Origin of the sequence: Brotonthovivens ammoniilytica (assembly GCF_025566885.1) — a bacterium.
Lineage (GTDB): Bacteria > Bacillota > Clostridia > Lachnospirales > Lachnospiraceae > Brotonthovivens > Brotonthovivens ammoniilytica.
The window spans coordinates 461,372-519,042 of sequence record NZ_JAOQJQ010000002.1 but is presented as its reverse complement, the minus strand read 5'-3'; the positions used below and the strand labels follow the sequence as shown (position 1 = coordinate 519,042).

The following is a 57,671-nucleotide window of genomic DNA, read 5'->3' as shown; positions in this document are numbered from 1 at the left end:
TATCAAACAGACTTCCGAAAAACACACGCCCAACACCGTTCATAATGGAAATCAGTCCAACCGCAGTAGCAATGGTTCCTGCATTTACATGCGCCCCTACTTCCATGGCAATTCCGCTTGCCTGGGAAACCAATGCCAGTCCCGCAGCACTTAAGAAAATTGCCCACAGATAATACATCCAGAATGACGGACGTTTCAGCATAACGCCAGGTCCCACATCCAGGCCTTCTACCTGATTTTTCGTTGTTTTCCTTACCCGGGATGCCGGTGGTTCAAAATCTTTTCCGGGTTTTTGAAAGAAAAACCCGCACACAATCATTACTGCAAATAGTATTACTGCGAAAACTTTAAAGGAGATTCTCCATCCCCCTGTCTCTGCCGGAGTAAAGGCCTGATATACTTTTCCGATCACGAAACTTCCAATGCCGAACCCCATTAATAAAATACCGGATATAAGGCCGCTTTTATCCGGAAACCAGGCCATCATAGTACTCATTACCGCATTATATGCAAGTCCTGATGCAAATCCTCCCAGGATACCGAATCCAAGATAAAGAACTGCTAAAGACTGTGTTTGAGAAGCAATAAGAAATCCCGCCAGAAACAGTACGCCGGATATCCATACATTGACTTTTGAGCTGGTTTTCCCTGCCAGCATTCCTCCTGCCAGACAGCCAATGCAAAACAGGATCATGGCAATTGTAAATGTCAGAGACAACTGAGCTTTCGTCCACTGGACAAATTCCTCAGAGATGGGCGATGCAAGTACACTCCAGGCATATACCAGACCGGCAAACAAAAGAACAATAACCCCTGTAGCAGCATATACCCATCGGTTTAAACTTTTTCCTTTCATATTTTTTCTCCTGTTCGGGGGGATGCAAAGAACTCTCTTGGCATCCCCCTGTATGTTCTTACTTTATACCTCCGGTGTAGGCAGCCAGTGCAATAGAATAATATTTATCAGAAGCTGCTGCTGCTCTGGACACCAGAATAATCGGTACTTTTGCCCCTACCATAAGTCCTGCTGTAGTGCAGCCGCCAAGCTCTGTCAGCGCTTTTACCATAAGATTGCCGGATACCAGATCCGGTACAATCAGCAAATCCGCATCTCCTGCCACAGGACTTTCAAATCCTTTTATTGCAGCAGACTCTTTTACCACTGCCAGATCCAGCGAAATAGGTCCTTCCACCGTGCATCCGGAAATTTCTCCTTTTTGATTCAATTCTTTTAATGCTGCGGCATCTACAGTTTCTTTCATTTTAGGATTGTATTTTTCCACAGCACAAAGAACTGCAACTTTAGGATCTTCAACGCCTGTTTTATGCAGAACCTCTACGGCATTTTCCAAAATAGCCCGTTTCCCTTCAAAATCCGGATATGTATTCATAGCCACATCTGATACGGCGAACATTTTATGATAATTTGGACATTCATAAAAACCAACCAGTGAAATCAGCCCGCCTTTCCGCAGATTATTTTCTTTATTCAGAATGGCTTTCATCAGCTGTCCGGTTTCCAGTTTCCCTTTCATAATAGCGCCGGCTTTTTTGTCGTTTACAAGTTTTACTGCAATTTCCAAACACTGGTCTATATCGGCAGCGGTAATCATCTCATAATTTTCCTTTTTCTCTCCCAATTCTGCCAGAATTTCTGCTATTTTAGCTTCCTCACCGATTAAAACTGCTTCCACCAGCCCATCCTTTACCGCAGTGGTAATGGCTTCCAGTGTATGCCGATCCTCAGCGGCAGCTACCGCTACTTTTGTTTTTTGCGGCATTTGTTTTACCAGTTCTGCCAGTTGGGCAAAATTTTCAAACATCATATTATCCGTACCTCTCCTGTTGTTCTTAATCGCATTTTTATAATAAGTAATTGCCTCCGTCAGCCATACAGAATCTCCTTCTTCTCAGGAAGGACTGAGGGCCGGTAACACCTTCTCCTGTAGGTGTAGCGATTGTAGGAGAATTTGTGCCGGAGCCGCCGATGCCAAAGGCTGCCATAGTTCCGCCATTTTGTACAAATACTGTTGTATTAATTACTTTACCAAAGGCAGTTACGTGATCAATATTTTTTGACCAGATAGATGCAGAGTGTCTGCAGTTATGCTCTGCCGCTACTGCCCGTTCCATTGCTTCTTCAAAATCTTTACATCTTACTACCGGAATAACAGGCTGCATCTGTTCTACCTGAACATAAAGATCCTCGTTTTTAGCCTCAAAAAATGCCATTCTTGGATCACTGTCAATCTTAATCCCCGCCGCCTCAAGAATCACACTGGCATGTTTTCCTACGAATTTTTTATTTGTTGCATATCCGCTTTCTGTTTTCACGATTCCTACCGCCGTAACAGCATCCGCCTGTTTTCTTGTAAGTCTGTAGTTTCCAAGAGCTTCCAGTTCATTCATAAATTCATCAAAAATTTCATCTAATACGAACAGTTCTTTTTCGGCAATGCATAAAAGATTATTGTCAAAGGTTGCGGATGCGCAGACTCCTGCGGCAGCTTTTTTTATGTCACAAGTCGCATCAATAATGGAAGGCGGATTTCCAGGACCGGCAGCTACTACTTTTTTGCCGGTGGCCATCAGTGTTTTAACCATTCCAGGTCCTCCGGTACCAACTAAAAGACTGATTTCAGGCGCATACATAATATCATCCAGCGTTTCCATGGAAGGCTCTGCCGGCATGGTGCAGATATTTTCCGGGCCTCCCGCATTGATAATCGCCTGGTTCACAGCCTGACATGCTGTAACTGCACATTTTACAGAAGCAGGATGTGCATTAAATACAACTGTATTTCCTCCTGCCATCATTACAATTGTATTTGCAATAATGGTAGCCATAGGATTGGTAACGGGAGTTACCGCTCCGATCACTCCAAATGGAGCATAATATTCCACGGTAAGGCCTTTATCAGAAGCGATCACATTCGTAGGAATTGCTTCCGTTCCGGAAGAAAGCATAATGGCTCCTGTGTCTTTCTGGATTTTATCTTCTACTCTGCCGTACCCGGTTTCCTCAAATTCCAGCTCTGCAAATTCCTGAATTCTGGGTCCCAATTCCTTTCTGATTTGAGCAATAAAACGTTCTCTGTCTTCCAGTGTATAGTTTTTTACAAAATCTCTTTGAGCCGCTGCTGCAGCCGCTACAGCTTCTTTTGCTGTAGCAAATACTCCTAATTTACTCATTGTATTTACCTCCATATTCATTTTCAGCTTTTCGCTTAAGCACTGTAAGTGTACTCATCTCACAGCCTTATGGTAAGAGTTTGTTTATCTCTTTCCAACGTTTTTTTTGCACGAACCCGTATTTTGATTTGTGCATTCACAACATTGCAGGTTTAACCCCTGATGCTATGATGGAAACATCAACAGACAGGAGGCTTTACATAATGACAAATACAGTAACCGGCATTGTTTACAATATCCAGCGATACACAATTCACGACGGCCCTGGCATACGCACGGAGGTATTTTTAAAGGGATGTCCCATGCACTGTAAATGGTGCAGCAATCCTGAGAGCATTAACCCCGCAAAGGAAATCGGCATCTATCCTTCCTCATGTATCGGTGTAGATGTTTGCGGAACCTGCATAGAAGACTGCCCTGTCACACCCGTTCCTTTGATTGTAAAAGAGAACAAAATCGTGGGGCTTGACAGAAAAGCTTGCACCGGCTGTCAGAAATGTGCTGATTCCTGTTTCCTTCACGGAATAAAAAAATGGGGAAATGAAATGACTGTGGAAGAAGTAATGCAAGAAGTGCTTCAGGATATGCCTTTTTACAGAAAATCCGGCGGAGGCCTCACCTTAAATGGCGGAGAAATCACCACGCAGCCAAAATTTTGCATAGCTTTATTAAAAGCGGGCAAGGACGCCAATATTAATACCGTGGCAGAGACTTCTATGTTCTGCAGATATGAAACCATTGAAGGTTTCTTTCCATATACGGATATTTTCATTGCTGATATTAAAAATATGGATAACGAAATTCATAAAAAATACTGCGGCGGAGACATAGGAGTAATCCTCTCCAATATAAAAAAGACTGTAGATGCAGGAGAACAGCTTATTATCCGTATTCCTGTCATTCCCGGCATTAACGATTCCTGCGGGAATATCCGCAAAACCGCAGAATTTATCCGGAATCAGCTTCATAACCGGGTTTTACAGGTACAGCTTCTGCCCTATTTGAAAATGGGAATCGAAAAATATGATTCTCTTGGGAAACTTTATCCCATGGGTGCTGACTATGAACCGGCAGATTTAAAAACGAGAACGCCCCACATCCGCGAACTGGCCGCTATTATGAGGGAATACGGAAATCCGGCGGTTATGGGTTCTTCTACTTTATATGATTATAAAATCAAGTAAATGCATCTGCCATGTATACCTTCAGACAGAAACATAAAAGCCCCCGGGCCCGCGCTGCCGCAAAGTCCGAAGGCTTTTTTCAATAGTAATTTTCAGTTATGATATGATTTATAATTCACTCATCTCTATTCTCTCATTTGAACCTGCCACAACAGGAATATGATATTCTTCCAGGAGCATATTCCTGATACGCAGTAAATTTGCTTCCCAAACACTTCTTTCAGGCATTTTATAGTCTTCTCCCATGGGATATGCAAGCCCTAAAGAAGCATATTTTTCCGTTCCCATTTTACGGTAAGGCAGAAGCTGTATCTGCACTACGCTGCTGCCCAGGTGATCCCGGATAAAAGCGGCTGTTTTTCTTAAGTTTTCATCACTGTCGTTAATCTGTGGAATTACAGGTATACGGATCACCATTTTCACTCCCGCTTTTGCAGTCTGCTCAATATTTTTCAGTATCAGTTCATTTCCTGCTCCCGACCACTGTTTATGTACTTCGCTGTCCATATTTTTTATATCCGTAAAAATCAGGTCTGTATATTTATAAAATTTTTGTATGATATCCGGAGAACAGTGCATACTTGTTTCCACACAGGTATGAATGTTCTTATTTTTGCATGCTTTTAATATCTCCAGAGCAAACTCCCATTGAACGGCCACTTCACCGCCGTTTAAAGTTATTCCGCCTCCGGATTTTTTATAATAAGTTTCATCTTTCATAACAGCTTCCATAACCTCTTCCACTGTCATGACCTCTCCCCAGGACTTGATAGCATGAGTAAAGCAGGCAGCTGCACATCTCATACAGGAAAGACACTGGGAGTTGCTTCCTGTAATAATGCCCTCCGGAGAAAATTCCAGAGGTTTTCCTTCTTTGGGGCAGGCTTTCAGACATGCTCCGCACTTGTCTTTCGAGATGCATTTGGCCGGATAAATACCAAGCTGCCGGTTTGGCTGAATACTTTCCGGATTGCTGCACCATTTACAGTGCATGGGACACCCCTTTAAAAATACCTCCGTGCGTATGCCCGGTCCGTCGTGTATGGTAAATCTTTGAATATTAAAAACAATTCCTTTTTTATCTGACATAGTCACCACCAGCTTATTGTTCACCAGCAGGTGTCCAGGGGCATTTTTTACGCCCCCGGGCATTTACTGCTGTTTTAGAAAGATAATTCAGTTCTTCCGATTAAATCGCTCTGAAGCTCCGGACTTAATTCTGTAAAGAATGCCGAATATCCGGCTACACGAACCATAAGATTTTTATATTTTTGAGGTTCTTTCTGGGCTTTCTGCAATATTTCTCTGCTTGTTACATTAAACTGGCTCTGCATACCACCTTTTTCAAAGTATCCCTGCATGAGATTCATGAAATTGTCCAGCCCAATATCTCCGCTTAGTGTATCCGGTGTAAATTTCCAGTTCAGGATAACTCCGTTTGCGATACGGGCCTGGTCTAATTTTGCCAGAGAATCCGCAACTGCCAGCGGTCCGTTTACATCATGGGAAACACCGCCCGGATGAGCAGGCCCCAGACAGTCGGACACCGCTTCACCGCTGACACGCCCGTCAGGAGTAGCAGTACATCCCATACCGCATGGCACGTTAATGGATACGGAATAAACGCCCGGTCTGAATTCGCCGCCCCTTGCATTGGGTCTGTGCTCAACAAATTCACAATATTTATTCATAACATACTGTGCCATTTCATCTGCGTAATCATCATCATTGCCGTAATGATGTACCTGATCACTGTTGATATATGCCCGGAGAGCTTCATGTCCTTCCCAGTTATCCTGGAGAACTTTCATCAGCTCTTCCCCTGTGATTTTCTTTTCATCAAACACAAGCTGTCTGATGGTGCTTAAAGCATCTGCTACCGTTGCAAGACCTACGCACTGAGGACCTGTATAGTTATAGCGGGCTCCTCCGGCGCTGATATCTTTTCCTTTTTCAATACAGTCATTTACAAGCAGAGACAGATACGGAAGCGGTTTGTTCTGCTGATGTACCATATCCATGGTATTAATAGTAGATACCATGCAGTCAATCCAGTACTTCAGCTGAACTTCAAAGGCTTCCTTTACTTCTTCAAAAGATTTAAAATCCGCCAGAGTTCCCCTGTCGGGTCCCGCCTGCTCTCCGGTTGCCGGATCACGGCCTCCGTTTAATGCGAAGGTAAGCACTTTCGCCGTGTTAAAGTAATCTGCATCATGCCAGCCGTATGTATAGCCCGGTACTTCAGGCTCCACACATCCGATACCAACCCAGTCACGGGCGTCTGAAAGCGGCACCCCATATTTTGTCATAGATTCCACTACTTTTTCATCGTTGTAGATCTTTGGTTCTCCTGTGCCGATTCTGATAACATTAAATGCTTTTATCCAGAATTCTTTGGGATTCTTTTCAGAGAGTTTTACCCCCATCCATGGATTTGTTATTCTTGTATGAGCGTGGGCATCCAGCACCATATAAGAAACATCATTTACAGCATCTTCACCGTCAGCGTCTACACCGCCTACGTTCAAAGCAGTACCTCCCCAGCCGATGCCGGAAGCAATAATCGTTTCTCCAAAACCTCTGATTTTCCTTAACTGATCCATTTTAATAAAAGAGCTTTCTATCAGTTCCTGCATAAATTCACGCGTCAGTATGCCCTCGTTAATACTCTTTTCATAATATGGACCCATAATTATGTCAAATCTGCCGTATGTTACAGAATGTCCGTTGGACTCAATGAGAATCAGATTTGTAGCCAGGTACCACAGCTGAACTGCCTCCCAGAAATCTCTTGCCGGATTTTCAGCTACCCAGCCGCAGTTGGAAGCCATGCGCAAAAGCTCGGATTTTCTGTTTTCGTCTTTGCAGGAAGCTGCCATTTCAGTTGCAAGCTGAGCATATCTTTTAAAGTAGGTAATTGCTCCTTCCAGGGAAATGAGCTGTGCCTGCCAGAACAGTCTCTGTTTGGATGCTTCCGGCGTGCTGCCGGTTTCCAGCTGAGCCAGTTTTTCTGCTACTTTTTTCTTAATGCCCCCAAAACCGGTCTTTAACAGCATAGGATAATCAATACAGATATGACCAATGCCATTATAAGAATACAGATCGTTGGCATACATTCCGTTTCCAAGCAGAGTGCTTCCCTTTGCCTCTTCTTCGGACAGGGCTTTTTTTATTAGATCCACATTGGATACGCCGTCCCATTTAGGAGCGATTTCACGCACAACTTTACGCACTTCATCGGAAATCACATATTTATCATTTGATCTTTCAGAAAAGTCCGGAATGGATGTATCATCCATTTCCTGAACCAGCCACTGAACAGAAAAGTCCGGATACAGAGGAGCATGCCACGCCGGAGCTGCAATTTCACCTGCAATCAGTTCTTCTTCATCTATATGGATGGTTACCTGAGAAAGAATATCACGGAATGCTTTCGCCACTTTAATAATCTGAGGATCTCCCTTATATTTCTCATAAGCCTTCGTAAGAATAACGGCTCTCTCTGTGTCCACCATACTTACGGCATCTTTTGTCTTTTCCAGCATGGAATTAATCCGGGGAAACGGAGAAATATTTTCATCCAGTCCGGAGACCCCTACTCCCCAGACTTTATCATAAGGTTCAATTGCCTCAGGTCTGTTGCCTTTCGTTAAACTTTCTGCTATCATAGCTTTTCCTCCTTACTGCTAATTGTTTAAATATTGCTATGCCTGTATTTGTAAATATCTGTATCTTCCCAGACATTAATGCTGACTGTTATGCTGCTTTTTTATTTCGCATATTAATAATCATAAATACGATTGCCAGAATCACTACAACGATTACCGCAAAAATCATAGACCACTGATTAGGAATCAGTTTTCCTCCTGCTGATACCGCCAAAGCAGCTCCTGCCGGAGTCACAATATACGGGCAGACAGCCATACCGGCGTTTTGCAGACAGGTTGCAATAGAAGTAGCCATTTCCGATGACGCCTGATCTACCGAGCTTCCTGCTCCCGTAAGAATACACGGCATACAAATAGAGAACGCAAGACCGCATACAAATGCGCCTACATAAGATAATGCCAGGTTCGGAGCAAATGTCATAATCAGATAAGAGGCTGCCAGTAAAAAGCATCCCACTGTCAGTGTCATACGTTTGCATGCGCTGAGAATTTTTCCGAAGATAAATCCCATAATCAAACCACCCAGTGCAAAAAGAGCCAGTGAGTAGCCTGCTGCTGCGGAACCTCCAAGCTTTAGCTCTGTTATAATGGAAGATGCTGAATTAGAATATGTCTGTCCGGCAATCATATATACGAAAAATGCAATACACCATACCCACATCATACCTGTTGGTTTGAATTTTACCTTTTCTCCGGTTTCCGTAACTTTTTCAGGCTTTTTATATGGGATACATACAATCGTGGCAATCAAAGAAATAATTGCCATCAGATGAACAAGGAATGCCACGTTCCAGCTTATGGTTCCCAGATTTCCTGCTACCAGAGAAAAAATAATTGCTCCAAGCATCTGAAATGCCGTCATATTACCCATAATTTTTCCACGCTCATTTGGATTTTCAAAATTCTCCACTACAAGCGCCGCGCATAAAGACTGTACCATTCCAAGGCCGATACCAAAGACAATACGCATAACCAGAATCATATTCAGGCTGTCCATAAAGAACGGCACAACGCCTCCTGCCAGCCAGAGCAGTACACCGATAAGCATCAGTGTTTTCTTTGGAATACTTCCCATAAGTTTTCCGGTTATAATTGTCATAGGGATTACGATTAAACACGGAATGGAAATCAAATAAGTAATAACCGTAGTTTGATTTGCTTCCGGAAATGCCCCGATAATGTTTGCGATGTTACTTGATACCGCAATAACCCCCATCATAAGAATTGCACAGAGATAAATACCCACCTTGACTCTGCCTTTACTAGTTTTTTCCATAAGTTTCTTCTCCTCCTTTCAATTTTTCACCGCTAAGTGCTTTTTACACTCAGGTGTTTGAAAACTTTTTGGTATCCATCTAGTAACCATGTTTCGCCCTCATTATAGCTGTCCCCTTCTCCTTTGTATTCGTATCTTTTTACCAAACAGATTTCTTTTTCGGGCTTTTTGCACAAGTCCAATTTGAATGCTTTATGCTAAAATAGCACATAATGAAATAAGTAGAAGCATTCTGCAGAGGAAGGGAAATTTCTATGAAACTCAGTATATCGCTTATTGCCAATGAATTATCGGGAATCATAAAGGATATCCACATATCCTGCAATTCAAAAGTGTCGGCCATTAAAATTCTTTACGACAACAATACGTCTCTTGACACAGAATACGTATACCTTTGCCAGCCCTTAAAGCTTCAGGAAATTCTGAATCAGAAAAACGTTCTGAAATGCCAGAATTTTATTATTTATGGCAATGAGCCTGAAAATCTGAAAGAGTCACTGACAGATTGTAACTATCTGTGCATATCAGAAACATCCAGTTTTATTTATTTCATTAACATGGTAGAGGCCATTTTTTCTTCTTACAATGAATGGGAAAACAGACTGATAGAAATGAGTGTTTCACAGGCCTCTCTTCAGAACATGCTGGATCTGGCCTTTTCCAAAATCAGAATCCCTCTATGTATTCTGGATGTGAATCATCAGGTTCTTGCAGTAAATCATCAAGTGAAAACTTCAGACACTCTGTACACCTATATGCAGCAGGGATATGGCTACCCCTGTGCGGAAATTATTAAGGAAAGCAATCCTACATTGCCGGAACTGGATAAAGAAACCGTTCGGGAGGTCATTAACACGTTCAGCCATAACAGACTGAGAGTTACCACCATTAAAGTCCGGGGACACTCTATCTTTTATCTGGGGCTGCACAAATCAGATGCACAGCCCTTTCAGCCGCATACTTTAGAACTCTATGAGCAGTTTGTTCAGATAGTAACCATTAAAGCTGCGCAGTTTCCCAAAAATATGTTTGTAAAAAGCAGTTTGTTCGAGCAGTTTATGGGGGATTTGATTCATAAAAAAAGTTTAGATCAAAAAATCGTACAGCAGCTTATTTCTTATTATCATTACAAACAATTTGACAGCTATTATTTGCTTACGCTTCACTTCCTCCAGCCTGCTGCAAAGAAAAATCCGGAATTTATAAATCTTGTAGAATCATCCGTTTCCAATTCCAGATGCTTTTATCTAGAGCCTTATATAGGGGTACTGATTCAGGATGAAATCCTGCCTTCTGATCTGCAGCGTCTAAAAAAAATACTTCATACTTACCAGGCCCGCTGCGCTCAAAGCTCCTGTTTTCATAATCTTTGCGATATCCCTAAAGTATGGGCTCAGATGCTTTTTATACTGGATAACTGGAAAGAAGAATATGGAGCGGTTCAGAACTATGATCACTATATTACAAGGCAGTGTATTCAGACTGTGCAGCAAAAACTGCCCCCGGAAACACTGTATCCTCCATGTTTCTCCCGGCTGGCCGAATATGACACAGAAAACAATACGGAATATGTGGCTACACTGATTGCTTACCTTCAAAATAACTGCAGTATATCAGCCAGCGCTAATGCCCTTTATATTCACCGCAATTCTCTTCAGTACCGTATTAAAAAAATTGAAGAATTACTGGGTTTCAGAATTGCAGCCTCTGAAGAACGCATAAATATGCTTTTCTCATCTTTTTTTATTTATCAATAAGACAAACGAGGAGGCATTCGGATTATGTTTATACGAATGGAATATATACAAAAAGAACTTCAAAATAATATTTCAGTCTGCCATATCCAAAATTCCGCAAATCTTCTGGCTTTTAAAATAATGGAATCCTCCATTACCGAATTAGAGGATTCTGTTATGTATCTTTGCAGACTAGAAGATATTCCAAATGATCTGCATCAGAAGATTGGGGAACATGGAAAAAATTTTATGCTGTTTGATGCCCCTGCTCTCCTGCCTTCCTGGCTGGGGCATTCTAATTATTTAATATGCAGTGAGCCATACAGTAATTTGTTCTCTTATGTTAATAAACTGGGAAATATATTTTTGATATATAATAACTGGGAACAGAAATTAATGAAAATTATAAGCGGTCATTCCTCTTTTCAGGATATGATCAATACCGGGTATGAACTGATTCAGGTACCTATGGCTATGATGAATGCCAATCATCAGATACTGGCAATCACTGATATATCTCCAAAAAATGATACGCTTTATTTTTGTCTGCAGAACGGATACGGTTATTACTTTCTCAATATTATTAACCGCAGCAATCCAACTCTGGACGAAGTAGAACAGACAGGCGTAGCAGAAGTTATAAATAATATCAGCGGCAAACGGCTTCGTGTTTACCGTATCCGTATCAATCCGTACATTTCTTATTATATAGGCTTTCACAAACAGGATAAAAACTCCTTTCATCCCGGAGACATTCTGCTTTTTGATTATTTTGTCCGTCAGATGGAAAAGCTGGCAGCTTTGCTTCTGCCCCGTCCTGACTTTAAGAAAAAAGACTATTCCACGCTTCTAGAAGAGATGATACTGGCAAAGGATATGGATATTGCCGCTTTGACACAAACCTTGAAAGACAACGATATTTCAAATCAGGGAACCTGGCAGCTTTTATGTCTGCGTTTTACTAATTATCTTAAATTTCGTACAACCAGACATTATGAGATTATGTCTCAAATACAGCAGCAGCTTCCTGACTGCCACTGCACTTTGATACAGTCTCATATAGCTATTTTGCTTACTACCAAAATTGACATACAAAAATATATTCTAAAACTGCAGTATATACTTATTACCAATGATGCAATCTGTGCCTGCAGTTTACGATACTTTCACTTAAGTGATACAAAACGCGTTTGGGAACAGCTGATGTTCATCCTGGATCAGCAGTCAGATTCCATCCGGACTACAGTTTTGTATTATGAGGATTACTGTAAACAGCATTGTATTTCGGAAATCTGTAATGAATTTCCGAAGGAAACTCTGATCCATTCTGCATTTTCTGTTATTCAGTCTTTTGATGAAAAAAACAATACCGATTATCTGAATACGTTAATCTGTTATCTTCAGAATAACTGCAGCATGAACAACACTGCGGAAATATTAAATATTCACCGCAATTCCCTGCTTTACCGAATCCGGCGGATTGAAGAACTGTTGGATTTTGAAATCTCCACGTCACCGGAAAGACCACATATGCTATTTTCCTCTTTCCTTATTTCTCAGTCATAATATTGCATAAAGAAAAGGCATCGTTTGTACTATTTAGCCGGAAACAAACGATGCTTTTCTTTTTTTCTCCGGCACCGGAGTTTCTGCACAAAAACAAATATTGTTTTGTGCTAAAACTTCGGTGTCTTCTGTTTTTTTCAATGATACTTTTAGTGTACAGACATGCAAATTACTACAGGAGGTTTTTTATGACAACTACATTTTCACAAATATGCCCGGTTTTCTTTAAGGAACACGCTTCTTGCCAAACCGGGGAAAAAGCAAAGGAATTTCACGGAACAAAGGCATTCTGCGTTTGTGATAAAGGTATTTCTGACTGCGGCATCGCAGATAAAATAATAGCTTCTCTAGAAGAGGCCGGTATTGAAACGAAACTCTATGACGGCGTACTGCCGGATGCTCCTGATACCATGATAGACTCCGCCGCCAATATTGCCCGAAACTTTGATGCGGATATTGTCATAGGCATTGGTGGAGGAAGCAGTTTAGATGCGGCAAAGTCCATCTCAGTTTTACTGGACAATCCCGGACCCATCCACCAGTATTATCTGTCAAAAAATGTGTCCTTTACATCCGATACCCCGCTGATCTGTATTCCCACTGCATCGGGCACCGGCAGTGAGGTAACAAATGTAAGTGTCGTCCACGACCATGTAACACACGCCAAAGAGACGGTTATAAAAAAACCATCTCTTGCCATTGTGGATCCGGTGCTTACACTGGGGCTTTCTCCCTTTACTACCGCCATTACCGCTATGGATGCCCTCTCTCATGCCGTGGAAGCTTATACAACCAAAATCCCCAATCCCCATTCAGACGCCCTGGCTCTGTATGCAATTCGTTTGATTACTTCTAATATTGTCACTGCATTTAAAGACGGCAGTAATCTTGAGGCCAGAATCAGTCTTTCTAAAGCAAGCACCCTTGCGGGGATCGCTTTTAATGACGCCATTACCCATCTGGGACATGCCGCAGCTCACGAATTTGGCATCCGTTTTCAAATGCCCCATGGGCTTGCCTGTGCTCTGACGCTGCCTGTGGTGCTTACCTTTGCAGGAGATGCCCTTCCCCAAAGAAGTATAGATATTGCAAAGAGCATGGAACTTGCCCTTCCCAAAGACTGCCGCGGAAAAGAAGCCGCAAAACTGGCTTCTGAACATATGAAATTTATTATGAAGGCCCTGGAAATCCCTTCTTTGAAAAAACAGGGAATTACAAGACAAGAGGCCGTGGACTGTGCCAGGGATGCTTATGAAAAAGCATTTTTCATTGCTTACACTCCCCGCAGGATTACCGTACCCCAGCTGGCAGAATTAATCGGTCAAATGTATGACACATATCAATAACAGGAGGAATACAATATGAAAATTTTTGCCATTAACCCCGGCTCCACTTCTACAAAAATTGCACTGATTCAGGACAATACCGTACTTTTTACAAAAAATGTATCTCACGATGCTTCCAAGCTTGCAGAATTTGACGGTATTTCAGCCCAGCTCCCCTATCGGAAAGAAACCATTTTGCAGATTCTTAAGGAAAATCAGATTTCATTGGAAGATGCAGATGCTTTTGTGGGAAGAGGCGGCGGTCTCATTGCCATGGAAGGCGGTATTTACCATATTGATAAACTGATGCTTGATCATGCCGCAAGAGGCGCAAACGGTATTCAGCATCCTGCTCAGCTTGGTCCCCAGTTAGCCCATGAATTTGCCCAACGCTACAGCAAACCGGCCTTTGTGGTAAATCCCCCTGATGTAGACGAGCTTCAGGATCTGGCCCGCATGACAGGCATCAAGGGCGTATATCGTACCATTCATTTACATGCACTGAATTTAAAAGAAACTGCCATACGCCATGCAGCTTCCCTGGGAAAAACTTATCAGGAATGCAATTTTGTAGTATGTCATATCGGAGGCGGCGTATCTGTATCCGCCCATAAATACGGAAAAATGATTGACGGTTATGATATTGTAGGTGGAGAAGGCCCTATGGCTCCTACCCGCTGCGGAAGCATTTCTGTATCCAATCTGCTCCGTTACGCAAAAGATAAAGACCTAAAAGAGATACAGTCCCTTTGTACGAAAAACGGCGGATTTGTCAGCCACTTAAACATCTCAGACGCCATCGAACTTACCGGACGGGCCAAAAAAGGTGATAAAGAAGCTGAAATGATATGGAATACTATGATATATCAGATAGAAAAAGCCATCGGCTCCATGGCTGTTGTTCTTCACGGAAAAGTGGATGGTATTCTTCTTGGAGGCGGCATGGTACACAGCGACGATCTGGTAAAACAAATCACAGAGGCCTGCCAGTGGATGGCTCCCGTCTGCCCTTATCCCGGTGAATTTGAAATGGAAGCCATGGCTTCCGGTGCAATCCGGGCCTTAACAGGAGAAGAAACCGTAAAAACTTATACCGGCAAACCTGTCTGGAGCGGGTTCGATTTTTAACCCTTCTCAATTTCCATAAAAATTAGAGCTGAGTGAACATCTAACATTTCACTCAGCTTTAACTAACACAAAAAACGCCCTTTAATACGAGCGCCAATGTTTTTGTTGTATTTACTTCTATATCAGTTTCTGCACCGGTTCTGTCATATGCCCTCCTGAAAATTTCCCAAAGATTTCTTCCAGCCACTCTCTGCTGTCACTCATCCAATGGCGTGCCCTTTTGCATAAATACTCTCCCTCTTCAAATACTGACGGATCTCCTGTGGAAAAGCCATGAGGACCATATGCATAAACATGACATTCAAAAGAAACCTGATATTTTTCCAGTTCAGCAATAAATTGCAATGTATTCTCAACCGGAACGGTGGCATCATTTCTGGTGGTAAATACAAAACACGGACATATATTTTCATCTACTGCATCAAGAACACCGGGGGCCGTTTTCTCCCAGTGTTTCGCATTTTCATCATTAATCACCGGATAGCCCAGAATCAACGCATTTGGACGATATTGAGCCTCTGACATCACCGCCCCGCAGGCCGCTAGATGTCCTCCGGCAGAAAAACCAATCACTGCAATTTTGTTTTCATAAAGATGCCACTCCCGGGCATGACTGCGAATCAGCTCCATTGCCGCCTTATAATCCTGCAGGGGATTGGGCCACCGGGCATGTTCTCCTATTGAATAACGCAGTACAAACACGTGATATCCCATCTGCAGATACACCGGCACAACGGAATCTATCTCATTTTCCGCACAAAGCTGATATCCTCCTCCGGGAATCAGCAAAACCCCTGGGCGGGTTGATGCGCTGGCAAATGGTGTCTGTATGTATGCCGTTATAGTTACATTTCGATCTTTGTTTAATATTATTTCTTCTGTTCTCATAAAAACCTCCCACCCACTATTAAATCATAGCTCTCTGCAATCATTCGTTTAATATCTGCTTTTTTCTATATATATTATAGCCATCTCTCCTGCATTTGAAAACTATTGATTCCTTTCATACGTTTTTCCCTCTGCATTTTTATTTCCTTTCAGAAATAACAAATAACATCCTGTTTTTCACAAAAAACAATGTATTTCATTCTCCCCGGTTATGTAATAATAGGTTCATAAAAAATGAAGAAAAATCTTTTAAGGAGGACCTTATGAAAACATTATTAGAAATTATAAGTACATCCACTGCCAACGATTATACTTCCACTGCCATTGCTTCCACTGTAACTTCTGCAGTTTACAGAGCTAACGGCACGGAAGAAACAATAACCGCAAAAGAAGGCTGCGCGCTGGTGTTAGTTGTAGACGGCGTGCAAAAAAATCTGCTTGCAGGAGCCTCTTACGAAGTAGAGAAAAACTTCTCCATTACTCCTGTGAAGATTTACCGTATCGGCGGTCCAAGTGCTGCTCCATGGTCAGGCGCCAAAGAAGAAGAAAAAGCGACCTATTATTTCCGCCAGGCACTGCTTGTTAATAACGGAGCCATTATTTCAGACGGTTCTGTTACAGACGCCATCACAGGGGGCACCTACACCGAAACATCAGCAGAAGGGATTACTATCAACGCAGGCGGCGCACATTTTAACGGTATTCTGCTGGACAATGGCACAAAATACGAGATTAAAAATTCCCGTTTTTATGCTTATGGAGACGGCGGAGATGATCTTGCCGGATGGGGCACTTCTATCATGGCAGACAATAAGTCCCTGCTTGATCTTAAAAGCACCTATATTGAAACCGCCGGCGCTATCCGCTGTGCATTGTATGTGGATAATACTTCCATTGCCAATGTTACAGATACTGTCATCTATACAAAGGAAACTCCGGATACTTATGAAGAATACAAAAATCTGGTTCCGGCTATGATGAAACGTGTTCCTTTTGCCCTTGGAATGGAGGGAACCGTACGTTCCCTAAACGTCATGGCGGACGGCCAGGGCCGATTTAAAGACTGCATTATCGTTTCAACCGGCTGGGGCGCAATTTCCACAGACTCAGGTACTGCTTATGATGTCTGCAAAACCTATGCTCTTGACGTTGAAGATACCCTCTCAGGTATCGGCACACTAGAAGTGGCACAGGAAGGAAAATCATATACTGCTGCCCGAAAAATCAACGGCGTTACTTACGGCTTTACCGTTGGAGGTTCCGGTTATGTTACCTATGCAGACTCCGGCGTACATAACCGTTATAAAAATGTAGAATTTTATTCACCGGACTATATTCAGGTTATGGGATCCGGACGAACCGGTTCTTCTTACATAGACTCCTATCTTCAGTCCGGACATACGGCCTTTATGACCCAGCAGACAGGAGGCGGAACCTTTGATTTTACAAATACAACCATTGATACAGTAGATGCACTGCTTCAGATTAAATCCGGCGCTGCCAACACCGGTTTCAGCAATATCATACTGGATCAGTCAACTGTAAATTTCTCCGGAACATCCACCCGCTGCAAAGATGGTATTCTGGTAGAGCTTGTAGAATCTGATGATGCCGGCAACCCCGGTATTACAACCTATACGATTAATGATCATGCAGAAGAAGCAGAAGCTACAAGCAGTACAGTTTCTGACTGCAATGCGGACTTAAGAAACGGCAGCTATAACGGTGATATTTATAATTGTATTTACAACTATAAACAGGTTTTAAATGTGTCGCTGGAACATGCATCTTTAAAAGGGCGCATCTCCTCCTCCACAGCAGTTCATGTTGATTTAAACGGCGATATTGTTCCAAACGGAACCGTATTAAATGCATTTATGGGCTCTGAGGAATATAACCATGCAGACTACAGCGCAAAAAACGGAGGACAGACCGGAGACTGTCTGATCATTGGCCGGTTCTGTCATACGGCTGCTCCAATTTTAAACAATCCAATTAATGTAACATTAAAAGACTCCAGCTGGAAGATCACCGGTGACGGCTATATTCATACCTTAACCACAGATTCCTTAGCAGACCTTTGGGCAGATACTCCTGTCACCGTATATGTAAAGGCACTGAACATTGGAGAAATCTCATATGCAGACGGAACCTACAAAGAAGGAAACGTCACTGTTGTTGTAGACTCTGCTGAGGTTATCGCTGCAGACAACGGAATTGCCGACGCCGGTCAGACTTATGGAAATGTTACTTATACATTCTACGCTGCAAACGAAGGCGGGGAACCGGATTCAAAAGCAATAACACTAAAACGCCAGAACTACATCGACGGAAACCTGTATTTCACCATGATTCCTTCTGAAGGTTACGAAATCCTTTCCGTCTTGGCAGAAGGAGGTTCTATTATCGAAAATACCGCAGGGGGTGAGCTTTCCGCGTATAAATCCGCATTGTGTCCTGCCGAAGGCGCCTCATCCATGAAGGTCTGCGTAACTGTAAAACACTAATACCATCAATACCTCTTACCCTTTAAGGAGAAATCGGTTCATGCCGATTTCTCCTTTATTTTATGACAGGAAAATAGATTTTCCACAAAAAGCCGCATCCAGGGAGAGTCTGTGCTACTCCCTATTGAAAACCCAAAACCGGAGCGGTATAATTAATTTCATCCACTAAAAATCAAGTAGCTGCAAAGCAGACATTCGATTTTTTACACTTTAGAAGGGTTAACAATTATGTCAACTAAATTTACTTCCCCGGCAGAACAGGCAATTATCCAGGCTCTTTCCGCTCTTACGGATGAGGAAGTTGAACTGCTGCTTACCCAGAGCCCCACAACTCCCGGCGAAATCATTGGTTCACAGCAGCCCGACTTTTCCAGGCAGTTTGCCATTGGAATCTGTATCGGAATCCGCCCTGATCTCGCAGAACCATTGATACAGAACTCCTATCAAAAACATATTTTACTAAACCTTCTGGTTTACAATCATGTACTTTCTGAATTTCATAAACAAAATATTGGTTTTGAGGTAGAACGCACTGCCCAGATGCTTCACCTTATGGGAATCTTTCCCCTAGAACACATGGAAGATTTTACAGAAGTTTATCTGAAACCAATTCTTGGCAGTATAGAAAGCAAATACCACACGCACTTATGCATGGGTATCGGCCTGCCCGCCGCCTCTCAGGCACAGCTGAAAAATTCATATAAAACTGCCCACTATGCTTTTAATCTGTATTTTTTTGAACAGACACAAATACTTAATCTGCAGAAAATCAATCAGACATTTGATGTTTCACTGGATGACTATGACTTTTATGTAGATGATGCTTTTCGTTCTCTGTTAATGAAGTCTCCTGATGTTCTGAAAAAAATAGAGCGGGTTATCGAAATAATCTGTCATATCCATTATGGCAACTGGTACGCAGTACGTATGCGTACTATGGATTACACCGGCGATCTGGCCAGCCGTCTTCGCCGTTATCATCTTCTTGACTGGGATTTTTTCGAGATGCAGGATGAACTTCAGAAAAACGTTATGAACGCTATGACTATGTCCGAGATACAGCAATGTATCCACAATCATTATAATAAGCTGCTCCCACAAATTTATAAAAGCAGCCGGCCCAGCAGTAAAGTTATCATTGAACGGGTGAAAAGTTATATACAGGAAAACTTTATGGAAGAACTCTCTATTCAGACGCTGTCTGAAATTGCCTGTGTCAGCACCAACTATTTCAGCCATATGTTCAAGAATGAAACCGGTATGAATTACAAAACCTATCTGACTGCCATACGGCTGGAAAAAGCGCTGGAGCTCCTTATGGAATCAGACTATAAGCTTTATGAAATCTGTGAAAAGGTTGGCTATAAAAATGTCCGTACATTCGTGGATGCTTTTAAACAGCGTTACTCTTTAAGTCCTATAAACTATAAGAAATCAATGACAAATAAAAAATAATACAGCAAAACCGGAAACAACCTGCTATCAGGTATTCCCGGTTTTGTTTTATGCTGATATTAAATAAATCCCTTATATTTTCCTTTATTTCTGCTGAATAAATTCAATCAGTACCCCATTGCAGTCTCTGATAAACATGACTGCATCTTCTCCCATGCGCACTTCATGGGCAATGTCCACACCGTTTTCTATAAAACCGGCCTTTAAAGCGTCCATATCGTCTGTCGCAAATGCTACATGTTTAGTCCCCACTGTCTGCAGATCTGTATTTGGTGTCAGGCGGTCCTTAGGAATCTCCTTAGGCTCATCATATTCAAACAGTTCCAGCTGATATCCATCTTTCTCCATAAATACTATCTTAGCGCTCAGAGGAGGACAGTACCCATCATCCTTTACTACCTCAAATCCTAAGTTCTTTCTGTACCATTCAACAGATTCTTCCATATGGTAAACGCTGATTCCGGTATGAAGCACATTCTTTACATTATCTGTCATTTCTTTCTCTCCCTACTTATCTCCATATAAACGATCCGATGCATTAGCATCTTTCATTTTCAGCATAGAAGCTGTAGCTATAATACCTATTATAATCACTACAAGCAGAATCGAAAAGGCAGCATTTGCTTTTCCCGCACTGATTAAGGTAATCATCATCATTGCTGCAAATGAATATGGAATCAGCTGAATCGTCATAATAATACGATTTGCAGACTGATACTCTTTTCTGCCATACGCATAAGAGGTGATACACGGATGAAGAGTCGGAACACCTCCGGTCATACAGGCTACTCCAAATCCCCATAAAATCATCAGCGGTACGCTTCCACCCTGAGGCTGCAGCATTAATGCAAGTACCGGAATCAATTCTGTAATACCAAGAATCAAAGATGCTTTTACAGACCCCAGTTTATCATCAATCAAACCAAATACATAGGATACAGGGATTCCAAGAATCGCCCCCATTGCCAGCCATTTTACAGCTCCAAGCCATACATCCTGTCCCCCAAGGCTCATATAATAAACAGCCATAGACCCCATGCAGGCTGCAATAGTAAACTGAAATGCCCCGAAAGAGATTATTAATTTCCATGCTTTACCCTGTCGTAAAATCTGACCAATGGAAAGTTTTACTTCTTCTACCGCTTCTGAGGTAGGTGCATGATCAGCTCCATCCGGATATAAACCTGCTTCCTCCGGCGTATCTTTAATGCCAACTGCTGTGATAATACATAAAATAACGATTATAATTGCAATTCCCACATAAAATATTCTGTAATCGCCTCCAAGCCGTTTGGAAATAAAAGAAGTCATTACAGACGTGCCAATTACAGAGAACAGTGGACTTCCCATCGTTACGATTCCCATAATCTGTCCCCGGTAGCGGATAAACCAGTTGGCTACCAGCTGAAATCCTGCCATCTGTAAAATCATACATCCGCATCTTACTACAAACATGGAAATGCTGTACAAAATATAGTTTCCGGATGCGGCCCCTCCATTACAATCAAGTCCATTAGCCCCGGCAATACCAAGCACACCAACAGCAGTAATTACCAGCACTGCAATCAGGGGTTTTTTTACTCCAAACTTAATAAACAACGATCCATATACAAACGTCAGTATAATACAGACAAAATTTCCTACAGTCATTGGCAGCTGCGTCTGCACAGAACTCCAGCCGCCGCCTTTCTCTGTTACAAATGTCTGGACAATATTAATCTGGTCACTCTGCAGACCGGAAAAAATGAACATGAAGATTACTCCAAGGATACAGAGTAAAATTGCTTTACTTAAAAACATTTTATTTTTAGCCATCTTTTTTCTCCCTTACTTCTAATACTCGACTATGTTTACTCTTCTACCCATGAGATCAGCCCGCCTGTCATATCCGGATTAACTTCCGGATATACATATTTTTCATAAGCTTCTGGGATCTCTTTATAGCCAAATTCATGACTGATCAGCGGAGTAATATCCAATTTTCCGTAAGCAATTAAATTTAAGAATACCTGAATGTCTTCATCACTGGTCCATACATCGCTGTTTGCATATCTTGCAAGATCACGATGCATAACAGGCGGCCATACGCCGTCAATAAATAAATCCGCCCGTCTTAACTTAAATGGTTTTGAATTGACATATGTACCGATCAGGCTGGCACCTTTTTGCATAATTGGGTCATCAATGGGAGGCATAGCCTCTCCGTGAACCTGTGAAATCATAACCAGCCGTCCCCGTTCTCCAATTAGTTCTGCCGCCTGCATTAACGGCCCTCTCGCTCCTGTGGCCTCAAAAATAACCGGCAGTCCTCCCCGATGTAATTTTTCAACTTCACGTTCCAGCCCCTTAGGATCTGTTTTCGTATTGATTGCAATATCCACTCCCATCTGTTTTGCTGCATCCAGACGGCCGTCATCCAGATCTGTAACAATTACCGGCAGCGCGCCTGCAAGTTTAGCAGCCTGCGCTGTAATGGCCCCTACAAATCCCTGGCCCAAAACAGCACAGGGCTCTCCCATCTGCAGATTCGAACGGCGCAGAGCATACATTCCCGTATGACCAAGATTCCAAAATGCCGCCTGTTTCAAATCTACATTCTCCGGACAGATCGTACAGTTTAATTCATCCATAACAAGATACTGCGCATGTTCTCCGGTGGTTACTATATGGTCTCCCACCTTTAATTCCCGCACACCTTCACCAACTTCAATAACTTCCGCCGCCATAGCATAGCCAATACTCGTGGGCAGAGGAACGATATGAGCGCCCAAAAGACCGTTTTCTGTTCCCGGACTCATTGCAGAATACTTAGCTTTTAACAATACCTGGCCAGGACCCGGAGCTTCAATTTCTTTTTCTTTTAATACCACTTTTCCTAACTGTGCCTCTGCATATATTGTTTTCATAATTGTTCTCCTTTTTCCATCCATGATTGTCAAATTTCTGCGCGCTATCCAATCTGACGTTTTCGAATAATTAGTTATTATTCAAATTTGTTGAGAACATTATTGCACAAAAAAAGTGATTGTAATACGCTATTTTTTGTTAAAAATCGGAAGTTTTTTGTTATATATAAAACTTAGAACACCTTATTATCTGTCGAAGAATATTTCCTTCTATTTTCAGGTACAAACACAAGATAAATATTAGAAAATATAACAAGAACAATTCCAATCAGTGAAAATATACTTAAGCTCTCCTGCAAAAACAAAACTCCCAGAACAATGCTGGTTACCGGTTCTAAAGCAGTTAGTATAGAAGCTTTTGAGCTCCCAATCTCCCGGATTCCAATCTGAAGAAACACAGTCGCAAGAATGCCTCCATCTATGGCAAACAGCAGAATAAACATCCACCCGCCTGTGGGAATTATGAAGTTTAACTCTCCGCTGAATCCGGCTATGGGCAGCAGCATAACAGACGCCGCCAGAAAGAAATAGAATGTATATGTATAAAAGCCTGTATGTTCCATAATCTTACTTTTATCAAGATACAACACATAAAAACCATATGTTATTCCGGAAGCCAGCGACAGAAAAAAGCCGCTCCATGAAAACGCACCTGACGGATTTGCAAACAGCACAATTCCTGCAATACAGATAATAAGGCTCACCAGCGAATGTTTCTGAATTTTTACCTTAAATGCCGCCCTCCCCAAAAGCAAGACAAAAATTGGATATGTAAAATTCAGGGTGGTGGCTGTTCCGGTATCAATAAGATTATATGCCGTAAACAGCATCGCGGTTGTCAGCACCGCTCCTGTCAGCGCCAGCAGAATAATCCGGAGCATATACCTGACGGGGATTTTAAAACGCTCCCTGTTTAACACTCCAAGGATGCCAAATACAGGCGTCATACACAGTACCCGCAATAACGCAAGCATTACTTCTCCTACACCATAACTGTACACAAATTTTGCCAGAAAGGGCTGGGCCCCGAATCCGGCCGCCGCCACAATTGTAAATACGTAACCTCTGATCTGTTTCATTTTCCTTAAACCTCTGCTTTAATTGGGTCTTCCGATTAATGTTCCATTTAACTTTAGCAAAATCAGCAAAGCTGCAATAAATAGACCAATATCCATCAAATACATGACATTATAATTGGTGAACAGTCCGGTACACAAAACCCCAAGGGCTGAACCAAAGCTTGACATAGCACCAATAACTGCAAAAGCCGCTGAATAATCCCATCTTCCATATTTAGTAGCTACAATAGAAGGAATCAGGTTCCCCATTGCCCCATTAGAAGCAAAAAAGAAAATTGCGCTCAGCCAGATAAACCAGACGGAAATTCCATGAAACAGACAGCATATGGTAATTAAAATGCATAACGCTGCATACACCACGCATGTATTTTTAGTTCCGATTTTCTGATCTAAAATACCATATAAAATACTTCCTGCCAGCCCTGCGAGACCTGCAACAATCAATACTGCAGATGCAAAGGAATAATCATAACCCAGACTTAAGATTCTTGGGACAACAGAGGCAACAAAAGTCATTCCGGCGCCATACATACACCCCATACTGATACCAATGGCCCATGTAGTGGGAGAGGTCAACAGCTTTTTTGGTGTAAATGGACTTTTATAAACTGCTATTTCATCAACTACCGACTTTGCAGTTGAAGCAAATGCAGGATCTCCATCCGGATATTCTCCAGCAGCCTCAGGAGTATCTTTCAGGAAAAAAACTCCTATGACTGCTACAATAGCAATAAATACCGCTACAATATTTAAGGTTGCTCCTACTCCAATCTTCTGAAAGGCCAGCGGAATAAATGGCTGCCACAGCACATCATTAAGAACAATTCCGCAGGTCACATACCCAAGTACAATTCCCTTTTTTGTGGGCCACCAATTTGCTGCCAGAGCACTAAATCCCACCTGAAAGTATCCTCCCCCCAAAAAACCATTGGCTAATATACAGGCCACAAACAAATAATAATTACTGGCAGAACCATAAACAACTGCCACAGCTGCCGTTAAAATCAATGTTAGAACTACAACAAATTTAGGACCTTTCCTTTTGCTGACCATCCCAAACACAAATGTCCCCCCAACGCAAAACATAATTGCCACTCCAGACATTACACGCAATGCCCCCACATCCCATTGATATTTGTCTGCAATGGCCGGCAATATCGTATTGGTACAGCCGCTGATCAGTGAGCCCCCAATCAACAATACAATCCCCAAATAAATCATCATTTGAATCTGTTTTTTCCCATGCCAGTTTCCCTTCCTGTTCTCCATAGTAAAACCCTCCTCCTTCTTTGATACAACAGCTATTTTTATCAGGTATTAAAACGCTTTGTTTTCCCATCTCCTGATTTAAAAACCGTTGCTATATGTCGTTGAATTTATTATAATAAGCTAAATTCACGAAGTAAAACCACGAAAAAGAAACGGTGTTTCACATTTGGAATCACCATTTAAAAGAGAGGTTCCCAATATGGATATTGATAAATTACAAACCTTTATGGAAGTTGCACGAACAGAATCTTTTCGGACAGCCGCTGACAATTTATTTCTCTCCCCCGGAGCCGTATCCAAACATATTTCTTATCTTGAATCGGAATTTTCTATCACCCTCTTCCACCGTTTTTCGAAAGGTGTGGCATTAACAGCCCAGGGAAAAATATTTGCAAAATATGCAAAGCCGCTGGTAGATGATTATGAGCTTCTGCGTCAGGCAGTTTTCTGTCAGGAAGAAAAAGATACTGTCTGTGTCCGCACAATCCCAAATAAAGATATGCTTGGTTTCTTTGATCTGATTTCTGCCTTTGAAAAAGCATATCCCAATATTTCGCTGAACTTACAGGACATCCAGGGAACCGAAGCAACCAGCGTACTGGCAAACGGAAAAAGTGAGATTGTATTCTGTATGGATCAATATTTGGACCCTCATTTAACCGAATATAAAAACCTGCATGAGAGCACCTTAATGCTGCTTGTATGCGCTGAACATCCCCTGGCCCAAAGAGAAAATGTTTCCGTTCTGGAACTGGCACAGGAATCCTTCATCTCCCTTCCTGAAATAACCGGTATCGCTTCCACGGTCACCAGATTTTGTAAAAATGCAGGATTTGATTACAAAGTATCCTGTTATTCTGAACGAGAATCCAATATACTCACCATGGTCAGCATGAACAAAGGTATTGCTATTGTGGATCCTTCTTATTTCCGCAGCGACTTTGTAAATTATTATGGCAGAGCAAATGTAACCGGTATTCCCCTAAAGGAACACTTTACCTGGAATCTTGTGATGGCCAAATCCAGAAATATGATTTTAAAACCGGCAGCACAGAAATTCTGGGACTTTACTTTATCTCAGGTAAAACGTAAGCAGTGGCCGGCTTTTGAATAGCTTCAACTATCATTTATATCCGGCCAGTACAATAGTCCCGTCTGTAAATTTTCCATGCAGACGGGACTTATTATATTGTTTCCAAACCGGAATCAGAGATTCCGAAACGAAGTTTTACTTTCCTTACACCAGATGCTATCGTTATCTCAGCAGATATTACATATCGGCATATTTATATTTGAGCTTACAGGAGGAGACATAAAATGTTAAACTGGAAACCATATGCAGATTTAATCATTCACAACGCAATTATATACACAGCTGATCTTTCACTGGCAGAAATATGTTCTGGAAATTACAATTTTCCTGTTATTGAGCATGGATTTGCAGCCGCAAAAGATGGCAGAACCATCGCTGTCGGCTCAGGAGACTGGCGTATTTACGCCGGTTCTGATACAAAAATCATAGATGCGAAAGGCCTTCCTCTCCTGCCCGGTCTCATCGACTGCCATATCCACGATATGGAATTTGGGCTGGAGCAGATGGGCATGGATTTCTCCCGCTGCTTATCCCTGGAAGAAATGCAGAAAACCATTACTCAATATGTTAAGACAGCATCCCCCGGCAGCTGGCTGAAAGGTTCCGGCTGGAATGAATGTCTGTGGGACAGCAACCGGCCTCCCTGCTGTAAAGATTTAGATAAATTCGCTCCTAAAAATCCGCTGTACTGCCAGCACATCAGCCATCATATCTGTGTCACGAATTCTCTTGGCCTTCGGCTGGCCAAAATTACAAAAGATACTCCTGATCCGGAAGGAGGCAGCATCGGACATTTCGATAACGGAGAACCCAATGGTCTTTTTTATGACCGGGCGGCCATCGCCCTGCTGGAACACGTAATGCCGGAGACATGCGAAGAAGAGCATATCAAAGCCCTGGAAACATCGGGGGCCATACTAAACCGGTTCGGTATCACACAGGTGATGAATTCTATGATGACCTGTGACGAGATGCGTGCCTATCTACAGGCCAGAAAGCAAAACAGACTTTCTTACCGGGCAAATCTGATGTTTTCTCTTGACCGTTCCCTGGGAGATGTTCATGTCCAGGCGGAACGTATAAAACAAATGACAGCAGTAACAGGATTTGGCGATGATATGGTTAAAATGGCAGGAATTAAAATTATTCTGGACGGGGTCATGTCTGCCGGAACCGCTGCTCTGAGAGAAGAATATGAGCACATTTCAGGCCGGGGTTCTACCTCCTATTCATCCCACGATCTGAAGCTTTTAGCACAGCTGGCAGGCAAATATCACTGGCAGGTTGGCATCCACTGCTGCGGCGACCGCTCTGCCGACATGGCAATGGATATGTTTGAACAAACCTGCCATCCCCAGAATCGGCACTTTATCATACATCTTACACTGGCTCATCCTGATCAGATCAGCCGGCTGAAAGCTTCCGATATCAGTCTTGCTCTTCAGCCCGCCATAAATACGGAGCTGGGAGAACAAGCTGTAATAGGTCAAAAATATTCAAACCTCTACATGCCTCTGCAGACACTTTTTCGCGAAGGAATCATTGTGGGGGGCTCCTCTGATGCACCGGTTGTGACCTGCAGTCCATTTGCCGGCATGGCCAGCGCTGTAGAAAGACGCCTTTCCGATGGCAGTATTCACCGTCCTAACGAACGCATCTCCATCCGCCAGGCCCTGCTTATGTGGACCAGAGGCTCTGCTTATCTGTGCCATACAGAAAACACCTGCGGCAAAATTGCAGCAGGCGCTTTGGCAGATTACATTATCATTGATACCCCGCTTTTAAATACCTCTGCTGATGAAATCAGGCATACCCGCGTACTTCACACTATACTAGGAGGAAAAACAGTTTATCAAATTTAATAAAAATACCCCGGTAGATGTGTACATTATTTGTACATGCTATCGGGGTAATGCTATATTTTCAGACCAGCCATTTTAACGGTCAATAATACCTTTTTACCAGCTTCTCATAATGTGATTATAAACAGAATTTCCTGCCTGTTCTTCTAAGAAAACTCACATAGGCATTCTTACTTAATACAATTATATATTATGAAATCCGGACTCCCAAAATAAAGTATCATAAAACTTTGCTTTTTCTTTTATTCGTTGTTTAAAGAAAAAAATAATTCTAAGGCCATTTGATTCTCATGTGAGAACCAAACACCTATTTAAAAACTATATTCATTTGTTCAGCAAGCTGGGATTCATAATTTTTTCTGTAAATAAATCATATCTACTAATTGGCCACCACACTCATAAATGGGGTGGTCATAATTATCTATAAAGAAATTTTTAATATTGTGTGAACGAACAAAACCACATTTTTCATAAAAAGGAACCGTCAACGGACTATCCCCTGTACCAACTTGCAGTATAGAATACTTCTCTTTATATTTCATAGTAACAAAGTCAATCAGTATTTTACCGTAACCCCTGCCCTGATATTCTGGTTCAGTTGCAATATTTTTGATTTCAAGAACACCTTCACCCTCATCAGTCACTATGCACTCACATTTAATCCCGTTATCGTCTAATACATACATTGAGCCCCTATCAATATATTGGTCTATCATATTCTCTTGTTCATCAGCTAACAACAACAGGGAAAGAAATTGTTTTTTATTCTCTTTGATTTCTTTAATTTCCATATCGGTACACTCTCCGCGACTTCCCATTTGTCTTTACGTTCATTGTATCATACTTATTTAAAAATCGTCATTTTTTGATAATCCACCGTCAACGGTTGATTCCTGTAATAAGTTCTTAATTTATGTTTTGAATCAAGACGGTGATGAAAAGATACTGCACAACACAAAGGCTTACAAAATATTCTTAAACCGGAACAATTTGAAATTACATATTAGAACAATTCTGTTAAATTGGAGCCATAACTGTATTCCATTGAATGTAATTTTCTTCCATCTCTAGTTCTTTGAGTTTACGATACTTTGTCTTAATCTTCTGTTAATTACCTATTTATTTTTTTAGATAAGACCTTGTCCAAAAAGATTTATAACATCTTCGCTTTCTCTACCAGAGATAGTTTTCCCGATAGCGATTTCAATGGAGTTTAAAAGCATTTTGGCTCTATATATGATATGACTATTAAAATCATCCTCCCTGCAGCTATCAACATCAATCCAATGTGAGTTCAAATATTCATCAAGAATCTTCCTGCCAACTTGGCCTTTATTTTCAATTTTTTCCAAATATTTACTTGGAGGAACACCACCAATTTCTCTATTGGTTGAATAGGTGATAGGAGTCTTATTCACAATAGAGTTCCATTTTTCTCTTGGATAATTCTGTTTTTCACAATAATCTCTTGGGAAAATATGATGAATATCAATATTTTCCGATTTATATACTGTAAAGTCCATTTCCCGTCCACTTATAAAATCTTTGCAATGATTTTTTAGTATCAAAGCCATTATCCCTTTATATGCTGCTGACTGTCTTGATTGAAGTGTAATGAGTCTCGTTGGATTAAAATATGCGTCCTGAACCGTTTTAGGCGCAGCTGTATCATTTTCAGCCCACTTTATAACATCAACAACATCATTGACATATCTTGTCTCATTTGCGCTGCCATATAGTTCACCAAAAACACCACACCAATACCATTGTTTAATTTTATTCTTTATATTCGTAACTTTAATTTTATTTCCCTCGCTCAATAATGTACAGATTACCGCCAAAGGAATCAATTGTGTCGAATACGGTAAATCTCGACTTGAAAATATACGTTCTTCTTGAAGCATTTTCTCGGCTTCAACAAATCCAGCAGATAATATATCCGCATACTTTTTATAATCACTAAGAGGTAAATTTAATACATCTTTCTTTTTACAACTTACTGTTCCACCTTTTTTATAAGTTGAAAGTAAAGTGCAAGCAACAAGAAAATCTGTGGCAGTAATAATAGACAACAAATCCCCTATAAAGAATTTTTTCTGTCTTTCCTCCCAATCCTTTCTCAGTTCAAAATCATCCATTGCAAAAATAGCTGTTATAAGTTCAAACACAGTTAAAGAAACACCACCTGTATTTACATTTTCAAACACCTGACACACAGCTTCTTTTGGCGTTTCTTTACCAAGAAGAATTATAGGCATTTTATACTGCATTGTCTGCATTATAACTTTTGTATTAAAGTCTGTAAATTCTTTAATCGCTTCCGCACTATAATTACAATATGCGTAATATTGATTCTGCCAGTTCTGAACTTCTGTAAAATTCAAGATAATATTAAGTGGAAACATTTTATTTTCAAATTCTTTTGTTCGATCAGACAAATCCAGTTCTATATCTCGTCCAAAATTAGATGTGACAATCCTATTTTCCGGAACTGAAAAAATTGCATCTGCCCTGTCACACGCAGGATCAAGCGCCTTTTTAATATCTATATAATAATATCTGTATATCTCCTTCCCTTTATCTGTTCGAGTGTGTACTGGAGCAGAATTGAAAAGGGCAGAATAAATAGACGTTAATCTCTGTTGCCCATCAAGAATAAGTTCAGAAGGAACATTCTCACTTGAAGGCGCGCCTTCTATCACTCTGTATTTAAAACGAACATTCTGATTACCATACTCCAAAAACATAGCAGCCCCTACAGGGAAATTGCTGGTAATACTTGCTATAAGAGCGCTTATTCTATTATCTTCCCAAACCCATCCTCTCTGAAAATCAGGAAGTTGTGTTTTTCCATCGTTTATACCAGACATAAGTTCTGTAATCGGTTTATCGTTTGTTTGCACTTCTTGTTTCCTCCTTAATCTGCATATTTTTCAATGCTTTCCATGATATACAGTTGATTATTAACGCCTTCTATTTTAAAACTGATTAACTGCTTTGAAAATATTGTTTCCGAGAGTGTCGAAATCAATTTTGTCATATTTTAATTATACCATGGATGGCGGACTCTTCGGAGTCCGTTTTCTGTTTTTAGCACCAAAAACAGGACCCAGCAGAACAGCTGATTAATCAACTATTCTGCAACAGCCCCGCATAATCTTGTTATTTAGCAGATAATATTCATTATCACTTTTGCTCCGTGGGTGGTTATATCATTTGCAATAAATAACTGTCCGCTATGCTGTTTCATAATAGAGTCCACTATATACAGCCCCATCCCAAAGTGCATTTTAGAATTTCTACTACTGTCATCCATAAAGAATTGTTCTTGAGCGTGATGCAGAGCTTCATTGCTAAATCCTTTACCCTCATCAACCACACAAATGTGCAAACGCTTTTCGGCATATTGAATTTTTATATAAACCGTTCCGTTTATCGGAGAGTATTCTACTGCATTGCCTACAACATTCATTATTGCACGTTCAATCAGCATAGTATCAATTTCAAGTGTTGAACAGTCTGAAGATGTATTCCAAGTCAACTGTATATCTTTTGCAGTACACAAAACTTCAATCTGCTCCTTGATATTATCTACATATAAGGAAAAATCCACGTTCTCCTTATGGAGCTGATACCCCGCAGACGCTCGTGATATTTCAATAAGCGTTTTAATGTAGATCTGCATTTGTTCTGAACTCTCTGTGATATATCCTGTATATGCTTTTTGTTCATCATCAAGTTCCGTTTCGCTCATTAAGTCGATATTTCCTTGAATGACAGTCAATGGTGTTTTCAAATCGTGAGCTAACGCTGCAATCTGTTCTTTTTGCATTTGTTCCAGTTTCCATTGCTGTTCCAAAGATTCTTTCAGGCTGTCTTTCATGTTTGAAAACGACTGTAAAACATCTTCAAATTCTTTTACTTTTGAATGACCCACATCAAAATCAAGATTTTGAGCCGATATTTCCGCAGTAGCTTCAAAAAGCGGGTCTAATTGACGGCGCAGCTTTTTAGAAAACCTGCCTGTTAGAATAACGCAAACTGCAATACAGTTGATACCTATCACGATATATAGTAGTTTTTCAGGCGACGGAAGATGCTCATTCAGCCAGTTGTTTGTGAATTGCGAGCCAACATAATACTGAAGAATAACATACTCATTTTCACGAGTAACAAGCAGGTATTGCTTTTCCGGGCTATTGTTCGCTTTTCCAGAAATAGCATATTCCATTGCTCGATTCAAATCCGCTTCACCAAGTGTCGTTGCAAGAATATTGTAATTCTTGTCAAGCCGCAAAAAATTAATGCCTGCGGGCAGTTCAACCTCTGATAAATCTGGTGTTGCAGCAACAATTGGAGCAATATATTCTGCACTTCGTGTAGAATAATCCGCATAAGTAGTATATCCCAAAGTAACGGTAAGCAGCATTATAGCAAATGGAACGGCAACAGCCCCTGCCAACCCCAAAAGCAGCATAAGGAGAAAACGCCAAAAAGATTTTCTTAATGAACTTGCCTTTTTTATTCCCATTTATATCCAATCCCCCAAGCTGTTGAAATCGGTTGTATATCGAATTTACTTAATTTCGCCCGTATATTTTTTATATGAGTAGAAATAGTGGAATTATCGCTGTCACCCTCTAAACTAAATACAGCTTCATATATCTGTTCTTTTGAAAACACCTGCCCTTTATTTCGGGCAAGAAACTCGCATATTAAATATTCGCTTTTAGTAAGAGAAACGAGCATATTATCTACTTGAAGTTCCATTGCCGAAAGGTCTATCTTTACTCTATCAAAATTGATTGATGTGTGTCGCTCACGTTGTTCACGGCGTAAATGGGCATTCACTCTTGCTCGAAGCTCCGCAATGCGGAATGGTTTTGTCAAATAATCATCAGCCCCCAGACCAAGACCAAAGGTAATATCATTCTCCATCGTTTTTGCTGTTAAAAACAAAATCGGGCAATCTATAAGAGAGCGTATTTTTGCACAAAAAGTAAAACCATCAATCTCTGGCATCATTATATCTAAAATGACCAAGTCATACTGTCCTAATTTATCCAAAGGAACCTGCACTGCCGAACTATAAGCAGATACTATATGACCATCTTTTTGCAATCCGTTTTTTATAAGTTCCAAAATTGGAATTTCATCATCAATCACAAGTATTAAAGCCATATTCCTGCCTCCCTTCAAAAAAATCCTATTTATTATAACATTTTTTATAAATTCCGGTTCAACTATTCGGCAACAGCCAAGTGGTATTGATGATTCACTTCAACTGCAGCCGTTTCGGAAATATCCTTACCTGATACTTCGTAAACATCAGTATAAACCCACTTTTCTCTTGCCTGCTTGTTTGTCCCAGACCAATCAATCCCATTCATTTCCTCTTTACTTAAAGGCTTTTTGGTATCAGCATCAAAAATAATATTTTCAGCAATAATATCAACGTAACTTCCAAGCTCATCTTCTGATACAATATTCGATGTAACTTGGTATGTCACATTATTGCAAATAAGCTGTGTTGCATTGTCAGGGTTAACCTCAAAGCTGGCATTCTTCTCTTGATTTGTATTTTTGTAATTAAATACGGTAAATTCATCTGTTACAGTATCTGAAAGAACAGCTTTATGATAGCCGCCATTGACATCAACAATCAAATATGTTGTATCGTCAGGTGCTGCATAAACATTAAGAAACGGAATAATATAGGCTGCATTTGGGGTTTTTTCTGTTAAGTCTGCCAAAGATTTAAATGTAGTCTTTTCTATATTTTCCTGTACAAGAATCCTTCCATTTTCACCTACTGCGGTAAGTTCACGAATGTAACCGATCCACTCACCCAAACTGCTGTTAGAAACGGTATCCTCAAGTATTGTATAGCTCTGTGATTTATAGGTGAACTGTGTTACATTTTCCATATTTAAAAAACATTGCTCCTTATCCTTTGAATAATTATCAATCTTTTGCTGAAAAAAAGTACAGCCTGATAGTAAAACACTAAAGGTCAACGCTAAAAGAACACCTGATATTATCCGTATTTTTTTACTCATAATTTTTTCTCCCTTCCCAGTTATTAAACCACATCAAAGTTAATATCAATACAGCATTTACACCTCCTTGTGGCTGCTTTTTTACAACCTTCATAAAGAGTTGTTCCAGATTCTCATTCGCTTGAAGTTCCCCCTCATCCCCTAAAAGGTTAGATGTTTTCAAAATCATATTCATAGTAATGTGTCCTTTCTTTCGATTTCAAAGAAAGGATACCGTATGAATTTGAAGATTTCATAAAGAAACAAAAGATTTATTTCCGGATAATTTAACGCCACAACTAAGCGCTCCTTTATTTTTGTTTCCATACTTGACTTTAACAGCTCATAGTAGAGATTGGTTGAACGGAAAGTGAGTTTCTTCGGCTTAAGAAACTCCGACTTGAGCCACACATAAATGAATTTTTCTGCGGTCGTTCCGTTATATTTAATAAAGCCCAGTGCTGCAAAGGACGCAGCACCAAAATGCACATCCCTCTTAACTTCGGTTTGCCTTTTCGCCGCCCTCCATAATACAGACAATAGCTGCACTCGCCATCTTTAAATGGTATAGCCCCTGAATTTGTCGTACATCCGTTTCATTGCGTTCTCCTGATAAGCAAAAAAATCGCCACCCTTTCAGATGACGATTCATTCGCTATAAAATTGATATTTAATTGTCGTTTGGCTCTCCAAACAGAATCCGCATAAAGTTTCTTCGTCCATAAAGGACTCGGCCAATCTGCACAGTGTTATTTTCAAAACGGTAGAAAGCCGTATAGTTACCGCATACAAGAAAGCGGTAATCGCTTCAGAGGAAAACTGTACCTTAACCATTGGCAACACCGAGCATTTTTTCTACTTCGGCAAGATCTGTCCAGCCTTTTTCCTGTGCAGAACTCTCACCCTTAGCAAGCTCGCCCATCAATTTCAACGCCGCTTCTGTTCTCTCATATTCCTCTATATCAAGAATGACGTATCTGCCTCTGCCGTTTTTTGTGAGGAACACCGGCTCTCCAACGGCAATATCCCGTAATACTTCCGTGTAGTTTCTCAAATCAGATACTGGTTTAATATTTGGCATAATACTCGCTCCCTTCAAGTTCGCTGTAATTATTATGCTATTATTTGTCGTAAAATACAACAGCAAAATTAAAATAAGCAAATGGTAAAGCAATAATCCCATTCTGAAAGCAATGTAGTTTGCGAATATCCCCACAAACGAAAAAAGACCTTGAAAGATGTTACTCTCTCAAGGTCTGTCTTTATCTATACTCCAAAATCCAACTGCTTCGCAGTTGCCGTGCTTATGCACTCTATGATTTTGTCGTTGTCGCATCCGGTGAAAACAAATACTTCGCTGCGCTCGTGCTTGTTTTCCTGCGGATGCTCCAAATTATGCGATTTTTTGGACTCTGCACATATTCGGGCATCAAATGATGTAAGATGTAAATTTTGAGCCTTTTTTCAAAATGAAGTACATCCCGTTTTACAAGGCAAAACGGTACATCCGTACATCAGGTCGACTGTCGTCAACCTGTGTTTTTCGCCTTATGTCGGTGTTCGCAAGCGCACACCGCCGCAAGGCTCATTTTCTCACCTTAATACAGCTTTGCTCCTGCCGGAATTCTGTCATCCACCATCAAAAGATTGAGTCCTTCACGACCGTCTTCTTCGTGTACTGCTGAAATCAGCATACCGCAGGAATCAATGCCCATCATCGGTCTCGGCGGCAGGTTTGTGATAGCGATACAGGTCTTGCCGATCAGTTCTTCCGGCTCGTAATACTCGTGAATACCGCTTAAAATCACTCTGTCTGTGCCTGTTCCGTCATCAAGCACGAATTTTAAAAGCTTTTTGCTCTTTTTCACTGCCTCGCACTCTTTCACCTTTACGGCACGGAAATCAGACTTTGCAAAGGTATCAAAATCAACCATTTCCTCAAAGAGAGGCTCAATCTTTACCTTAGAGAAATCAATCTTCTCAGGCTCTGATTCTACACTTTTTTCTGCCGCTTCAGGAGCTGATTTTTTTACATCATTTTTCGCATTTACACCATTTAAGGACTTCATTGTGGGGACGATTTAGGACATCGTTTCAATTCTTGCTATAACCCAACATAGTTCAAAATAAGTCGCAAATCAGATTTTTTCAAAATCCTACTTTACTTTATTTTCGATTAGTTTCGTGGGGGCTTTGTGTAAAAATTGATGTAAATGATGTAAATGCTCTAATCCACCAACTATGAAGTCCGTATCAATTTAATCTGTCAAACTGACACTTTATTATACTCATTTTTGAAGTAGGAGTCAAGACCTTCAAATTCGGACTTCCTCAGTTCCTTCGTTACATCGGTATAGATGTTAAGCGTAGTTGAAATATCTTTATGACCGAGCGTGTCCTGAATGACCTTAACATTTACCCCTGCTTCGCACATTCTTGTTGTGAAAGTGTGCCTTAAAGAATGACAGCTAAAATGCGGGAGCAATACTTCTGCGTTTTCATCTTTCAATAACTGCTCGTCGTTGCAGTCACGGATAATGCGGCGGATTGCTTTGTTCAGGGTTGCCTGATGTTGCGGCTGACCAAAACGGTTGATGAAGATAAAATCGGTATATCCATCGACAGTCGCTTCGCAGTGAAGGTCGAGCAGTTCCTGCCTTTCCTTTTCCATTAAGAATGCTTCTTTGACGAAACCGAGCATAGGCACTTTTCTTCTTCCTGCCGGGGTTTTGGTCGTATTAACATTGAAGTAACAGCCACGCTTACTGCCCTCAGTACGGTGGTCATAGTAAACCAGCGTGTGGTTCAAATCAATGATACCTTCTTCCAAATCAATATCGCACCATCTTAACCCTGTAACCTCTCCAACACGAAGTCCCGTACCAATCATAACCGCAAACACCGGATACCAATACTTTGATGTAGGAGAGTTTTTCAGATAGTCAAGAAACAACTCCTGCTCCGGCTTTGTTAAGGCTCTACGCTTCTCGGTCTGAAAACAATGGGACTGTTTCAACTCTTTAAGCACATTGTTTGACGGGTTATTCCTGATGTAGTCATCATCGACCGCCATATCCAAAATCTGATGGAGAACCGTATGAATATTATCAATGGTCGCTGGCTTTAGATGGCGTTCGTCTGCAAGGTAATTATAGAACCTCTTTATATCTGTTTTTCTCAGAGAAGATACAGTCTTTGAGCCTATCTGATGACGGACAAAGGTCTCATACATATACTTGTAGTTTTCAAAGGTGTTGTTTTTCAGTCCTCGCTTCAAATCCTTCCAAAGCTCATATATGTCATTGACCGTTGTGTAACGAGCTTCTGCCTTAATGCCATCGCTCTTGTCTTTTGCGATTTGTTCCTCTTTGTATCGCAGTTCATCAAGTGTCTTGGCATACACATAACGCCTTTTGTGGTTGGCGTCCGTCCAACTGAAATGGTATGTACCATCGGCTCTCTGTGATTCGCCTGTACGAAGCACTACTCTTGATTTGTCTTTTCTTTTTGTTCTTGGCATAATTTTTCCTCCCTTAAATGCGAAATTGCTTATCAAGATAATCAATAAATTTGTCTCGGATTACACAGACCTGAACACCGTTAGTGACAGCAAAGGGACAATCACCCTTCATTATGATTTGCCTGATTTTTGTCCTACCTATACCGGTGTACTCGGCTGCTTCCTCAACAGTTAAAACATTCTTCTCCCAAAAGGGAGCTTTTTCTTTACGCTTTTCGAGTAAGGCTCTGTAAGCTAAAACACCGTTGTCCATAAGCCCTCCTTCCTATATTGAGTACATTTTCTCAATGTACTCATCAAAAACTCGTCTCTTAATCATTCGTCTGTTTCCTACCCACAGCACGAACGAACATTTTTCTTGGCTTGTCATCTCATAAAGTTTGTCTCTGCCTATGCCTGTGTAAGCGGTCGCTTCATCAATCGTAAGGTAAGGCTTAACCCAAACCGGCACGGTTTCCACCCGATTGCCTGAATTATTCAATTCAGTCTGCTTATTTCCCATAACACCACCTCCGTCAGAGGGAATACTGCGATGACAGGTATTCCTCAAATTGTTTTCTTTTAATCAATCGCTTTGCTCCGTTCCAAAGAACGAAAGGACAATCTTCGCTATTCGATAGTTCTTTTATCTTTGATGTGCCAATGCCCGAATATTCCGAAGCTTCTTCAACCGTAAGATTCATTTTCTTCCAAATTGGGACACTCGGCATATTGGATTTAAGCTGTTTGTCAGACATACGCTGTAACCTCCTTCCTTTGGTGATTACAGCATACTCAAAAGTCTGCGGTAAGCCAATTATGCGAATCGGCTCATCGCAGACTTGACTTTTTTCTTAAATCGAGTATTGCCTTTCGATAAATTCGTCAAAGACTTTCCTTTTAATCATTCTTCTGCTACCAATCCAAAGAACAAAAGGACAATCCTGACTTTCCGTCATTTCATAGAGTTTTCCCATTCCAATACCGGAATAAGCTGCCGCCTCCTCAATAGACAGGTTTGGTTTACACCAAAGAGGAATATCGTAACGCTTCTTCTTTTCACTGCTATTTGACATTCCTGCACCCCTTTCCTTTGACCGAGGTGCGTTTGTCATAAACGATATAATCCCAACCGCTGTTATTGCACTTATCGCAGTTGTCTTTGCTTTTCGCAAAAAGGTCAAGACGCCTGACAACATAATTCGGGTCGTGGATATAGTCGCTCAGGCACTTGGGACATAAGCAGCGAACATCTCCGTTTCTGTCTGTGTTGTAAATCCATAAACCGAAAGTCTTTTTAAGAGCTGCGTTAATTTGCTTCCAAAGCCTTTCGTCGTTTACCGAACCAATGTAGTCTGTCAGTTCGTCCTTATTGACGGTTTGTATCTGTTCAAGAAGAACCATTGACGGCTTCTTCAGACCGAAGTCCTCACCCAAAATGATGTGTGAAGGAAGATACTTCTTTTTCATCACAGCCGTAACAGCAGCAACAATAATTGTCGGAGCATTTGCATTAAAGTTGTCCGCCTGAATTACCATTACAGGTCTCTCTCCCGACTGGACAGACCCCTCTCTTTTTCCAAAATCGTAGTAGAATAAATCTCCACGCTGAATTTCTTTTCTCTGCATTTATGTATAACCTCTCTGTTCATTTAGTTTTGAAAGTGCATTTCTTATCCGGAATTGAAATAACCCCTTCACTCATTTGGACAAAGGGGGTCAAAATGCACACCCAAAATCAGAGGTTTTCATAAAATTTCTTGAAATTTTTTCTTGCGGCAGCAATCGACTTATCTACAACGCTGTAATATACGCCTTCTTCCTTTGCGATTTTTCTTGAACTCATACCTAATAAAATCGCTTTAATCAGTCTTTCTCTCTGAACAGGTTTCAGCATTTCCAATACCTTTCTGACTTTCGCAATTTCTAACTGACGGAGCTGTTCCTTTTCTTCCTCAATCCGTTCTTCCTCCGCTTGCTCAAACGGGTCAACAAACGGAGTAATCAGTTCCCGGTGGAATTGTTCAGAGATGTCATCTTCATACCCATACACATCGATTGTTCTTTTTGCTCGCTTTTCGTACTTATCGTTGTTTCTGTATGACTCGTCAATCACTTCGCCCTGAGCCATAGAAAGCAGAATGAACGGAGTGTACCGACGGATAACATCAGGGTATTTTACCCACAGTTCTTCTTCCGCCAGTTCTGTTACAATCGCCCATTTCTCCGAGCCGGTGTAACCGTGATATTCATACCGCAAGTTGATGAGCTTGCAGTCATTCGTAAATAATAATTCCTGTTGTTCTAATGTAAGTTTTGTCATTGTCGTAATCTCCTTGAATTTGAATTTTTGAATTTGGTTGAAATCAAAAATTCGGAGATTACGGATACTTGGCGATATATGCCAGCCACTTATATGTCACGGTCTTGCTCCTTTCGGGAGCGACAAAAAAGCCGGACACCAAGAACATTAGGATATTTCTATCCCTTAATTCTCAGCGTCCGGCAATTTGATGACTCAGGAGCTTTCGCTCAAGGACTCGTGGCTCGGTACATCTGCCCGATATTTAATTGTTCGCTCTGTTATCGTTCTTTACTAATCTGTACTTGACCATTCCTTTGCGTAGGGAAAGGTCAACCTCTACTACTCTGTGGCAGTTTGGGCATTTCAGTTCAATAACGCCTGTTGTCATTGTTACCTTGTCAAAAATACGCCAGCCACAGTTTTTGCACCTTACGATTATCTTTTGTTCCAACGATTTCATAGCTCGCTCACCTCCGGATAAACCGTAACCAAATCAAAAGGATTATCAAGATACTCCTGTTTCAAAAGTCCGAGCTGTTTCATTCGTATGGCAAGAGCCTTTTTGGAACACCCTAAAAAATCCGCAAGTGCGTCAAACCTTTTATATACACTCGGATAGTATATCTTGTTCAGGCATTCAATCTTTTCGCCGAGACTGAACAGATACATTCCTTGTTTTATGAGGTTTTCAGGAAGAAGAATAGCAGCTCCAAGCGTGTTTGCCTGCCATTCCTCCCAATCAGATATTGGCTTATTCCTCTCGGAATTTGCCTTGTAATAATGTACTCTGGCAGACTTCTGTGTTACACCGTAATCATTCGGGAACAACATCTTAAATATCTGATGACTGCCCTCGTGCATTAAGGTGAAATTCTTTCTGCCTTTCAGCTTGCTGTCAAAGTTCAAGTCCTTTTCCACAAGAACGGTTTTCCCGTCCAAAAAGAAAAAGGCTTCGTTATCATCATCTTCAAATACTTGAACACCCATTTCCGTAAATGAGGTCATTCCGAGAATGCTACCGTCATAGGATAGATGCTGGTATTCGACATTCAAACCGAGAACCTTCTCCAAGAGAAGCTCCGGGTCAATTCTATATATTTGTGTGTTACGGACATCGGGAAGTGCCATATATGCCTGCACATACTTGTCGGCAATCACTTCGATGTCAAATCTCGATAAACGTTTCAAGTTACAAAACCTCCTACCATTAGGATTTTGCTTCTACAAACCACTTTCCGTTTTCTTCGTCGAACAGAAATGTGGGCTTGCCGCAAATCTGTACCGTGTAGCGGATACCGGTTCCTCCGACTTTAGTGGAAGCCGCACGGCATTTCTGAATTACACGGTCTATCTCATATTTTTCATCATTCTCAAACTTAATGAAATTCGGACGAGCCGTTCCATCAGGTCTGTGTGTTACATTTACTTCAACATAAACTTTTCTTCTATCGGATTCCATTTCTATACCTCGTAATTTCTCAAAGTCAAAACTAATCTTCCCAAGTGCTTGTATCCGTCGATGTTCTTATCCGACACCCTGTACTTGGGTCGGTCATCTCCGGCAGTATTGATGTAACAGGAAAGCCTTCCTTTCTTAAAGCGTTTTTTCCGGTCAAAGAAAAGGAACATTCCCTCATATATACCGTAGTCGGTAAAATGGTTTCCGCCGTCCGCACGGAAGATAACAATATCTTCGCTGCACCCCTGCAAAAAGCAGTCGGGCATCGTAACATAAGCCGTAACCTCTTTTTCGTCAATCACAATAAGCCCTCCTTAACCGACCATACCTGTCGGCATAGTGATTTCGGCTTTTTCCGGTGGTAGCCGCAGGTTCTGACACAGAACCCCATTCCTTATGCTGTCCTTTCCGAAACGCCGTCTGATTTCTTCAACACACTTTTCCATTCGCTCCAATTTGTCCTGCTTTGCGGCGTCCATAAACATATCTATTTGACGGGGCGTGTCTTGTGGAATAAGATTTATGGCTTGTACTGTCACAGAACGGATAGGGTTGTTCCACCCATATCTTTTTTCAAATAACTGAAAAGCGGTCTTTGCAATAATCATCGGAGACTGTGTAGGAAGTGCAATCTTCGTCTGCCATTGCCTTGTATTGAGCGTGTTGTCTCTAATATGTATTGCGACACCTTCTGCACTCAGTCCGTGAACACGGAGCTTGTGTCCGATGTCTTGGGTTAATTCGAGAAACACGGGCCACACCTGCTCCGGTTTCTCTAAATCTGCTACTGTTGTTATACCGTGTCCTACACTTTTTATAGGAGAAACGAAGTCTTTCTTGGCAACAAGGGAAAGGTCGTTGCCGTTGGCATAGTTCCATAAAACTACTCCGTTCTTTCCTAATCTTCTGCGTAAGAACTCAGGGTCGGTATTCGCTAAATCCCCGATGGTACGAATACAATAGCTGTCAAGCACTCGCTGGGTTGCCCGTCCTACACCGAGCAGGTCAGCGGCAGGAAGTCCCCAAATCTTTTCTTTGAATGTATCCTTTGGTATAACGGTTACTGCGTCCGGTTTCTTCATATCCGAGCCGAGCTTCGCAAATATCTTATTAAAGGAAACACCCACAGAAATCGTCAAGCCGAGTTCAAACTTCATCGTTTCACGAATTTCATTTGCCACCTTTTCCGGCGAACCGAAAAGGCTTTCTGTCCCGCTAATATCCAGCCAACACTCGTCCATACCATACGGTTCAACTTGGTCGGTATATCGCTCATAAACGCTTCTCGCAAGCTTTGAGTATTTGATATACTCCTCATAATGGGGCGGTACTACAACCAAGTCCTTGCACTTCTGTTTAGCCTGCCATACTGCGTCCCCGGTTTTCACATCAAAAGCCTTTGCTTTGTAGTTCTTTGCAAGCACGATACCGTGTCGTTCCTCCACAGAGCCGCAGACAGCAATCGGATATTTCTTCAATGCGGGGTCGAGCATACATTCGACGCTGGCATAGAAGTTGTTCATATCACAATGAAGTATGCTTCGTAACATTTTTTGAACCCCCTTGACATTTTGGGTAGTTTGGTGTACACTATGTGTAGTTAAACTTCCCAATTCATATTATATACACTTCAACTGTACTTGTCAAGAGCAAATGGGTAGTTCAACTGTAAATATTCTTTTAAGGAGTGAAATCACAATGACATTCGGTGAAAAAGTCAAGGCTGAAAGAACAAAACTTGGTATGAGTCAAGATGAGTTGGCAGCTAAAATCGGCGTAACCCGACGCATAATTGGTTCTTATGAAAATGATAAATCCCGTCCGAGAGGAATGGAAAGATATAAGAAACTGGCAGAATCCTTAAATGTAAATGTGAATTATCTGCTGTCTGAGGATGACGCTTTCATCGCTGATGTAGAGGATAAATACGGACGCAGAGGGGCAAGACAGGCTCAGGAGTTGCTTGCAGAAGTTACCGGTCTGTTTGCCGGCGGCGAAATGGCTGACGAGGATATGCGTGAAATGGTTGACGCTATTCAGGAAGCATATCTTATTGCAAAGAAGAACAATAAAAAATACACCCCGAAGAAATACCGCAAAGACGAGTAATCCTCAAAGTGAACTAAGTCCAATATATGGGACACATAATAGTTTATAATTTATTATAGGGTTATTATCCGATATACTATAATATGGGAGGTGAGCCGGATTGGGGTATTACACTACGGCTGAGATTGTGAAAATCGTAAACAAGCTCATTGACCGTTGCGGTACTCGTGACCCGTACAAGGTCGCAAAAGAGCTTGGTATCAATATAATCTACCGAAATTTTGACAAGCAGCGTGGAGCATATAAAGTTATTCTGAAGAACCGCTTTGTTTTTCTTAAAAACGGTATGCACCCGGTCGTGGAGCAGATAGTGCTATGGCACGAAATCGGACACGATGTTCTCCACAGGCAAGAAGCGGTTGCTGTCGGCGGGTTCAAAGAGTTCAACATCTTTGATATGAGAGAGAACCGTATGGAGTATGAAGCAAATATCTTCGCTTCTCAGGCTTCGCTCCCGGACGACACCATTTTGGAATACATTGAAAACGGCTATGACATTCAGCAGATTGCACGGGCAATGTGTTCTGACATAAACCTGATTGCTCTGAAAGTGGATACGCTGATTGCACAGGGCTATCAACTTCGCAAACAGGAACACCAAAACGATTTTCTTAAATACAATCACAAAATGTAAGACCGTCAAGTCTCGAATGTTGAGATTTGACGGTCTTTTCGTTATTTATTACATTTTTCTTTATAATCTTCGCCCCAACTCCACATAGCGTCGAGAATAGGTTTCAAGCTTTGTCCCAATTCTGTCAGAGAGTATTCTACTCTCGGCGGAACTTCAGCATACACTTTTCGATTAACGAGTCCGTTTTCTTCCATATCACGAAGCTGAGCAGTCAAAACCTTTTGAGAAACGCTGCCGATTGATTTTTTTAATTCACCGAAACGCTTTGTACCCGGCAGTAATGCTCATGTACGGTAAAGAAGCAAGCAACCGAAAACAATAGATAGACCGCCAGCACTACACTATTCCGAACCAAAGACCAAAAGATAAGCATTTTGAGAAAATCTAAACTTTTGGATTTTCCTACAATGCCGACTACGGCGGAATCCCTCCCACTCCTTATATATTTCTTTCTGTATACATTGAATTTGTATTTAGTAAAATGCAGACAACACCACGGATCGGCTTTTGGCTGGACAATTCCAACCAAACACCACAGCAGACAGCAGAAACCATTCTGAACGCCAGGAAGCCGGTATGATTGTTACATATAAGGGGAAGAAAAATTTCTTTTAGGTACTTGCTTTCCTAAAACTGATGTGATATAATAGCTTCATTCCAGAAAAGGAGTAAAAAATATGCGGCAAGGTATTCTTAAATAAAACTATAATCAAATAGTGGGAACAAAGGATTATGATAGTTCCTTTTGTGGGGGCTTGATTTTTTGTACCCAATTTAAGAATACTTTTGCCTTATCAATTTTGACATATCCAAAAAAACAGCAGTCACAAATAGGTGTATGCTGTATATGTGTATGTCCGCAAATTATAATCCCCAGTGGTAAAAGTATTTTACTGCTGGGGATTTTTGTGCCCTTTCGGGCTGTAAAAGGAGGACAATCACATGAAAATAATCAATATTGGCATTCTTGCCCACGTAGACGCAGGAAAAACAACATTGACGGAAAGTCTGCTATACACCAGTGGAGCGATTGCGGAACAGGGAAACGTGGATAAAGGGACTACAAGAACAGACACTATGATTTTGGAACAGCAGCGGGGAATTACCATTCAAGCGGCAGTCACTTCCTTCCAGTGGCACAGATGTAAAGTCAACATTGTGGATACGCCCGGCCACATGGATTTTTTGGCGGAGGTGTACCGCTCTTTGGCTGTTTTAGATGGGGCCATCTTGGTGATCTCCGCTAAAGATGGCGTGCAGGCCCAGACCCGTATTCTGTTCCATGCCCTGCGGAAAATGAACATTCCCACCGTTATCTTTATCAACAAGATCGACCAGGCTGGCGTTGATTTGCAGAGCGTGGTTCAGTCTGTTCGGGATAAGCTCTCCGCCGATATTATCATCAAGCAGACGGTGTCGCTGTCCCCGGAAATAGTCCTGGAGGAAAATACCGACATAGAAGCATGGGATGCGGTCATCGAAAATAACGATAAATTATTGGAAAAGTATATCGCAGGAGAACCAATCAGCCGGGAAAAACTTGTGCGGGAGGAACAGCGGCGGGTTCAAGACGCCTCCCTGTTCCCGGTCTATTATGGCAGCGCCAAAAAGGGCCTTGGCATTCAACCGTTGATGGATGCGGTGACAGGGCTGTTCCAACCGATTGGGGAACAGGGGAGCGCCGCCCTATGCGGCAGCGTTTTCAAGGTGGAGTATACAGATTGCGGCCAGCGGCGTGTCTATCTACGGCTATACAGCGGAACGCTGCGCCTGCGGGATACGGTGGCCCTGGCCGGGAGAGAAAAGCTGAAAATCACAGAGATGCGTATTCCATCCAAAGGGGAAATTGTTCGGACAGACACCGCTTATCCGGGTGAAATTGTTATCCTTCCCAGCGACAGCGTGAGGTTATTCGATGTATTAGGGGACCCAACCCGGCTCCCTCGTAAAAGGTGGCGTGAGGACCCCCTCCCCATGCTGCGGACGTCGATTGCGCCGAAAACGGCAGCGCAAAGAGAACGGCTGCTGGACGCTCTTACGCAACTTGCGGATACTGACCCGCTTTTGCGCTGCGAGGTGGATTCCATCACCCATGAGATCATTCTTTCTTTTTTGGGCCGGGTGCAGTTGGAGGTTGTTTCCGCTTTGCTGTCGGAAAAATACAAGCTTGAAACAGTGGTAAAGGAACCCACCGTCATTTATATGGAGCGGCCGCTCAAAGCAGCCAGCCACACCATCCATATCGAGGTGCCGCCCAACCCGTTTTGGGCATCCATCGGACTGTCTGTTACACCACTCCCGCTTGGCTCCGGTGTACAATACGAGAGCCGGGTTTCGCTGGGATACTTGAACCAGAGTTTTCAAAACGCTGTCAGGGATGGTATCCGTTACGGGCTGGAGCAGGGCTTGTTCGGCTGGAACGTAACGGACTGTAAGATTTGCTTTGAATACGGGCTTTATTACAGTCCGGTCAGCACGCCGGCGGACTTCCGCTCATTGGCCCCGATTGTATTGGAACAGGCATTGAAGGAATCAGGGACGCAACTGCTGGAACCTTATCTCTCCTTCACCCTCTATGCGCCCCGGGAATATCTTTCCAGGGCTTATCATGATGCACCGAAATACTGTGCCACCATCGAAACGGTCCAGGTAAAAAAGGATGAAGTTGTCTTTACTGGCGAGATTCCCGCCCGCTGTATACAGGCATACCGTACTGATCTGGCCTTTTACACCAACGGGCAGAGCGTATGCCTTACAGAACTGAAAGGGTATCAGGCCGCTGTCGGCAAGCCAGTCATCCAGCCCCGCCGTCCAAACAGCCGCCTGGACAAGGTGCGCTATATGTTTCAGAAGATAATGTAACGTCTTGCGCAATGCAAGCGTTCATTGCTGGCTATTGCGAAATATCATTGATAAAATCAGTATCAGAGAGGAGAAACTATTTTGAACCAGGAACAGACGAATATTACAACAGGAAAGCAAATACGTCATCTGCGAACACAATTGGGAATGACACAGGAAGAACTAGCCGGGGAATTGAATGTTACCCGGCAGGCACTATCGAATTGGGAGAGAGATGTTAATGAACCCGATTTAAATATGTTGAAAAAAATTTGCTTTCTTTTTGGAGTCAACATGGACGATTTTGCGAAGGAGGTAATAACAAAGATGGAAACATATGAAAAAAAGGAGAAACGACAATTTAATAAGTACGATATGGCAATTGGACTTTTTTATGGTGTTGGTATATTTCTTGGCATTGGTATTTTCTTTGTTGGCGGTTTTATGACAATGTCAGGTGCAGGGTGGGGAGCATCACTATTTGGCGGTGGCTGTTTTTCTCTTGTATTTGGCTTGATATGCCATGCAGTTATTACATTGAGAAGAAATGACAAATGATGACATATCCTGCTTTCTATACTTTTCGGTAATACCGAGTAAAAAAAGCCGCTGCTTTTGGCTTTCCAATAGCGGCGGCTTAATGCAAGCGGCGGCAAAGGGAAATATCCTTTGAATACCTTACAGAAGAAAAGTTTTGCAGCATTACAAAAATAAAAGCCTATACCATTTTGGAAAGAAAAGATACATAATAGTCAAGACGACAACAATCAGAAGTTATGGAGGGTAACAATGGAATATAGTAAGGAAGATTTAATGGAAGCAAAAAAGCAAATTTTGGGAGTGGGAGAGAACATGGGAACAGAGGAAAGTAAAAAAATCTGGGAGGAGAACGCACAATTTTGGGATAATGCAATGGGTGACGAATCTAATGAATTTCACAGAGAGGTAGTGCGCCCCAAAGTAACGGAACTTCTATCTCCTAATCCTGCGGATTACATTTTGGATATTGCGTGTGGCAATGGAAATTATTCTTCGTATCTTGCACAAAGAGGTGCTTCGGTTGTCGCTTTTGATTACAGCAAAAAAATGATAGAATTGGCTAAAAGACGGCAATCACAATATGCAAAACAAATTGAATTTTGTGTGGCGGATGCGACCGATAGAAAAAGTATATTAGAATTAAAAAGAAATCGAGCCTTTACGAAAGCAGTTTCTAATATGGCAATTATGGATATTACGGACATTGAACCACTTCTTATGGCTGTTTATGAACTGTTGCAGGAAATCTCCTGCATAAGCACATCCTTATCAATAGCACGGAATACCTCGCCGTTTTCGTCAATCGTTTCGGTAACGGCATTAGGGAACATTGCCGCTAATTTTCTAAAATTCTCATCAGCCTTATTTGCTGTCTGCATTTTGAGTTTATCCATTTTCTTTTTCCTCCGTTTTGTCTAAAGGTTTTAATCCTAATAAAAAGTCTGTAAACAGAATTGCATTTAATGCTACTTTTCTGTTTGGATATGTATTGTACCAACAGTGAGCTATCCCGTGACGTCCGGGAACATCGGGTTTAACTTCTTCTGCTTTCTTACAATCATAGAAAATGAATTCTTCGCAAAATGATGAAAAGATTCTGTCAAACTCATTTTCCTCAATTAACTTTGTAAGATTTTCACGAGTCTTTTTGCTGACTCGATAACTTTCGTCTTTCGCTTTTCCTTGAATTATTCCCTCCCACAAAGTTGACAAAGCACTTACTGTAAGTGCGTATTCTCTACGATGATACGCTTGAACAGACTGAACCAAAATTCTTGTCATATAGGAGGGCAGGTTCATTTGTCTCCATCCACGCTTGAGATTATTAATTTCATCTTTGTTATAATAGGAAAATATTAACCTGTCTATTCTCTTTATACGGTTTTTGCTTGCTCTGCTTGTGTCAAGTATTTCAAGCATTTCATCAACAATTCTAAAATCAGCAATCCACCCTGCATACGGAAACCATTTAGCATCAAACATTGCTTTTAGAAATATCTCGTTGATTTCTTTGTAATCAAATTCAAATCCGATTGTACGAATGTTTTCCAGTATGCTTGTCAGCGGGGAGAAATCTACTGTTTGTAACCACGTTCCAAGGCTGGAGGTTATGGAGTGAATCTCTTGAATTACTGTACTTTTAACAAGCGAGTTGAGACCGGAAACTAAGTTTGTTACTGCATTCTTGCTCCAATTATCAAATGCTTTAAGTGCAGGGCTTTCAAACTGATAAGTGGGCATTGCGGATTTTATGGCAAGTTCGCCAATAGTTTTCAATGTATTGCTTTTTTGCAATGCTTCAATCGCTGACCCTGCTCCAGCACATAGCTGCATAGCTTTTGTGTTTGAAGTTATTGAATTTGTAGTATTAAGGCTATCTTGAACCGCTTTTACAGCACTATTCTCTGTAATTTCTTTCACCACATCTAATGCTGGTGTTGATATTTTAATTTGGGGTCCCATCGCCGCTTTCACAAAATAATTCATTTTCTCTTGCTGTTCCAAAATAGGAGCAACGCTCTTACGCAATTTGTCGCTTTTCTCTATGGTTTTACGCAATTCATCCGGAATGATGTCATTTGGGTTATTCGTATCTATTTGTTTTCCCTCCAATCTTATTGAAAATAAGTTATCATCAAAATTCAGCACCAGCTTCTATATAAAGCTGCTTGTAGTATTGTTCAAATTCTATGTCTGCTTCTTTTGTGTGAATCGGAGAGAGAACCTCTACCAAAGAAGCGTCAACATCATACAAATGCAATTTCCCTTTGTATGGAAACGGTTTTATCAATCTCACATTTTTGAGTAGCCACGCATAGCCTGCCGGTTCAGGCACACTGTCCATCAAAGCACTGTTCAAATGCTTTCTTGTAAAAGGTACAACATCAAAAAGCTCCACCATACAGAGTGCATAGCCGCTGATACAGCCTTTTAGTTTCCGGGAGCTTGCACAAATCAATAAGTCACCACGATAATCTGTTTTCCAAGACCGCCATTCAATCGTTTTTAAGCCATCGAAAATATCTGCCGCATATTCAGGCAAAATGGATATAGCTTTAACAGTATTTACAGACTGAGCTTCCGTTTCTGTTGTTTCGTTTCCAATCATTGCTGCAACCATAGCCTTTGAAGGAGAGCTTAACATATCAAGTTCTCTTTTTAGTTTTTTCACTTTACCGGCAAGCTCAAATTTCTTTTTTGGTTGTTTCTCGGCTCGTGCCTGTTTTTCAAATTTTGCAATTTCCTTTTCGAGCTTCTGTCTTTTTTCGTTTACCTCTATCTGCTCATCAAGCGTATTGCCTTGCTCTATATCAACACTGCCGACAGCAACTACGACATTTTCCCACACCTTATCAAGATTTAAGCCTTGAAGCTCTATTCTTTGTTCCTCGGTTGGTTTCCAGTCTGTCTGCATTATTTTTGTGTGATAAATCGCAAGTTTGCTTTCGCTGCCACACTCCAACACAAACAGAATGTTCTGAGGAATAAGCTTTGACAGCGTTGCAATCGTTTTTTCATCAAACTCTTTTCTTTTAAGAGAAACGAGCAAGACAAAGAAGTTTTTAACTTCATCTCCAGCAGGAATATTCACCTTATTCGGTGCTATCTCATTGACGATAGTAATTCTCGAAATATCGGCGTCGATTTTTTCCTTTGCAGCCGTATTCATTTGAAACTTTGCATATATAGCTTTCTTTGGAAGCTGTTTGCTCATTTCCGTTGCTTTCGGTAAACCGAGCATTGTAATCACCTCATCTTACGACTAAGAAGCAAATAAGTTCAAAGTCATCTAAGCCTTTAATCTCGTTTGTCAAAAAGCTAACCTGTCCACCACCCAAGAAACTGTCAATATCACTTTCGTCTTTGACCTCAATAATAGAAGCAATCGCTTCTCCAAGAAGATGAGAGAACTTTGACATATCTTTTCCGTCACGAGTTTCTTTATTGAATTGCTTATAAACTTCCGGGATAGGCTGCGTTTTTCCTTTACACAGAAAACGCATTTTATCAAGCATTTGTTTTGGCGAAAGGTGGTCACAGATTACTTCTCCCTCGTCGCTTATATACACCATATAAAACGGATGGAGTCTGTTCTGATTGTCAATATTCACGCTGTCAGAGCGGTTTTTCAAAACAAATATCACGCCAGCCGGTGCGTCCTCATTTGCCGGAACAACAGCATTAAGTCCAAAAGGTGCTTTTTCAATATCGGGGTGGTTCTTTATGTATTCGAGTAAATCGAGTCTGAACTCATTAAGTCCTAAGTCCATAATAGAAATACCCGTAGTCATATCTTCAATATCCACAACTTCGTCCTGCAATCTCTTGAGCTGTGCTTTTCTGTATTCGAGGTCAGTCTTTTCCTCGTCGCTCAAAATATTGTCATCGCCGGTTGCGGTCATATCAACGATTTTCATTCTCGTTTCAACTTTGGCTTTGAGATTGATGTAATCGTCAAGCGTTACATCAGGCCAGAAGTTTACAAGCTGAATTACAGAGTTTCTGCTACCGATACGGTCAATTCGACCGAAACGCTGAATAATGCGAACCGGATTCCAATGTATATCGTAATTGATAAGGAAATCGCAGTCCTGCAAATTCTGACCTTCGGAAATACAGTCTGTTGCAATCAAAATATCAATATCCTCTTTCGGAATACTGTCAAATAAATCTCTATCCTTTGAAATCGGAGAAAAGCAAGTAAGTACTGTATTCAAATCTCCACGCAGTTTAGGGCAGGTTGTGCGACCGTCCACCGAGCCTGAAACCATAGCGGAATTAAGTCCGTATTTCGATTTCACATACTTGCTGACATTGTCATACAGATAGCCTGCTGTATCTGCGAAAGCGGTAAAGATAATGATTTTCTTATTGCCCTCGTTAATTGGGTGAGCTATTTTATCATCTATAACACGATACAGCTCTTGTAGTTTTGAATCGTGTTCAGGAGTTATATCGCCGACCATAAGGGTCAACAGTTCGAGAACTTCTGCGTCTTTTGCAAGGCTCTCTCTCCACGATACATAATCCATATCCGCAAGGTCGATTTTTACTTTTTTGCCGAGAGAGAAAAGGTCGTCAGTGTTCTGGTCTTCTTCATCAAACTCGTCCACATTTGAAATATCCGTCAAATCAAGGTTTACACTTGAATGTTTGTCAAAGCGGTCGATAGTATCTATGGTGCTTTCAATCAATTCCTTAATACGCTTCAATGTGAGATTAAAGGAATAGACTGAGCTTTCCATACGCTTCATCAGATTTATTGCTGTAAGTCGGCGGATGCCTTGCTCACGATTAGCCTGTGTAAAGCCGACATTCACTTTATTATCTCCGTAAAGCTCTGCGTATTTTTCCATCTTGCTCGGAAGTATATAGTGTGTCGGAGTATAAATCGTAAGAGTAAGGAGCATAAGCTGCTCAAAAATCTCATTATAGTTAATAGCTTCCTTGAGGTCTGTAAGGTGCGGACGCAAAGAAATAGGCGGCAGTCTTGTTGGGAAAGTACCTACATCGCTTGTGTCATAATATTTTTGAATATGCTTCCTTGAACGGGCAATCGTTACACTGTCCAAAACTTCAAAAAAGTCAAAGTCAAGCATTTTCAGAAGGTTTTCGGTTGTTCTGTCACAAGGCTCCCATTTGCTCCAAGTATTGAAAGCTCTCTGAGCGTTTTTGAATATGTCGTCAATGGAACGATTGGTATTCAGTTTCTCGTCGATGAAATCAGTATGCCCCTCATAGGCAAGAGCCAACTGATTTTTCAAATCAAGAAACTTGTTGTTTACCGGAGTAGCGGAAAGCATAAGGACTTTTGTTTTTACACCTGCTCGTATAACTTTTTTCATCAAAGTTACATAACGGTTGTCTTTGCTGTCCTCGTCAGGGTTTTCAACCAATTTGCCGCCATTTCTAAAGTTGTGGGATTCATCAATTACAACAAGGTCGTAGTTACCCCAATTTATTCTGCTTAAATCTATACCATTCGAAGTGCCTCTTGTCCTGTTAAGGTCTGTATGATACAGAACATCATAACGCAGGCGGTCGGACGCAATGGGGTTGTTAATATAGTTGTCTTTATATGTATTCCAGTTGTTTGCCAGCTTTTTCGGGCATAACACAAGTACAGACTTATTCCTGTTCTCATAATATTTGATTACAGATAAAGCCGTAAATGTTTTACCTAAACCAACGCTGTCGGCAAGAATACAACCGTTGTATTTTTCAAGTTTGTTAATGATTGCGAGAGCTGCGTCTTTTTGGAAGTTATACAACATACCCCAAATCTTGCTGTCCTTGAAACCGGTTGCTTCGTTGGGAAGTACATCTTCGGACACATCTTCAAGAAATTCGTTGAAAATGTTATACAGGGTTACAAAGTAAATAAAATCAGGAGAATTTTCGTTATATGCTGCGGTAATGCTTTCTATTACTTCATCGGTCACTTCCTGAAGAACCTTTTTGTCATTCCATATTTCATTGAAATCTCTTATAAGTGTCTGAGCCAGCGACTGGTCTTTTACGATTGTTGTGCTAATAACATTACCTTTTTCGCAACCGAGTTCAACTGTCGTAAAATTATTGATTGGTGTATAACCAATGTCATCAACAACCAATTGTCCTTGAATAGTCTTATCGCTTATATTTGATTTGAAGGTTACTTTCTCTTTAATCCAGTCTGCACATTCTTTTGCTATTGCTTTTTGTGTCATTTCGTTTCTGAGCTTAATTTCAAACTCCGTTCCGTACAGGCTGCGTTCACGGTTCAGACGAGGAATATAAAACTCTCTTTTTTCCTTCTTTGTTTTTTCGGCAACAAAAGTGGGAGAGGTAAAAATAAAGCGTAATTCTTCAATAGAGGTAAGTTGCTTCTTTAACTCCTGAAAGGCATATATAGAAAAGCAAGCTGACGCAATAGACAGTTTACTGCCTTTTTTGATTTCTACCGACAAATCATCTTTTAGTGTTTTTGTGGTATTGTTTATCAGTTCCATAGCATTATTCTCCTACATCTTCCTACCCATTATCAATTATAAAGTTTTTGGTGTCCCATAAAACGGACTTATCACTTATCTTCGGGTAAAACTTCCATAATATCATCAACAGTACAGTTCAAAGCTCTGCATATTTTAGCAAGGGTATCTGTTGTAACGGCTTCATCATTGCCCAGTTTACGCATTGTGTATTTTGTAAGTTCTGCGGTTTCCTGTAAATCTTTCTTTTTCATATCTCTGTCCAGCAAAATATGCCACAGTTTCTTATATGTAACTGCCATCTGTGTCCTTCCTTTCATCGGGCTTATAAAAGAATATAGTTACTCTTATATCAGTATAGCATATTTTTCTCTCATTTTCAATATAATTACTGCTATTTCGCACTTTTTCGCTTTTAGACAATCTCGATACCAACTATTCGTTATATTAAAAAAGAGGTGCGTTTGCACCTCAACTACATAGCTTATTCTCTTGAACCATCAGGGAGATAGAAGCAATGACCTTTTCCACCGGAGGTTCTTTTCCGTCCGGGGCAATCTGTTTCCAAAATGCCTGTGCCGTAGGGTCTGTGTTTTTCATAGCCTCCCTGATAGCAACTCTCATTTCATTTCTTACTTCTTGTTCACTCATTTTATGTGCTTTTGCAACTTCCTTAATTATGTTTTTCAATACATTTCCTCCTATGTCTTATGGTGAGTATCTATCACTAACGGTTATAGTTATAGCACAACTGATTTGTCGAAGTCCCGCATTACTTGTCGAAAGTATAAATTTTTTCTCATCAAAAAAAAGAAAGCTCGCTTTTTAAGGCGAACTTTCGTGATTTATGGTGCAATTTGCTTTGAGTGTTTTAATAGGGTATCAATAACCTCATATATCTTGCTTCTATCTTCAGGAGCAAGCTTGGCAAGTTTTTCATTCAGTATGGAGTTCTTGACGGTATATCCTGTTTCCAAAACATCAGCAAGAACCATATCCGATGATACTTCCAAAGCGTTTAGTATCTTAATAAAGGTTTCAAGTGATGGAATTTTCTCTCCACGCTCGACCATACCGATATAATTTGTTGTTAGTCCGGCTTTCTCTGCTAAATCCTCCTGACGGAACTTTTTCATAAGGCGATACTTTCTTATATTCTTGCCGATTGTATCAAGCTGCATCACATCACCCCCTTCGGTGTACTTCTATAACTAATAGTATAGATTATGCTGAAAGCGATATACACCAACCTTACGGAAGATAAAACAACTAATAGTGATGATTTTCAAAGAATTTTGTGTTATACTGTCTTATGTCAGGAGTGATTTACAATGGCTTTGGAAACAACAGCTACCTTTATAGGTCATAATGAATGCTTTGGATTATCCGCAGAAAAGCTCAAAAATGTAATAAGAGAGCTTATCGAAAAAGGCGTGACAGATTTTCTGAGTGGAGGGCAAGGCGGCTTTGACAGGTTATGCGGTCGCTGTGTCTATGAACTCAAAAAGGTGTATCCGCACATCAATAACTATCTCGTTATTCCTTATCTCTCTTTCAATGTTTATGATAAAGAGCTTTTCGATTCGATAATATATCCCGACGGATTTGAAAAATACAATTTCAAATCAGCCATTCCCGCAAGGAACAGATATATGGTGGATAATTCCGGCTATGCAATCTGTTTCGTCACTCATTCTTGGGGCGGTGCTGCCAAGACCTATGAGAGAGCCAAGAAGAAAAAACTCCAAATAATCAACTTAGGAGCAAAAGAGGATGGGGAATGAAAGAGTGATATTCAGCAATAGGTTTGACCGACCTACGCTTGAACAAATTGAAGAAGAAATGAAAAACGAGAATTATGACGATAACGAAAACTCGATGACAGCGGAAGAATTTCTTGATTTTATGCGGAAGAACAGAAGGACTGTCCCCAATGAAAAGCGTATAGCTAATAAAGATAAATTTATATGGGCAGTCAGTGAGTTATCGGAAACCTATGAAATTGACGCAGATTTGATAGAGGACGATGACGGATATACCGCATCTCTCTATATGAACTATGCTTCATATAACGGATATATAAAGAAACTGCTTGGACTTATTTTTATCTTGTCCGATGACTTTTCTGTGTTCGAAGCGAAAGATAATAGAGACAGCGATTTGTTGATGTGTTTTACTTATCACACGCACAATGTCTATCTGAAAGATAGAGAAATAACAGATTTTGAATAATGTACTTGATGGCTACTCGAACGAGCAGCCATCTTTTTTTAATATGCCGGAATACCGTATCCGTAGATAACAGAACTTCCAACCGGGTATGTTTTGGTTCTGCAAGTATCGCCTGAGTTGCCCTCAACGGTATAGACTGTACCGTTCTCGCATTTCTGAACAATACCGGTGTGGTCTGTTACACCGTCGCCCTCCCAATCAAAGAAGATGATTGTACCAGGCGAAGGCTCATACGAACCGTCTGCCCATTGTCCTCGGTCTCTGAACCATTGTACGCCGTTTACACAACCGGCATACTTCGGGATAATACCGGCGTCGATATATCCGCACTCGTTGGCACACCAAGAAACGAAGCAGGCACACCATTCTACACGGGAGTCAAATCCGTACCAAGACCAGTAAGGCTGACCGCCTACATTACCTACCTGAGACAAGGCAACCGTTACGATTTGGTCGTCGCTGTATCCGATACCGTAAAGCACCTGTGACCATAGCTGATTGTTTTCGTCCTGCAATAGCTCGGCAAGATAATCTTTCTGCTCTTGATTAAAGCCATACATAGCCGCCATTTCATCAACAGTCTTGTGCGTTACCGTGATATACAGAAATGTTTCGGTTACTGTGGTTTCGGTCTGTACGATATTGCCGTGTCCGTCGTCGCTTTCTTCGATTTCGGTATGGGTTTTCGTTTCCGTTCGGGAAGAAATGTCGTTCATTTCCCAAAAAATATCCGACAGTAGCTGCTTCTTGGTTTCATCAACCGTAGCAACTTCCATCGGATTGTCGGGGTCGGTATTCACTTTAACAGAATAGACCGCAAGAACCTCTTTCCACACAGCTCGGCTGCCGCTCATTTCAAGGACATCATAGCTTACGGAGTTCTTTTCCTGCTCCAACCGGTCATCATATTCCTGATTGATTTCCTGAACGACTGTCTGCATTGACATTCCCGTGCCGGAATCCTCTCCTGAAAAGAAGATACCAAACACTGAACCCGCAATCAGAGCAACAAGGCATAGAACAATAATAACAACCACCGCAACCCAACCGCCGGCAGCGATAGCGGCAATAATACCTTTTACCGCCGCTATGATTGCTTTGACTGCGGCAACGGTGGCTTTGGCTGCGGCTTTAATCGTAGCGGCTGTTGCTTTGGCGGTGGCTTTTGCCGCCTGTGCCGCTTTCTGCGAAGCCTTAACTGTCGCCTGAGCTGTTTTCTGTGCCGCTTTTGCCGCTTGCTGACTGGTTTTTATCGCTGTCTTTGCAGTCTGTTCAGCCGTCTTAACTGATTTCTGTGCAGTTTTCGTTGCTTCTTTCCCGGCAAACTTAATGGTTTTCTTTCCGGAGGAAGTAGCCGACTGCTTAATGGTCTTTTCAGCCTTATCGACAGTCTTAATTGCAGAGCTTGTA

Annotated in this window: 52 protein-coding genes and 3 pseudogenes (2 of these 55 running past the window's edge); 16 read left to right on the top strand and 39 right to left on the bottom strand. The window is 41.3% G+C overall.

What is annotated here, in order from left to right; all coding sequences use genetic code 11:
* The 3 genes in view from OCV88_RS06910 to OCV88_RS06900 are tightly spaced (at most 58 nt apart) and all read right to left on the bottom strand, a layout consistent with a single transcriptional unit that may run on beyond the window.
* A protein-coding gene (locus OCV88_RS06910; RefSeq protein ID WP_158424804.1) for an MFS transporter crosses the window boundary here: on the bottom strand, positions 1–856 show its 5' portion. 362 nt of this gene lie to the left of the window's left edge; 856 of the gene's 1,218 nt are visible here — the first part of the coding sequence; its start codon is at positions 854–856; its stop codon lies off the left edge, out of view.
* Positions 857–914: 58 nt separating this feature from the next.
* Positions 915–1,856, bottom strand: coding sequence for a bifunctional enoyl-CoA hydratase/phosphate acetyltransferase (locus OCV88_RS06905; RefSeq protein WP_262590998.1), 942 nt, complete (start codon positions 1,854–1,856; stop codon positions 915–917).
* 7 nt (positions 1,857–1,863) lie between these two features.
* Positions 1,864–3,207 carry an aldehyde dehydrogenase gene (locus OCV88_RS06900; protein WP_317258606.1) on the bottom strand — a complete coding sequence of 448 codons (1,344 nt, stop codon included), beginning with the start codon at positions 3,205–3,207 and terminating at the stop codon, positions 1,864–1,866.
* Positions 3,208–3,395: 188 nt separating this feature from the next.
* On the opposite strand from OCV88_RS06900, the gene OCV88_RS06895 reads away from it, so the two are divergent.
* Positions 3,396–4,376: a glycyl-radical enzyme activating protein gene (locus OCV88_RS06895; protein WP_262590886.1), complete on the top strand. Its 981-nt coding sequence runs from the start codon at positions 3,396–3,398 to the stop codon at positions 4,374–4,376.
* A 108-nt stretch (positions 4,377–4,484) separates the two neighbouring features.
* Here OCV88_RS06895 and OCV88_RS06890 read toward each other — a convergent pair whose 3' ends face one another.
* The 3 genes from OCV88_RS06890 to OCV88_RS06880 form a co-directional block, all read right to left on the bottom strand.
* Entirely contained in the window at positions 4,485–5,465 is a 981-nt protein-coding gene (locus OCV88_RS06890) for a glycyl-radical enzyme activating protein (protein WP_262590884.1), read from the bottom strand.
* A 74-nt stretch (positions 5,466–5,539) separates the two neighbouring features.
* Positions 5,540–8,044, bottom strand: a complete 2,505-nt coding sequence (locus OCV88_RS06885) for a glycyl radical protein (RefSeq protein ID WP_158424799.1) — start codon at positions 8,042–8,044, stop codon at positions 5,540–5,542.
* An 88-nt stretch (positions 8,045–8,132) separates the two neighbouring features.
* Entirely contained in the window at positions 8,133–9,320 is a 1,188-nt protein-coding gene (locus OCV88_RS06880; protein ID WP_158424798.1) for an MFS transporter, read from the bottom strand.
* A 254-nt stretch (positions 9,321–9,574) separates the two neighbouring features.
* On the opposite strand from OCV88_RS06880, the gene OCV88_RS06875 reads away from it, so the two are divergent.
* The 4 genes from OCV88_RS06875 (at position 9,575) to buk (ending at position 15,075) form a co-directional block, all read left to right on the top strand.
* A complete protein-coding gene (locus tag OCV88_RS06875) occupies positions 9,575–11,077 on the top strand; it encodes a helix-turn-helix domain-containing protein (protein ID WP_158424797.1) in 1,503 nt (500 codons plus the stop codon).
* A 24-nt stretch (positions 11,078–11,101) separates the two neighbouring features.
* Complete coding sequence (locus tag OCV88_RS06870; RefSeq protein WP_158424796.1) at positions 11,102–12,622, top strand: helix-turn-helix domain-containing protein; 1,521 nt, start codon at positions 11,102–11,104, stop codon at positions 12,620–12,622.
* Between the two features lie 188 nt (positions 12,623–12,810).
* On the top strand, positions 12,811–13,968 hold the full coding sequence (locus tag OCV88_RS06865) for an iron-containing alcohol dehydrogenase (protein WP_262590882.1): 1,158 nt from the start codon (positions 12,811–12,813) through the stop codon (positions 13,966–13,968).
* Positions 13,969–13,983: 15 nt separating this feature from the next.
* Positions 13,984–15,075 carry a butyrate kinase gene (gene buk, locus OCV88_RS06860; RefSeq protein ID WP_158424794.1) on the top strand — a complete coding sequence of 364 codons (1,092 nt, stop codon included), beginning with the start codon at positions 13,984–13,986 and terminating at the stop codon, positions 15,073–15,075.
* Between the two features lie 117 nt (positions 15,076–15,192).
* On the opposite strand, the gene OCV88_RS06855 is transcribed toward buk, so the two are convergent.
* The gene (locus tag OCV88_RS06855) at positions 15,193–15,963 is read right to left on the bottom strand and encodes an alpha/beta hydrolase (protein ID WP_158424793.1); all 771 of its coding nucleotides are present in this window, start codon (positions 15,961–15,963) and stop codon (positions 15,193–15,195) included.
* Positions 15,964–16,226: 263 nt separating this feature from the next.
* Here OCV88_RS06855 and OCV88_RS06850 point away from each other — a divergent pair, with 263 nt between their 5' ends.
* Both OCV88_RS06850 and OCV88_RS06845 read left to right on the top strand, forming a co-directional pair.
* Positions 16,227–18,470 carry a hypothetical protein gene (locus tag OCV88_RS06850; protein ID WP_158424792.1) on the top strand — a complete coding sequence of 748 codons (2,244 nt, stop codon included), beginning with the start codon at positions 16,227–16,229 and terminating at the stop codon, positions 18,468–18,470.
* Positions 18,471–18,698: 228 nt separating this feature from the next.
* Positions 18,699–19,925: a helix-turn-helix domain-containing protein gene (locus OCV88_RS06845; RefSeq protein ID WP_158424791.1), complete on the top strand. Its 1,227-nt coding sequence runs from the start codon at positions 18,699–18,701 to the stop codon at positions 19,923–19,925.
* Between the two features lie 84 nt (positions 19,926–20,009).
* On the opposite strand, the gene OCV88_RS06840 is transcribed toward OCV88_RS06845, so the two are convergent.
* From OCV88_RS06840 to OCV88_RS06820, 5 genes are all read right to left on the bottom strand, one after another.
* Complete coding sequence (locus OCV88_RS06840; protein WP_158424790.1) at positions 20,010–20,420, bottom strand: VOC family protein; 411 nt, start codon at positions 20,418–20,420, stop codon at positions 20,010–20,012.
* A 12-nt stretch (positions 20,421–20,432) separates the two neighbouring features.
* Positions 20,433–21,740 carry an MFS transporter gene (locus OCV88_RS06835; RefSeq protein ID WP_158424789.1) on the bottom strand — a complete coding sequence of 436 codons (1,308 nt, stop codon included), beginning with the start codon at positions 21,738–21,740 and terminating at the stop codon, positions 20,433–20,435.
* A 35-nt stretch (positions 21,741–21,775) separates the two neighbouring features.
* Complete coding sequence (locus OCV88_RS06830) at positions 21,776–22,831, bottom strand: zinc-dependent alcohol dehydrogenase (RefSeq protein ID WP_158424788.1); 1,056 nt, start codon at positions 22,829–22,831, stop codon at positions 21,776–21,778.
* Positions 22,832–23,004: 173 nt separating this feature from the next.
* Entirely contained in the window at positions 23,005–23,910 is a 906-nt protein-coding gene (locus OCV88_RS06825; protein WP_158424787.1) for a DMT family transporter, read from the bottom strand.
* Between the two features lie 18 nt (positions 23,911–23,928).
* Entirely contained in the window at positions 23,929–25,179 is a 1,251-nt protein-coding gene (locus tag OCV88_RS06820; protein ID WP_158424786.1) for an MFS transporter, read from the bottom strand.
* A gap of 199 nt (positions 25,180–25,378) precedes the next feature.
* On the opposite strand from OCV88_RS06820, the gene OCV88_RS06815 reads away from it, so the two are divergent.
* Together OCV88_RS06815 and OCV88_RS06810 are read left to right on the top strand one after the other, a co-directional pair.
* Complete coding sequence (locus OCV88_RS06815; RefSeq protein WP_158424785.1) at positions 25,379–26,293, top strand: LysR family transcriptional regulator; 915 nt, start codon at positions 25,379–25,381, stop codon at positions 26,291–26,293.
* A 203-nt stretch (positions 26,294–26,496) separates the two neighbouring features.
* On the top strand, positions 26,497–28,134 hold the full coding sequence (locus tag OCV88_RS06810) for an amidohydrolase (RefSeq protein WP_158424783.1): 1,638 nt from the start codon (positions 26,497–26,499) through the stop codon (positions 28,132–28,134).
* Positions 28,135–28,481: 347 nt separating this feature from the next.
* Here the strand turns inward: OCV88_RS06810 and OCV88_RS06805 are convergent, their stop codons facing one another.
* The 19 genes and pseudogenes from OCV88_RS06805 to OCV88_RS06710 form a co-directional block, all read right to left on the bottom strand.
* Positions 28,482–28,925: a GNAT family N-acetyltransferase gene (locus OCV88_RS06805; protein ID WP_158424782.1), complete on the bottom strand. Its 444-nt coding sequence runs from the start codon at positions 28,923–28,925 to the stop codon at positions 28,482–28,484.
* Between the two features lie 336 nt (positions 28,926–29,261).
* The gene (locus tag OCV88_RS06800; RefSeq protein WP_158424781.1) at positions 29,262–31,037 is read right to left on the bottom strand and encodes a GmrSD restriction endonuclease domain-containing protein; all 1,776 of its coding nucleotides are present in this window, start codon (positions 31,035–31,037) and stop codon (positions 29,262–29,264) included.
* A gap of 263 nt (positions 31,038–31,300) precedes the next feature.
* The gene (locus tag OCV88_RS06795) at positions 31,301–32,665 is read right to left on the bottom strand and encodes a sensor histidine kinase (protein WP_158424780.1); all 1,365 of its coding nucleotides are present in this window, start codon (positions 32,663–32,665) and stop codon (positions 31,301–31,303) included.
* Positions 32,656–33,315, bottom strand: a complete 660-nt coding sequence (locus OCV88_RS06790) for a response regulator transcription factor (RefSeq protein WP_158424779.1) — start codon at positions 33,313–33,315, stop codon at positions 32,656–32,658. Before OCV88_RS06790 ends, OCV88_RS06795 begins: the two co-directional genes overlap by 10 nt.
* 62 nt (positions 33,316–33,377) lie before the next feature.
* Positions 33,378–34,193 carry a NisI/SpaI family lantibiotic immunity lipoprotein gene (locus OCV88_RS06785; RefSeq protein ID WP_158424778.1) on the bottom strand — a complete coding sequence of 272 codons (816 nt, stop codon included), beginning with the start codon at positions 34,191–34,193 and terminating at the stop codon, positions 33,378–33,380.
* Positions 34,186–34,368 carry a hypothetical protein gene (locus OCV88_RS06780; RefSeq protein ID WP_158424777.1) on the bottom strand — a complete coding sequence of 61 codons (183 nt, stop codon included), beginning with the start codon at positions 34,366–34,368 and terminating at the stop codon, positions 34,186–34,188. Before OCV88_RS06780 ends, OCV88_RS06785 begins: the two co-directional genes overlap by 8 nt.
* Before the next feature lie 630 nt (positions 34,369–34,998).
* Positions 34,999–35,253, bottom strand: coding sequence for a type II toxin-antitoxin system prevent-host-death family antitoxin (locus tag OCV88_RS06770; RefSeq protein ID WP_158424776.1), 255 nt, complete (start codon positions 35,251–35,253; stop codon positions 34,999–35,001).
* A 517-nt stretch (positions 35,254–35,770) separates the two neighbouring features.
* A pseudogene (locus OCV88_RS06765) lies at positions 35,771–36,253 on the bottom strand (lysine--tRNA ligase); the annotation flags it as partial.
* Between the two features lie 185 nt (positions 36,254–36,438).
* The gene (locus OCV88_RS06760) at positions 36,439–37,692 is read right to left on the bottom strand and encodes a site-specific integrase (protein WP_158424774.1); all 1,254 of its coding nucleotides are present in this window, start codon (positions 37,690–37,692) and stop codon (positions 36,439–36,441) included.
* A gap of 13 nt (positions 37,693–37,705) precedes the next feature.
* Positions 37,706–37,945, bottom strand: a complete 240-nt coding sequence (locus OCV88_RS06755; RefSeq protein WP_014635876.1) for an excisionase — start codon at positions 37,943–37,945, stop codon at positions 37,706–37,708.
* A gap of 12 nt (positions 37,946–37,957) precedes the next feature.
* The gene (locus OCV88_RS06750) at positions 37,958–38,194 is read right to left on the bottom strand and encodes an excisionase (RefSeq protein ID WP_022117666.1); all 237 of its coding nucleotides are present in this window, start codon (positions 38,192–38,194) and stop codon (positions 37,958–37,960) included.
* Positions 38,195–38,207: 13 nt separating this feature from the next.
* The gene (locus OCV88_RS06745; RefSeq protein ID WP_014635877.1) at positions 38,208–38,429 is read right to left on the bottom strand and encodes an excisionase; all 222 of its coding nucleotides are present in this window, start codon (positions 38,427–38,429) and stop codon (positions 38,208–38,210) included.
* Between the two features lie 96 nt (positions 38,430–38,525).
* Positions 38,526–38,747: an excisionase gene (locus OCV88_RS06740; RefSeq protein ID WP_105155662.1), complete on the bottom strand. Its 222-nt coding sequence runs from the start codon at positions 38,745–38,747 to the stop codon at positions 38,526–38,528.
* Entirely contained in the window at positions 38,737–39,300 is a 564-nt protein-coding gene (locus OCV88_RS06735; protein WP_158424773.1) for a type II toxin-antitoxin system PemK/MazF family toxin, read from the bottom strand. The genes OCV88_RS06740 and OCV88_RS06735 overlap by 11 nt, the downstream gene beginning before the upstream one ends.
* A gap of 109 nt (positions 39,301–39,409) precedes the next feature.
* Positions 39,410–39,994 (bottom strand): sigma-70 family RNA polymerase sigma factor, encoded by a 585-nt coding sequence (locus OCV88_RS06730; protein ID WP_158424772.1) that lies wholly within the window; start codon positions 39,992–39,994, stop codon positions 39,410–39,412.
* Between the two features lie 438 nt (positions 39,995–40,432).
* Entirely contained in the window at positions 40,433–41,164 is a 732-nt protein-coding gene (locus OCV88_RS06725) for an ImmA/IrrE family metallo-endopeptidase (RefSeq protein WP_158424771.1), read from the bottom strand.
* Positions 41,165–41,183: 19 nt separating this feature from the next.
* A complete protein-coding gene (locus tag OCV88_RS06720) occupies positions 41,184–41,435 on the bottom strand; it encodes a hypothetical protein (RefSeq protein WP_014635881.1) in 252 nt (83 codons plus the stop codon).
* A gap of 2 nt (positions 41,436–41,437) precedes the next feature.
* Positions 41,438–41,737: a hypothetical protein gene (locus OCV88_RS06715; RefSeq protein ID WP_024532701.1), complete on the bottom strand. Its 300-nt coding sequence runs from the start codon at positions 41,735–41,737 to the stop codon at positions 41,438–41,440.
* Positions 41,738–41,749: 12 nt separating this feature from the next.
* Entirely contained in the window at positions 41,750–42,985 is a 1,236-nt protein-coding gene (locus tag OCV88_RS06710; RefSeq protein WP_158424770.1) for a DNA polymerase Y family protein, read from the bottom strand.
* Between the two features lie 148 nt (positions 42,986–43,133).
* On the opposite strand from OCV88_RS06710, the gene OCV88_RS06705 reads away from it, so the two are divergent.
* Positions 43,134–43,544, top strand: a complete 411-nt coding sequence (locus OCV88_RS06705) for a helix-turn-helix domain-containing protein (protein WP_003525181.1) — start codon at positions 43,134–43,136, stop codon at positions 43,542–43,544.
* Between the two features lie 100 nt (positions 43,545–43,644).
* The gene (locus OCV88_RS06700) at positions 43,645–44,178 is read left to right on the top strand and encodes an ImmA/IrrE family metallo-endopeptidase (RefSeq protein ID WP_024532699.1); all 534 of its coding nucleotides are present in this window, start codon (positions 43,645–43,647) and stop codon (positions 44,176–44,178) included.
* A gap of 41 nt (positions 44,179–44,219) precedes the next feature.
* Here the strand turns inward: OCV88_RS06700 and OCV88_RS16070 are convergent.
* A pseudogene (locus OCV88_RS16070) lies at positions 44,220–44,459 on the bottom strand (winged helix-turn-helix transcriptional regulator); the annotation flags it as partial.
* Positions 44,460–45,120: 661 nt separating this feature from the next.
* Between OCV88_RS16070 and tet(W) the strand changes: the two are divergent.
* The 3 genes and pseudogenes from tet(W) to OCV88_RS06680 all read left to right on the top strand — a co-directional run.
* Complete coding sequence (gene tet(W) / locus OCV88_RS06690; protein WP_158424769.1) at positions 45,121–47,040, top strand: tetracycline resistance ribosomal protection protein Tet(W); 1,920 nt, start codon at positions 45,121–45,123, stop codon at positions 47,038–47,040.
* 81 nt (positions 47,041–47,121) lie between these two features.
* Positions 47,122–47,577, top strand: coding sequence for an XRE family transcriptional regulator (locus OCV88_RS06685; RefSeq protein WP_001071126.1), 456 nt, complete (start codon positions 47,122–47,124; stop codon positions 47,575–47,577).
* A gap of 231 nt (positions 47,578–47,808) precedes the next feature.
* Positions 47,809–48,303 (top strand): annotated as a pseudogene (locus OCV88_RS06680) (class I SAM-dependent methyltransferase); the annotation flags it as partial.
* A gap of 141 nt (positions 48,304–48,444) precedes the next feature.
* Here OCV88_RS06680 and OCV88_RS06675 read toward each other — a convergent pair.
* The 6 genes from OCV88_RS06675 to OCV88_RS06650 form a co-directional block, all read right to left on the bottom strand.
* The gene (locus OCV88_RS06675) at positions 48,445–49,707 is read right to left on the bottom strand and encodes a hypothetical protein (RefSeq protein ID WP_158424768.1); all 1,263 of its coding nucleotides are present in this window, start codon (positions 49,705–49,707) and stop codon (positions 48,445–48,447) included.
* Entirely contained in the window at positions 49,694–50,800 is a 1,107-nt protein-coding gene (locus OCV88_RS06670) for a DUF4391 domain-containing protein (protein WP_158424767.1), read from the bottom strand. The genes OCV88_RS06675 and OCV88_RS06670 overlap by 14 nt, the downstream gene beginning before the upstream one ends.
* 10 nt (positions 50,801–50,810) lie before the next feature.
* On the bottom strand, positions 50,811–54,050 hold the full coding sequence (locus OCV88_RS06665) for a helicase-related protein (protein ID WP_158424766.1): 3,240 nt from the start codon (positions 54,048–54,050) through the stop codon (positions 50,811–50,813).
* 71 nt (positions 54,051–54,121) lie between these two features.
* Positions 54,122–54,331, bottom strand: coding sequence for a helix-turn-helix domain-containing protein (locus OCV88_RS06660; RefSeq protein ID WP_066733245.1), 210 nt, complete (start codon positions 54,329–54,331; stop codon positions 54,122–54,124).
* Between the two features lie 169 nt (positions 54,332–54,500).
* Positions 54,501–54,719, bottom strand: coding sequence for a hypothetical protein (locus tag OCV88_RS06655; protein WP_158424765.1), 219 nt, complete (start codon positions 54,717–54,719; stop codon positions 54,501–54,503).
* Between the two features lie 155 nt (positions 54,720–54,874).
* Entirely contained in the window at positions 54,875–55,210 is a 336-nt protein-coding gene (locus tag OCV88_RS06650; RefSeq protein ID WP_066733248.1) for a helix-turn-helix domain-containing protein, read from the bottom strand.
* Between the two features lie 150 nt (positions 55,211–55,360).
* On the opposite strand from OCV88_RS06650, the gene OCV88_RS06645 reads away from it, so the two are divergent.
* Together OCV88_RS06645 and OCV88_RS06640 are read left to right on the top strand one after the other, a co-directional pair.
* Positions 55,361–55,813 carry an SLOG family protein gene (locus tag OCV88_RS06645; RefSeq protein WP_158424764.1) on the top strand — a complete coding sequence of 151 codons (453 nt, stop codon included), beginning with the start codon at positions 55,361–55,363 and terminating at the stop codon, positions 55,811–55,813.
* Positions 55,803–56,261, top strand: a complete 459-nt coding sequence (locus OCV88_RS06640; RefSeq protein WP_158424763.1) for a hypothetical protein — start codon at positions 55,803–55,805, stop codon at positions 56,259–56,261. The genes OCV88_RS06645 and OCV88_RS06640 overlap by 11 nt, the downstream gene beginning before the upstream one ends.
* Positions 56,262–56,299: 38 nt before the next feature.
* Here the strand turns inward: OCV88_RS06640 and OCV88_RS06635 are convergent, their stop codons facing one another.
* Positions 56,300–57,671, bottom strand: the 3' portion of a protein-coding gene (locus OCV88_RS06635; RefSeq protein ID WP_115716333.1) for a CHAP domain-containing protein. Its footprint extends 338 nt past the window's final position; only the last 1,372 of its 1,710 coding nucleotides appear in the window; its start codon lies beyond the right edge, outside the window; the stop codon is at positions 56,300–56,302.

Coding starts and splice junctions, on each gene's coding strand:
- OCV88_RS06900 (WP_317258606.1), bottom strand. CDS start 3,207: ATGGAGGTAAATACAATGAGTAAATTAGGAGTATTTGCTACAGCAAAA.
- OCV88_RS06895 (WP_262590886.1), top strand. CDS start 3,396: ATGACAAATACAGTAACCGGCATTGTTTACAATATCCAGCGATACACA.
- OCV88_RS06890 (WP_262590884.1), bottom strand. CDS start 5,465: ATGTCAGATAAAAAAGGAATTGTTTTTAATATTCAAAGATTTACCATA.
- OCV88_RS06885 (WP_158424799.1), bottom strand. CDS start 8,044: ATGATAGCAGAAAGTTTAACGAAAGGCAACAGACCTGAGGCAATTGAA.
- OCV88_RS06880 (WP_158424798.1), bottom strand. CDS start 9,320: ATGGAAAAAACTAGTAAAGGCAGAGTCAAGGTGGGTATTTATCTCTGT.
- OCV88_RS06875 (WP_158424797.1), top strand. CDS start 9,575: ATGAAACTCAGTATATCGCTTATTGCCAATGAATTATCGGGAATCATA.
- OCV88_RS06870 (WP_158424796.1), top strand. CDS start 11,102: ATGTTTATACGAATGGAATATATACAAAAAGAACTTCAAAATAATATT.
- OCV88_RS06865 (WP_262590882.1), top strand. CDS start 12,811: ATGACAACTACATTTTCACAAATATGCCCGGTTTTCTTTAAGGAACAC.
- buk (WP_158424794.1), top strand. CDS start 13,984: ATGAAAATTTTTGCCATTAACCCCGGCTCCACTTCTACAAAAATTGCA.
- OCV88_RS06855 (WP_158424793.1), bottom strand. CDS start 15,963: ATGAGAACAGAAGAAATAATATTAAACAAAGATCGAAATGTAACTATA.
- OCV88_RS06850 (WP_158424792.1), top strand. CDS start 16,227: ATGAAAACATTATTAGAAATTATAAGTACATCCACTGCCAACGATTAT.
- OCV88_RS06845 (WP_158424791.1), top strand. CDS start 18,699: ATGTCAACTAAATTTACTTCCCCGGCAGAACAGGCAATTATCCAGGCT.
- OCV88_RS06840 (WP_158424790.1), bottom strand. CDS start 20,420: ATGACAGATAATGTAAAGAATGTGCTTCATACCGGAATCAGCGTTTAC.
- OCV88_RS06835 (WP_158424789.1), bottom strand. CDS start 21,740: ATGGCTAAAAATAAAATGTTTTTAAGTAAAGCAATTTTACTCTGTATC.
- OCV88_RS06830 (WP_158424788.1), bottom strand. CDS start 22,831: ATGAAAACAATATATGCAGAGGCACAGTTAGGAAAAGTGGTATTAAAA.
- OCV88_RS06825 (WP_158424787.1), bottom strand. CDS start 23,910: ATGAAACAGATCAGAGGTTACGTATTTACAATTGTGGCGGCGGCCGGA.
- OCV88_RS06820 (WP_158424786.1), bottom strand. CDS start 25,179: ATGGAGAACAGGAAGGGAAACTGGCATGGGAAAAAACAGATTCAAATG.
- OCV88_RS06815 (WP_158424785.1), top strand. CDS start 25,379: ATGGATATTGATAAATTACAAACCTTTATGGAAGTTGCACGAACAGAA.
- OCV88_RS06810 (WP_158424783.1), top strand. CDS start 26,497: ATGTTAAACTGGAAACCATATGCAGATTTAATCATTCACAACGCAATT.
- OCV88_RS06805 (WP_158424782.1), bottom strand. CDS start 28,925: ATGGAAATTAAAGAAATCAAAGAGAATAAAAAACAATTTCTTTCCCTG.
- OCV88_RS06795 (WP_158424780.1), bottom strand. CDS start 32,665: ATGGGAATAAAAAAGGCAAGTTCATTAAGAAAATCTTTTTGGCGTTTT.
- OCV88_RS06790 (WP_158424779.1), bottom strand. CDS start 33,315: ATGGCTTTAATACTTGTGATTGATGATGAAATTCCAATTTTGGAACTT.
- OCV88_RS06785 (WP_158424778.1), bottom strand. CDS start 34,193: ATGAGTAAAAAAATACGGATAATATCAGGTGTTCTTTTAGCGTTGACC.
- OCV88_RS06780 (WP_158424777.1), bottom strand. CDS start 34,368: ATGAATATGATTTTGAAAACATCTAACCTTTTAGGGGATGAGGGGGAA.
- OCV88_RS06770 (WP_158424776.1), bottom strand. CDS start 35,253: ATGCCAAATATTAAACCAGTATCTGATTTGAGAAACTACACGGAAGTA.
- OCV88_RS06760 (WP_158424774.1), bottom strand. CDS start 37,692: ATGCCAAGAACAAAAAGAAAAGACAAATCAAGAGTAGTGCTTCGTACA.
- OCV88_RS06755 (WP_014635876.1), bottom strand. CDS start 37,945: ATGGACAACGGTGTTTTAGCTTACAGAGCCTTACTCGAAAAGCGTAAA.
- OCV88_RS06750 (WP_022117666.1), bottom strand. CDS start 38,194: ATGGGAAATAAGCAGACTGAATTGAATAATTCAGGCAATCGGGTGGAA.
- OCV88_RS06745 (WP_014635877.1), bottom strand. CDS start 38,429: ATGTCTGACAAACAGCTTAAATCCAATATGCCGAGTGTCCCAATTTGG.
- OCV88_RS06740 (WP_105155662.1), bottom strand. CDS start 38,747: ATGTCAAATAGCAGTGAAAAGAAGAAGCGTTACGATATTCCTCTTTGG.
- OCV88_RS06735 (WP_158424773.1), bottom strand. CDS start 39,300: ATGCAGAGAAAAGAAATTCAGCGTGGAGATTTATTCTACTACGATTTT.
- OCV88_RS06730 (WP_158424772.1), bottom strand. CDS start 39,994: ATGACAAAACTTACATTAGAACAACAGGAATTATTATTTACGAATGAC.
- OCV88_RS06720 (WP_014635881.1), bottom strand. CDS start 41,435: ATGGAATCCGATAGAAGAAAAGTTTATGTTGAAGTAAATGTAACACAC.
- OCV88_RS06710 (WP_158424770.1), bottom strand. CDS start 42,985: ATGTTACGAAGCATACTTCATTGTGATATGAACAACTTCTATGCCAGC.
- OCV88_RS06705 (WP_003525181.1), top strand. CDS start 43,134: ATGACATTCGGTGAAAAAGTCAAGGCTGAAAGAACAAAACTTGGTATG.
- OCV88_RS06670 (WP_158424767.1), bottom strand. CDS start 50,800: ATGCTCGGTTTACCGAAAGCAACGGAAATGAGCAAACAGCTTCCAAAG.
- OCV88_RS06665 (WP_158424766.1), bottom strand. CDS start 54,050: ATGGAACTGATAAACAATACCACAAAAACACTAAAAGATGATTTGTCG.
- OCV88_RS06660 (WP_066733245.1), bottom strand. CDS start 54,331: ATGGCAGTTACATATAAGAAACTGTGGCATATTTTGCTGGACAGAGAT.
- OCV88_RS06650 (WP_066733248.1), bottom strand. CDS start 55,210: ATGCAGCTTGATACAATCGGCAAGAATATAAGAAAGTATCGCCTTATG.
- OCV88_RS06645 (WP_158424764.1), top strand. CDS start 55,361: ATGGCTTTGGAAACAACAGCTACCTTTATAGGTCATAATGAATGCTTT.
- OCV88_RS06640 (WP_158424763.1), top strand. CDS start 55,803: ATGGGGAATGAAAGAGTGATATTCAGCAATAGGTTTGACCGACCTACG.